The following is a 57,671-nucleotide window of genomic DNA, read 5'->3' as shown; positions in this document are numbered from 1 at the left end:
TCAACTCCGTGTCCGACCTGATGGGCTTCAGCTACGAAGATCTGCTGGAGATCAAGAACTTCGGCTCCAAGTCTGCCGATGAAGTGATCGAAGCCCTGGAGCGCATCGGCATCTCCCTGCCCCAGAGCCGCACCACCGCCTGAGCCGCGGCATCCCACCCTGTTCCGTCCCTGTCCGAGCTTTTCCGTCATGAGACACCAGTGCCGAGTGCCCATGCTGGGCCGTCCCGCAGACCAGCGCAAGGCGCTGCTCCGCGGCCTCACCACCCAACTGATCCGCGAAGGTCGCGTCACCACCACCAAGGCCCGTGCCAAGGCCCTGCGTGACGAAGCCGAGCGCATGATCACCCTGGCCAAGGACGGCACCCTGGCGGCCCGCCGTCGGGCGATCGGCTACATCTACGACAAGCAGCTGGTCCACGCCCTGTTCGACAAGGCCCAGGATCGCTACGGCGATCGCAACGGCGGCTACACCCGCATCATCCGGACGGTTCCCCGCCGCGGTGACAACGCCGAGATGGCGATCATCGAATTGGTCTGAGCCTGGCGGTGGTGCCGGCGCGACCCCATCCCAATGCTGCCTTCCCCCTTGGCCGCGGACGTCTGAAGGCCTCCGCGGCTTTTTGATGGCCTGATTCTGTCCAGCGGAGCCGCTGATGACCGGCTTGAAGTCGAGCGGACAACCCAGTGCTTCCGCCAGCACGGCGGATCAGACTGACACCGGATCCGCCAACCGCGAAGCCACCAACAGCGAAGCCACCAGCGGCGAACACCGCCGCCGGATCGCCCTCTGCCTGCAATACGACGGAGCGGCCTTCTGCGGCTGGCAACGCCAGCCGCGACACCCCAGCGTTCAGCAGACCCTGGAGGAGGCCATCGCCAGCCTGGATCCACCCAGCCTGGATTCACAGCGACCGGTGCGAACCATGGCGGCGGGCCGAACCGACAGTGGCGTCCATGCCGCCGGCCAGGTGGCGCACTTCGAAACCAGCGGCCCCATCCCGGCTCAGCGCTGGCCCAAGGCCCTGAATGGCCGCCTGCCGGCCTCCATTCGGGTGGTGGCCGCCGCCGAGGTGCCGCTGACCTGGCATGCCTGCTTCAGCGCCACCTACCGGCGCTACCGGTACACGATCCATAACGGGCGCACCCCCAACCTCTTCCTGGCCCCCTGGACCTGGCACCGCTACCAGCAGCGGCTCGACGAGCAGGCCATGGCCGACGCCCTGGCGGGCATGCTCGGCGACCACGACTTCTCCGCCTTCCAGCGGGCCGGCAGCAGCCGCCCCCATGCCCGCACAACCCTGCAGGAGGTGATGGTGGATCGGCAGGGAGACCTGGTGGTGGTGGAGATGCAGGCCACTGGCTTCCTCTACGGCATGGTGCGCCTGGTGATGGGGCAGCTGGTGGCCGTGGGCGAGGGTCAGCTGAGCGTGGATGGCTTCTCGCGGCGCTGGCGCCAGCAGGCGCGCGAACAGGTGAAGGAAGCAGCGCCGCCCCAGGGGCTCTGCCTGCTGCGGGTGGGCTATCCGGAGGAGGTGTTCGTCAAGAGTGCCTGGTACGATGGTCAACCGCGGTTTGCCTTGGCGATCCCCGATTCGCCCTGACCCCAGTCGATCAGCCTGATCGACCGGGATTGGGGGGATCAGCATGCGATCATCCAGCCCCGCCTTCTCTGCAGCCGCCACTGCGCGCAGCCGTGCCTGACCCCATCAGGGTCAATATCGGTGACGCGGTAGGTTGACTGTTGAACTGTCCTGCCCCATCCGCCGCGATGGGCCCAACCCATCCGGCCTGCCGGTGCGATGAACAAGACATCCCTTCCTTCCATCGATTCCCTGGATCGCCAGTGGTACGTCGTCGACGCTGAGAATCAGACTCTTGGCCGTCTCGCCAGCGAAGTGGCTCAGGTGCTGCGGGGCAAGAACAAGCCCTGCTACACCCCCCACCTCGATACCGGCGATTTCGTGATCGTCATCAATGCCGAGAAGGTGAAGGTGAGCGGCAACAAGCCCACCCAGAAGCTCTATCGCCGCCACTCCGGTCGCCCTGGTGGCATGAAGACCGAAACCTTCGCCCACCTGCAGGGCCGGATTCCCGAGCGGATCGTGGAGAAGGCGATCAAGGGCATGCTGCCCCACAACGCCCTGGGCCGCCAGCTGTTCCGCAAGCTGAAGGTCTACAAGGGCATCGATCATCCCCACGCCGCCCAGCAGCCCCAGGCTCTCGCCCTCGACCCCGCCACTTCCGCCCAATGAGCAGCAATTCCGTCGTCTACTGGGGCACTGGTCGCCGCAAGACCGCCGTTGCACGGGTGCGCATTGTTCCCGGCACCGGCAGCGTCACGATCAATGGCCGCCCCGGCGATAACTACCTCAACTACAACCCCGTCTACCTGGCGGCCGTCAAGGCTCCCCTGCAGACGCTGGGTCTTGAATCCGATTACGACGTCCTTGTGAACGTGCGCGGTGGTGGCCTCACCGGCCAGGCCGACGCCATCAAGCAGGGTGCCGCCCGTGCCCTCTGCGACCTGTCGCCGGACAACCGCAAGCCCCTCAAGACGGAAGGCCACCTCAGCCGCGACCCCCGCGCCAAGGAGCGCCGCAAGTACGGCCTCAAGAAAGCCCGCAAGGCTCCCCAGTTCTCCAAGCGCTGATCTTTTCTGTTCGCACTGCTCTGTTCGCAGCCATGCCCAAGGCCGACATCCACCCCACCTGGTATCCCGATGCCAAGGTGATCTGTAATGGAGAGGTGGTGATGACCACTGGCTCCACCCAGCCCGAACTGCACGTCGACGTGTGGAGTGGCAACCACCCCTTCTACACCGGTACCCAGAAGATCCTCGACACCGAGGGCCGCGTTGATCGCTTCATGCGCAAATACGGCATGGGCTCCACCGACACGGCTAAGGCCGATGTCTCCAAGAAGGATGCAGCCCAGGCCTGAGGCTTTCCTTCAATCTGCTCCACTCAGCCGGATGCCCCTGGGCATCCGGCTTTTTGATGGCTGCGCCCCATCCCGCGCCTCCCTCCCGTCCCCTCAGTTCCTGCATCGCTGTGATCGATCAAGCTCTGCTGCACGAACGCCTGGCCACCGCCTGCACCACCTTCGCGGCCCTGGAGCGTCAGCTGGCCGATCCGGCGGTCACGGCCGATCCGGCCCAGCTGCAGACGATCGCACGGGAACGCGCCCGGCTCGAGCCGCTTGTGCGCGACTATGCCGACCTGCAGAAATGCGAGCGCGAACGGCAGGAAGCGGTGCAACTGCTCAAGGAGCATCGCGGTGACCCGGCCATGGAGGAGCTGGCCGCTGAGGAGCTGGAGCGGCTGGGGGCCACGATCGATCAGCTGCAGCAACGGCTGACCCTGGCGCTGCTGCCCCACGACCCCCGCGACGAGCGCAGCGTCATGCTCGAGATCCGTGCCGGTGCTGGTGGCGACGAAGCCGGGCTCTGGGCGGGAGATCTGGCCCGCATGTACGACCGCTACGCCCAGGGCCAGGGCTGGCAGGTCCAGCCGGTGAGTGCCTCGGAAGCGGAACTGGGCGGCTACAAGGAACTCATCCTGGCGATCCGCGGCGACGGGGTCTACAGCCAGCTCAAGTTCGAGGCGGGGGTGCACCGCGTCCAGCGGGTGCCTGCCACCGAATCCCAGGGGCGGGTGCACACCTCCACGGCCACGGTGGCGGTGATGCCGGAAGCAGATCCGGTGGAGGTGCAGATCGATCCAGGCGAGCTGGAGATCAGCACAGCCCGCTCCGGCGGCGCCGGCGGCCAGAACGTGAACAAGGTGGAAACGGCAGTGGATCTGCTGCACAAGCCCACCGGTATCCGCGTGTTCTGCACCCAGGAACGCTCCCAGCTGCAGAACCGGGAACGGGCCATGGAGATCCTGCGGGCCAAGCTGTTGGAGCGGGAACTCGCCGCCGCCGCCGCCGCGGAGAGTTCAACCCGTCGGGCTCAGGTGGGCAGCGGCGATCGCAGCGAAAAGATCCGCACCTACAACTACAAAGACAACCGCACCACCGACCACCGCCTGGGACGCAATTTCGCGCTCGAACCCGTGCTGGCGGGCCAGCTGGGCGAGCTGATCGGGGCCTCGATCGCCGCCGAGCAGAGCCGGCAACTGGAAGAGCTGGCCCGCCAGGCGAGCGGGGTCTGAACCCAGGCTGGAGCTTCAGAACCAGCGGTTTTCAAGGCCGTGAGCATCAACCGGATCAGGCGGCACCGATCAGATATTTGGCCCACTCCGCGTGGCGACCGGCCCGGATCTGACGGCTGGCCTCGAAATTGAGCCCGCTGTGGGGACGATGGGGCTCCTGCAGCAGCGGCATGCCGGCTTCGCGAGGCGTGCGATTGCCCTTGCGCACATTGCAGCCCAGGCAGGCGGTGGTGACGTTCTCCCAGGCATCGGCGCCGCCACGGCTGCGGGGCACGATGTGATCGATCGAGAGCGGTTGGGTGGTGCTGGCGCAGTACTGGCAGCGGTGGTTGTCGCGCTGAAACAGATTGCGGCGGGTCAGGGGCAGGGGCTTGTAGGGCACCCGCACGAACTGACGCAGACGGATCACGGTGGGCAGCAGCAGATCCGGCCGGATGACGCGGCTGGAGTCGTGCTCCAGGCCTTCGGCCTTTCCCTTGAGCAGCATCACCATGGCGCGACGCCAGTGGGTGATATTGAGCGGCTCGTAGGACGCATTCAGAACGAGAACGTGGCCCATGCCAGCCCCTCTGATTGCAGGCCATGCTAGAGGCGTTCTCCGCGCGCGACTGTGTTCCACGCCTCCTTCGACGGCACCGGCAGCGACGCGCGGCGGCTCCTGGCTGCCGTGGAGAGGCGCTGATGTCCTCCTCGCCGCTCAGCACACCCCTGGCACCCCATGAGACCGGCCAGTCCAGGCAACGGGCCTGGGTGGAAGTGAATGCCGGCGCCATCCGCGCCAACGCCCGCGCCCTGCGCCGCTTCATCGGTCCGCTCACCGAGCTGATGGCCGTGGTCAAGGCGGATGGCTACGGCCACGGTGCGGTGCTGGTCGCCGAGGCCGCCCTCGCCGGCGGCGCCAGCTGCTTCGGGGTGGCCACCCTTGCCGAGGGAGTGGAACTGCGCACCGCCGGGATCCGGGCGCCGATTCTGGTGCTGGGCAACCTCACCCAGGTGGAGGAACTGCGCAGCTGTCTGCGCTGGCAGCTGATGCCAACGATCAGCAGCATGCGGGAAGCCCTGCTCTGCCAGAACCTGGCCAGCGGCAGCGGTCGTTCGATGCCGCTGCAGCTCAAGCTCGACACCGGCATGGCCCGGCTCGGCGCCGACTGGCAGGACGGCCCCCGCCTGGTGGCGGCCCTGCAGGACCTCGATGCTGTGGAGCTGGTGGGGCTCTATTCCCACCTCGCCCACGCCGATGCCTGCCCCGACGAGGACGACGGCCTGACGCGCGAGCAGCAACGCCGCTACGAGAGTGTGCTGGACAGCCTCCGCCAGCAGAGGCTGAGCTGCGGGCACCGCCACCTGGCCAACTCGGCCGGCACCCTGCGGGATCACGCCATCCACTACGACCTGGTGCGGGTCGGGCTGGCCCTCTATGGCCAGGAGCCAGCCCCGCATCTGGCCGGCCGGGTGCCGCTGCAACCAGCGATGCAGCTACACGCCCGCGTCTCCCTGATCCGGGAGGTGCCGGCGGGGGTGGGGGTGAGCTATGGCCATCGCTTCCGTACCAGCCGCCCCAGCCGATTGGCGGTGGTGGGCATCGGCTACGCCGATGGCGTCCCCCGCCAGCTCTCGAACCAGCTGGAGGTGCTGTTCCGAGGGCAGAGCCTGCCGCAGGTGGGCGCGATCACCATGGATCAGCTGGTGCTCGATGCCACCGACACCCCCGAGCTGGAGGTGGGATCGGTGGTGACCTTGCTCGGGCAGCAGGGCGACCGCAGCATCGGCCCGACCGACTGGAGTGAGCGCTGCCACACCATCCCCTGGGAGATCCTCTGCGGCTTCAAGCACCGGCTGCCGCGGCTGGCCGTGAGCGGCGGCGGCGAGGGCTGAGGCTGCCGGCCCACTGATAAGCTCACGGAGCCACTGGAGAGGTGGCTGAGTGGTTGAAAGCGGCTCCCTGCTAAGGAGTTACAGGAGGCAACTTCTGTCGAGGGTTCGAATCCCTCCCTCTCCGTTTCCAAAGCCCAGACTCCCCGACTTCCGCTCAGACGGAATGTCGGGGTTGTCGATCGGGCCTGCGGCACCCGGCCCGGAGTGGCTCAGACCGGGCCGCTGTAGCGCAGCAATTCGGTGGTGATCGCCGGTAACAGGGCCGGATCATCAGCACACGCCTGCCCTTCGCTGAAGATCACCAGCAGGAACGGCAGACCGTTCTCGGGTTCCGCATAGGCGGCGTCATGGCGCGCCTGGCTCATCCAGCCGGCCTTGCTCCAGAAGGGTGTCTGCAGCGGCAGGGCTTCGCCGATGAAGCCATCCACCTGATTCTCCGGATCGGCCTGCCGTTCCAGAGGATCGAGCGAGCGGGCCAGCAGGTCCTGCATGCGCCGGCACGCCGGCGGCGACACCATCGCGCCTGCCATCACTCCATGCAGAACCCGGGCCACGGCATCGGAGCTGAGGCGGTTGCGATTCTGCAGATCAGGCCCGTAGAACTGACGTTCACGGCCGTAGGGGCCATCGCCCCAGGTCTTCTGGCAGGCATTACAGCCCTCCAGCTCAGGCCAGGCGAGCTCGGTCAGCCAGCGGTTGACGATGCCGCGCTGGTGGCACCAGGAGCTGTAACGATGCGGCGGCAGCTCAGGGCCACTGGTGGTGCCGCTGAGCAGATCCATCACCAGTGCCGTGGCGTCATTGCTGGAGTCGCGGATCATGTCGGCCAGGGCCCGGCGCAGCTCCGGCCCATCGCCAATCAGCTGGCGCTGCAGCCAGGCCTCGGCGGCCACCAGATAGATCAACTTCACCACACTGGCGGGATAGCGGAGGCGATCACCGGCCCAGGCAGCACCGGTCAGCGGTCGCTGCCAGAAGCTGGTCGGATCCAGGTCATGGGCCTGATGTCGCAGGGACTCGGGGTAACGCAACCAGGTGATCGACAGCCGCTGACCCAGCCCTTCCCGCCCCTCCAGCTCCAGAGCCGCCACCAGATCGGCGAGGCGCTCGGCCATGCCCGGATCCGGGTTGTAGAACACCATCTCCGCCGAGCAGCGTGATGGCGACATTAAGCACTCTGCCGACCGGCAGCCCGGCGGCCCGCGAGCTGCTGGAAGCGGGCAGCCTCTGGCAGCTCACCGCGCCACTCAACCTCTACAGCCGGGCCCACGGAGCCGGCCTGGCCACCCAGGCGGCGGCGGGGCGGGTGCTGCAGTTGCGCGATGGCACCAGAGCGGGCGCACCAGGGGAAGCGGCGCGTCTGAGGGTCCGACTGCTGGAGGACGGCTACCCCGGCTGGATCGAGCCGAACCACCTGCTGGGCCACGCCGTGAGCGGCAGTCGACCCCGCAGCCAACGCCTGCAACGCCCCCAGATCGAAGCCCGCCTGCCGGCGGTGCTGGCGGCGGCAAAAGCCGCCATGCTCCAGCCCAACACCTACCTGTGGGGCGGATCGCTCGGGCCTGATTTCGACTGCTCCGGCCTGGTTCAGACCCTGTTTGCCAGCCAGGGCATCTGGCTGCCACGCGATGCCTACCTGCAGGAACGTTTCTGCCAGCCGGTGGCCGTCCGCCCGGGAGCGACGGCGCTGCTGCGACCAGGCGATCTGATCTTCTTCGGCACACCGCGGCGCTGCACCCATGTGGGCCTGCACCTCACAGGCGGCCGCTACCTGCACAGCTCGGGGGTCGCACACGGCCGCAATGGCATCGGCATCGACGACCTCTCGCCCCACAATCCGGATCCCGTGGCACGCCACTACCGGTTGGAACTGCGCGGCGCCGGCCGGGTGATGCATTGCCACGACGGCAGCGCCTGCGGAGACTGATGCCAGTCTCCGTTTAGGGTTCGGCTCGCCTCCGGATCCGCCGCCATGCCGGCCCCCACCCTGCCCACTCTTTCGGTGGTGGTGCCGCTCTACAACGAAGAGGACAGTCTCAGACCCTTGGTGGAGCAGCTGCTGGCTCAGCTGCGGCCCCTGGGGATCCCCTTCGAGCTGGTGCTGGTGGACGACGGCTCGCGCGATCGCACCCCGGTTTTGCTGCAGGAGCTGGCCAGCACGATCCCCGAACTGGTGGCGGTGCTGCTGCGTCGCAACTACGGCCAGACCCCCGCCATGGCGGCGGGCTTCGATGCCAGCCGCGGCCCCGTGATCGTGACCCTCGACGGCGATCTGCAGAACGATCCGGCCGACATCCCCCTGCTGCTGGACACCCTGGACCAGGGCTATGACCTGGTGAGCGGCTGGCGCTACCAGCGGCAGGATGCGGCCGTGAGCCGCCTGCTGCCCTCCCTGCTGGCGAACCGCCTGATCGCCCGGGTCACCGGCGTGAAGCTGCACGACTACGGCTGCTCACTCAAGGCCTACCGGCGCGAGGTGGTCGAGGACATGAACCTCTACGGAGAGCTGCACCGCTTCCTGCCGGCGCTGGCCTTCATCGAAGGGGCCAGGATCACCGAAGTGAAGGTGAGCCATCACCCTCGCCGGTTCGGCACCAGCAAATACGGGATCGACCGTACATTCCGGGTGCTGATGGATCTGCTCACGGTGTGGTTCATGAAGCGCTTCCTCACCAGGCCGATGCATGTTTTCGGCCTGGGAGGCCTGGTGGGGATGGGCCTGGGACTGCTGATCGGCGCCTGGCTGCTGGTGGAGAAGCTGCAGGGCGCCAACATCGGCGACCGCCCCCTGCTGCTGATGGCCCTGCTCTGCTTTCTCACCGGGGTTCAGCTGTTCTGCTTCGGCCTGCTGTCGGAACTGCAAATGCGGACGTATCACGAGAGCCAGGGACGACCGATCTACCGCGTGCGCGCCACCTTGCGCGGCAGTGCCAGCGGGTGATCCCGGATTTCAGCCTCGGCACCAAGCCTTCATGGGCGCCGCCAGCAGATGGCGGTGGGCAAGGCCACTGGGACGGCATCTTGCGAACGGCCACTGGAGGGAGGTCTCGAGGAGATGGCAACAGCGGCACTGGAAGGAGTGAGAGGCCGCAGGCGGGGATTGAACTTTTATGTCGCCCCTCAACACCGCCAGGGGTCCCTTTCAGACCTCTCCGTACAGTATCGACGATTCCTATTGGCCTATGCCATGACTGGAGAATTTGCAGCGGCCTGGTTGCCCTCGGTGTTCGTTCCCCTTGTGGGAATCCTGGGCCCAGCCGTGGCCATGGCCCTGTTGTTCAACGTGATCGAAGCGACCGACTGAGCCGTCGCGATCGCCTCCGGGTCTACCCGATCCCGTTCCCCTCATTCCGCCACCATGACCGTGACCCCCGTGGCCGACCCGACCGTCGGCAATCTGGCCACTCCCGTCAACAGCAGCTACTTCACCAAGGCCTTCCTGAACGCGCTGCCCGCCTATCGCCCTGCCCTGTCTCCCAACCGTCGCGGCCTGGAAGTGGGCATGGCCCATGGCTTCTTCCTCTACGGCCCCTTTGCGATCTGCGGACCGCTGCGCCTCACCGACTACGCCAGCACCGCCGGTCTTCTGGCCACCATTGGTCTGGTGTCGATTCTCACGGTGTGCCTGTCGATCTATGGCACTGCCGGCTCCGGCCCGAACGTCCAACCCCCTGACGCCACCATCGACAATCCGCCCGCCGACCTGTTCACCAAGGCAGGCTGGGCCGAATTCGCCAGCGGCTTCTGGCTGGGTGGCTGCGGCGGCGCCGCCTTCGCCTGGTTCCTCACAGGCACTGCCGTTGTGGCTCCGCTGGTGAACATCGCCGGTGGCGTCTGGAGTGTGAGCTGAGCCTCTGACTCGGCTTCAGCATCAACACAACCTGCCTGGACAGTCTTCGTACTTCTTTCCAAGCAATCCCCCGCCCAAGAGCAAACCAAAAAGCCCCGCCTTGGCGGGGCTTTTTCTGCGAAAGAATCTAGCTGGAAGCTACTGGGATTGAATCATTCATATTGAATCATTCTTTCAGCGCGATTGGCCGAAGGATTACACTCACTTCATGGACATCAGCGAGCCTGGAATCAGGCGACACTGCAGAGAGGGAGGCAGAGGCAGAGGCAGAGGCAGAGGCAGAGGCAGAGGCAGAGAAAGTTAGCAGACCGATGAAAGAAGACCATAGAAATCGGCCTAAAGAGACTAGGCCTTGAGACGACACTGCCACGCCGCAAGAGACAAGCCTGGAAACAGGTGGCGACAGATCCACCGACGATCTGCAGGCAATAAGATTAGCCAGCGGCCGCCAATGGGCTTGACGAAGCTCAGCAACATCTACTGCTACTGAAGACTTGCCTGATTCCTATTCCTGACCAGCAAACAGAAGCGTTACGGCCCAGACTCGATCGCCCTAAAGCTGAAGACGGGCAAGGGCGAGGATCACCACAACGCCAACCAAAGGCAGAGGCCGACAATCACGCCGCAACCAGACACAGAGAGTCCCTGCAATCGGAAGCAACCTACGCCATCGTCCTGAACTGCGTCGTCCCAGCTTGCAGCCCCTAGCCCTCTATCTTCCCCGAGCTCTCGGAGTCACCAAGAAAAAGGCCACAGGCGCTTGCAAATTGACAATTGGCGATTGGCGATTGATCGAGGCTCACACCATGCGCCTCAAGTAGCATGGCTCACATACCTGCTGCAGCGGGTTCAGAAGCTGTAAACGCGAGACCGGAATAGCAAAAGCAAAAGGGCAGAGATAAAGCAGAAACAATGCAGAACCGTTGCTTCATCATCAACGAGTCGCAACCGATCAGATGAGCAAGAACCCGTTGCTATAGACATCTTCACTGGCACCTAGCCTCCCTGAACCCGATGACCAAGGACCCAAGAACCCCACGGTATAGCCAATCGGCAAACGTCTTCTTGGTCGAAAAACATCAAACACTCTTCACCAGCACACCAACGAAAAACCCCCGGCACAAGGCCAGGGGTGTCATCGTCCCTCGAGTGAAGGCAGGTCGAGTGAAGGTTATCGAGCCGGGCCAACGCGTGGCCCCGCACAACCTCAGCCGAACTTGCCCGAGGTGGAAGCGATCAGGAAGGCAGCGTAGGTCAGGATGTAACCCACTGTGAAGTGAGCCAGACCAACCACACGGGCCTGAACGATCGAGAGAGCCACAGGCTTATCGCGCCAGCCCACCAGGTTGGCAAGCGGAGTGCGCTGATGCGCCCAGACAATCGTCTCGATCAGTTCCTGCCAGTAACCCCTCCAGGAGATCAGGAACATGAAGCCAGTGGCCCATACCAGGTGACCGAACAGGAACATCCAGGACCAGACGGCCAGGTTGTTCGAGCCAAACGGGTTGTAACCGTTGATCAGCTGGGAGCTGTTCAGCCAGAGGTAATCACGGAACCAGCCCATCAGATAGGTACTGGATTCGTTGAACTGAGCCACGTTGCCCTGCCAGATGGCGAGGTGCTTCCAATGCCAGTAGAAGGTGACCCAACCCACGGTGTTCAGAGCCCAGAAGACAGCCAGATAGAAGGCGTCCCAGGCAGAGATGTCGCATGTACCGCCACGGCCAGGGCCATCGCAGGGGAAAGAGTAGCCGAAGTCCTTTTTATCGGGCATCAGCTTGGAACCCCGGGCATCCAGGGCGCCCTTCACCAGGATCAAGGTCGTGGTGTGCAGACCCAGCGCAATGGCGTGGTGCACAAGGAAATCACCAGGCCCGATCGGCAGGAACAGATCGGTATTGCCATTGATGGCATCCAGCCAGTAGTGATCGCCAGGGATGTTGGCCGAAGCCAGGGAGGCGGCACTACCAGGATTGGAGAGCAGCACGTCCATGCCGTACATCGCCTTGCCGGAAGCGGCCTGGACGAACTGGGCGAAGACGGGCTCAACGAGGATCTGCTTCTCGGGAGTTCCGAAAGCCACGACCACGTCGTTGTGGACGTAGAGACCCAGAGTGTGGAAGCCGAGGAACAGGGAAACCCAGCTGAGGTGGCTGATGATGGCTTCCTTGTGGTCGAGCATCCGGGCAAGAACGTTGTTCTTGTTGGCTTCCGGGTCGTAGTCGCGGATGAAGAAGATCGCACCGTGGGCGAAAGCACCGCACATCAGGAAGATGGCGATGTACTGGTGGTGCGTGTACAGCGCAGCCTGCGTTGTGTAGTCCTTCGCGATGAACGCGTAAGACGGCATCGCATACATGTGCTGAGCCACCAGGCTCGTCACCACACCGAGGCTGGCCAGGGCCAGACCCAGTTGGAAGTGGAGCGAGTTGTTGATGGTGTCGTAGAGACCCTTGTGGCCAGCTCCGAGGTCACCAGGGGTGCCCTTGGGCGGGTTGTGGGCTTCGAGGATCTCGCGGATGGAGTGACCGATACCGAAGTTGGTGCGGTACATGTGACCCGCGATCACGAAGATCACACCAATCGCCAGATGGTGATGGGCGATATCCGTGAGCCAGAGGGCTTCGGTCTGGGGGTGGAAGCCGCCCAGGAAGGTCAGGATCGCGGTACCCGAGCCTTCGGCGGTGCCGAAGACCTGATTCAGACCATCGGGATTCTGGGCATAGACGCCCCAGTTACCGGTGAAGAACGGAGCCAGACCAGCGGGGTGGGGCAGCACCGAAAGGAAGTTGTCCCAACCGACGTGCTGACCGCGGGCCTCAGGGATGGCGACGTGAACGAGGTGACCGGTCCAGGCGATGGAGCTGAAGCCGAACAGAACAGCCAGGTGGTGGTTCAGACGGGACTCAGCATTCTTGAACCAGGCCAGGGAAGGCCGGAACTTGGGCTGAAGGTGGAGCCAGCCGGCGAACAGAGCCCAAGCCGACAGGATCATCATGAAGATGGAACCCTGATACAGCTCGGCGTTGGTGCGCATACCGATCGTGTACCACCAGTGGTACAGACCTGAATACGCGATGTTCACCGGAGAGGAAGCGCCCGCCTGGGTGAAGGCGGCAATCGCGCCTTGACCGAAGTGGGGATCCCAGATCGCATGCGCGATGGGACGGACGTGCAGAGGATCGGCGACCCACTGCTCAAAGTTGCCCTGCCAGGCGATATGGAACAGGTTGCCCGAAACCCAGAGGCCAATGATGGCCAGGTGACCGAAGTGGGTGGAGAACAGCTTTTGGTAAAGCCGCTCCTCGGTCATGCCGTCGTGACTCTCGAAGTCGTGAGCCGTGGCAATGCCGTACCAAATACGGCGGGTTGTCGGGTCCTGTGCCAGACCCTGGCTGAACGAAGGAAATTTCGTTGCCATTGGGAAAGGTCAGGAAAGGTCAGCCGACCGCAATGATGCGGGCCAGGAAGAAGGACCAGGTGGTCGCGATACCGCCCAGCAGGTAATGGGCGACACCAACGGCACGGCCCTGGGTGATCGAGAGCGCCCGCGGCTGAATGGCGGGGGCAACTTTCAGCTTGTTATGAGCCCAGACGATGGACTCAATCAGCTCTTGCCAGTAGCCGCGGCCACTGAACAGGAACATCAGGCTGAACGCCCAGATGAAGTGGGCACCCAGGAACATCAGACCGTATGCACTGGAGGACGAGCCGTAGCTGTTGATCACCTGTGCGGCCTGAGCCCAGAGGAAATCGCGGAGCCAGCCATTGATGGTGATGGCACTCTCAGCGAAGTTCCCGTTGGTGATATGCGAGACGCTGCCGTCTGCATTCACGGTTCCCCAGACATCGCTCTGCATTTTCCAACTGAAGTGGAAGATGACGATCGAGAGGGAGTTGTACATCCAGAACAGACCCAGGAACACATGGTCCCAAGCCGAAACCTGGCAGGTACCGCCACGGCCGGGGCCGTCGCAGGGGAAGCGGAAGCCGAGGTTGGCCTTGTCAGGGACAAGACGGGAACTGCGGCTGTACAGCACACCTTTCAGCAGGATCAACACCGTCACGTGGATGGTGAAGGCGTGAATGTGGTGCACCATGAAATCTGCCGTTCCCAGGGGAATCGGCGCGGCAGCAACCTTGCCACCCACGGCCACGACAGCGCCGTTGAACACCTCGCTCACACCCGCCAGGGCGTTGGGAGCGGTGGTGCCGGCTGCTGCGGCGTGAAGACCCTGAATCCACTGCGCGAAGATCGGCTTCAGCGCGATGGCGGAGTCACTGAACATGTCCTGGGGACGTCCCAGGGCACGCATGGTGTCGTTGTGGATATACAGACCGAAGCTGTGGAAGCCCAGCCAGATGCACACCCAATTGAGGTGACTGATCAGGGCGTCACGTGCCTTGAGCACCCGGTCGAGCACGTTGTCGATGTGCTTGGCGGGGTCATAGTCACGCACCATCGCGATGGCGGCGTGGGCACCGGCACCGACGATCAGGAAGCCACCGATCCACATGTGGTGGGTGAAGATCGAAAGCTGGGTGGGGTAGTCGATGCCGATATAGGGATAGGGAGGCATCGAGTACATGTGGTGCGCCACAATGATGCTCAGCGAACCCATCAATGCAAGGTTCACGCCAAGCTGGGCGTGCCACGAAGTGGTCATGAACTCGAAAAGTCCGTCATGACCTTTGGGAGCTGGGAAGAGCAGAGGATCGCCCTTCTGGCCCTCAAGGATTTCCTTGATGCTGTGGCCAATGCCCCAGTTGGTCCGGTACATGTGACCGGCAACAATGAACAGGACCGCAATCGCCAGGTGGTGATGGGCGATGTCTGTCATCCACAGACTGCCGGTGACAGGATTCAGACCACCCTTGAAGGTGAGGAAATCACTGTAGGCAGCCCAGTTCCCGCTGAAGAACGCCGAGATGCCGGCACCAAAACCGGGGAACAACTGAGTCAGCAGCTCCTGGTTAAGGAATTCATGGGGAAGGGGGATGTCCGCCACCGAAGCGATGGTCTTGCCGTTCAGCACCAGCGGTGAGCCGGCGTCGATGGCATCCATCAACTGGGTAGTGGGCAGGGACACATGCAGCAGGTGCCCCGTCCAGGACAGGGAACCCAGGCCGAGCAGGCCAGCCAGATGGTGGTTGAGCATGGACTCAACGTTCTGGAACCACTCGAGCTTGGGAGCCGCCTTGTGGTAATGGAAGACGCCGGCATTGAGCATCAGGCCGGCCATCACCAAGGCACCGATGGCGGTGGCCATCAGTTGGGTTTCAGAAGTGAAACCCCAGGCCCGCCAGACGTGGAACAGGCCTGAAGTGATCTGAATGCCGTGGAATCCGGCACCCACATCACCGTTGAGAATTTCCTGGCCAAAGATCGGCCAAACCACCTGAGCCGAAGGCTTGACGTGCAGGGGGTCGGCCAGCCAGCCGGTGTAGTTGGAGAAGCGGGCACCATGGAAGAAGGCACCGCTCAACCAGATGAAGATGACGGCCAGATGGCCGAAATGAGCCGAGAAGATCTTGCGAGAAACCTCTTCAAGATCACTCGTGTGGCTGTCGAAGTCGTGAGCGTTGGCGTGGAGGTTCCAAACCCAGGTGGTGGTTTTGGGACCCTTGGCGAGGGAGCGATCGAAATGCCCGGGTTTGCCGAACAGTTCGAAGGTCGCCGGAACCGGGTTCCGATCGACCTGGGCTTTCGCCGTTTTCCCACGCTCTGGTGGGCTGATGGTCATCGAGACGTTCCTCGAGGGACGGGGTCGAGGTGGAGGTCCACCCCTTACACCCGCTGTGGCGAATTCGGCGCGGAACGCCGGCGCCGCCACGGCGAGTGACGGGCCCTATGAACAGAAAGACGAGCGTCCTGCCCATGGGCGCCAGGCGAACAAGGCTCTGCCCAAAAGGGCGAAAACGCTTGCTACGACTGGTGCGAGGGGCCCCTGAAAGGGGACCGCTGGCGAAAGTATAGGGGTCAGTTTCAATCGGATCCCCCCGCCAGTTACAAAGGTTCAATCCCCGCGCTTTCCAGGCCTGGCAAGGGGTTTGACAGGGAGCGAGTCACATCGAGAGACCCCAAAATCCAGAGTCTGCACTAGCACCAGACGCGAAAGACTTGCTACCAGAGCTATAGACAGCTGCCTGCCTTGGCGATCGGTGAGCAGAATGCCTGCAGACGACGATGAATCGGACGTGCGATCAGACCTGCAGGGCACGAAAGGGTCGCAACGTCAGAGCCAGCGGGCATTCGGGCGAGTCTGGGAATCTGGATGGGGGCGCATGGGATGGAGGTGGATCCCCCGACCGGTTCTGAGCTGGATCAGCGGCACGGCCGGGGACCAGAGACCGGCCTTGGCGAGGCCCGCCGGACGGCTGATGACACGGCTGTTCAGCTGGATCGTGCTGGTGGGCCTGGTGGTTGGGGCCTCAGGTTGTAGCGCGGTGGCGGCCCGAGTGGGCTTCGGACCCAAGCAACGTCAGGAGGGCGGGGCCGGCATCCTGAGCCGGCCGACCCCTTCCGCCCTGCGGGAGGTGGCGCCACCCCCAGGAGTCCAGCAACTGATGGGCGCCCTGGGGGAGCATCAGCCCAGGGTGGAAATCCTCAGCCCCCGCAACGGATCCACCCAGGCTGAGGGTGACTGGATCCTGCAGCTGGCCGTGCGGGACTGGCCCCTGGTGGACGCCGGTCCCCTGGGACTGGGCCCCCATCTGGTGGTGCAAATCGATGGGGATCCCCCGATCCGCCTGCACGACGCCGATCAGCTGGCGCTGAACTTGCCGCCCCTGTCGCCCGGCAGCCACCGGATCACCGCCTATGCCGCCAGGCCCTGGGGTGAGGCCGTCAAGAGCCCTGGCGCCCAGGCCCAGATCGTGGTGCACCGTGTGGCCGCCAACCCCCTCGGAGTGCCGGCGGTCGGATCCCCCCAGCTGATCGTGGCCAGTCCAGCCCTCACCGTTTCCGCCCAACCGGTGCTGCTCGACTGGCTGCTTCTGGATGCGCCGCTGCAACATCTGCGGCCGAACGACGACAGCTGGCGCCTGCGCGTCACCCTGAACGGCGACAGCTTCCTGGTGGATCGCAACGACCCCCTCTGGCTGCAGGGCTGGCGCCCGGGCTCCAACGCCCTTGTGCTGGAGCTGGTCGATGGCCAGGGCGAACCCCTGAATGCGCCGTTCAACAGCCTGGTGCAGGAGGTGCGGCTTGAACCCGGGCCCAGCCCGATCTGGCAGGGAGGCCGCCTCGATGCCCTGACCGTGGCCCAGCTGCTGGGGGAAGCTCCGCCACCGCAACCCGAGGTCGCTGAGACCGTCGAGGCCGTCGAGGCAATCCTTCCGACGATCCCGCCGGCGCTGGAGCCATCACCTGAAGCCTCACCGGCCCTTGAAGAGGACTCCCCCCGGTCGCCCCAGGCAGACCTAGGCAACGATCAGGACCAGGCAAAACAGCTGGAGCAGAGTCCGGTCAGTCGCGAACCTGTGGAAACCGACCTTCCGGATGGCGCCGCTCAGGCGCCTGAGCCGCAGGAATCTGTGCAACAGGAGCTCAAGCCACAGGGCGCAGACACCAACGCTGGCAGCAGCAACGAGGACAAGGAATCAGGACCCGAGCCGATCGAGGCCGCACCGACTCTGAAGACCGACACGATGCCCTCCCCACCAGCCGATGTGACCACGCCGCTCGTCATCCAGGAGGAAGCATGAGCCTGGAACGCAAAGGGCCGGTGCTGGGCCTGGGCTTCAGCGAAGCCGCGCGGGCCCTGCTGGCCCAGCTGCAGCAGGCCGGCCTAGTGGATCGCGTGCGACTGCCTGGCACGGCGTCGAGGCCAGGGCTTGAGCCAGGCGCCGGGGTCAGCGCGGCGGATGACGCATCCGACCCGGCCAGCTGGCTGCGGCACCACTGGGACGGGGCCAGCGCCGTGGTGGCGGTGGGAGCCTGCGGTCTGGTGATCCGCCTGGTGGCGCCACTGCTGCAAGACAAGTCCAGCGACCCAGCCGTGGTGGTGCTCGACCCGCAGGGACGCTTCGCCATTCCACTGCTTGGCGGCCATGCTGGCGGCGGCGAAGCACTGAGCCATCGACTGGCGGCCCTGCTGGGCGGGCAGGCTGTCGTCACCGGCGCCAGCTCAGCCCAGGGCCGACTGGCGCTCGACAGCTTCGGCACAGCCTGGGGCTGGCGCCGGGGCAGCGGCGACTGGACCCGGCTGATGCAGCGAGCCTCCCCGACGGCCGGCAACCTCTTCCCTTCTCCAGGCTCTCCCCTGCTTGTGCAGCAGGACTGTGGCGAAACGGGGTGGACCGCCCTGGAAGCCAGCCAGGCTCTGGGGCTTCAGGTACAGGGAAGCCAGACTCCTCGCCAGCAGACCACGGCTGAACCATCGGGCGATCTCTGGATCACCGCTTACCAAGGCCGTGGCTGCCGCTGGCATCCCCCAACCCTCTGGCTCGGCATCGGCTGCGAGCGGAACACCAGTTCCAGCCTGCTGGAACGCCTGGTGGCACGCGGCCTCAGCAGCACCGGACTGGCCCGTGAAGCCGTCGCCGGCCTGGGCAGCATCGACCGCAAGGGCGACGAGCCGGCGCTGCTGGAGCTGGCGGAGCGCCATGGCTGGCCGCTGCGGCTCTTCGAGGCCAACGCTCTGGATGCCATGGCCGTGCCCAACCCGTCACAGGTGGTGGCCGGTGAGATGGGCACCGCCAGCGTGGCGGAAGCGTCGGCCTTGCTCGCCGCCGAGGCGATCACGCCCTGGGGCATCACCTCCTCTGCCCATGGGACCGTCCCCAGCCCCCGTCTGCTGCTGACCAAGACGATCGAGAAGGCCGGCCCCGGGGAATCCGGAGCCGCCACCCTGGCGATCGCCTTCAGTCCGCGGCAATCGGCGCCGGCCCGGGGCCGGCTGGATCTGGTCGGCAGCGGACCGGGCAGCCTCGATCTGCTCACCCCCGATGCCCGCCGTGCCCTGGCGGAGGCCACCATCTGGGTGGGCTATGGGCTCTATCTCGATCTGCTGGAACCCCTGCGCCGGCCAGATCAACAGCGCATTGACGGGAAACTCACCGAGGAGCGTCAGCGCTGCGCCACCGCCCTGGAGCTGGCCGGGGCCGGCCTGCCCGTCGCCCTGATCTCCTCCGGAGACAGCGGCATCTACGGCATGGCTGGCCTGGCCCTGGAGCTCTGGGGCCAACTGCCCAGCGATCAGCGACCGGCGTTCGCGGTGCATCCCGGCATCTCGGCGCTGCAACTGGCGGCGGCCCGCTGCGGCGCCCCCCTGATGCACGACTTCTGCACCATCAGCCTCAGCGATCGGCTCACCCCCTGGGCAGTGATCGAACGCCGGCTGGAAGCGGCCGCCGCCGGTGATTTCGTGGTGGCGCTCTACAACCCCCGCTCGCGGGGCCGGGACTGGCAGCTGGATCGGGCCCGGGAGCTGCTGCTGCAAGGGCGCCCCAAGACAACACCTGTGGCCCTGGCCCGTCAGCTGGGCCGGGCGGAAGAGGCCGTGACCCTGCACACCCTGGGGGATCTGCCGGTGGGGCAGGTCGACATGCTCACCCTGGTGCTGGTGGGTAACAGCAGCAGCTACGTCTGCGATGGGCGGATGGTGACTCCGCGGGGGTATCCAGGCGCTGAGCTCAGCTGACCCCACCAGAGCTTAAAAAGAAGAATCGGGATAACAGGATTGGGCCGCCTTGTGATCAGCGGGTTCCGCAGGTCATCGCCGCCTGCTCTGGATCCTGGGCCTGGTTCTGGCCTTGATCGTCTGGGCGAATCCGGTTCTCCCGCAAGGAAGGAACCCCACTGTTGAGCTTCGACCTGGTGGTGGTGCTCTCGGCCTGCGCCCTGGACCGCTTCAGGACGGGTCATGACACCTTCGGTCACCAGACCGGGGACGCTGTGCTCCGGGGCAGGGCGGATCTGGTGCGTCCTGCCTGCGGGCTTCGGATCTGGTGGCCCGAATCGGCGGCGATGCGCTTCTGGTGGCCCTCACTGGCGGCGAGTGGCGAGCGAACCCGTGTCCCTGGTGGAGCAAAGGGGCATAGATCGACGACCTGATGGCGCGGGCGGATGAAGCCATGGACGGGGACAGGCAGCACAGGGTCGTGACCTGGTCGTGACCATTCCCCCGACGGGTTGCGTGGATCCCTCCGCCAGGGTGACCAGGCCCAACCCTGTGTCATCGCATGTGTCCTTCATGCGGCAGGGATCGTGATCCCCGCAGATTGAATCCATTTAAAATAGACCGAGGCCCAATCAATCCATCATGAGTCATCACGGCTCTTTCCTGACACCCACAGGGCCTGCCGACATCCGCCGCCAGTTGTTAATTTTACATCTGGCGATGGTCGGGCTTTTCCTTCTCGATCTGGCCCTGCCGCGCAACGTCCCGCTGCTGCCCTATTACTTCCTGGTGGTGGCGCTCTCGGCGAGCGTCGTGACGCCACGCCGGATGATCCCCCTGATTGTGCAGGCCTATGCACTGGCGATCGCGTCGGGGCTCTACTGGGGCTTCTTTCCCTCGACCGACTACCTCACGCGCCTGCTGGCACTCTCCGGTGTGGTGGCTGTGGCCGTGCATCTCGCGGCCCAGCGTTCACGGGAGTCAGCACAGCGACGCCGCAGTGAGGAGCTCTTCAGGACCACGATCGACAATTCGGCCGCCGGCGTGGGCCTGACCGATGCCAGCGGTCGCTTTTTCCTGACGAACCCGGCCTTCTGCGAGATCCTTGGCTGCGACCCCCAATCCACCCACTCCCTGCACTGGCAAGACATCACCCATCCGGACGACGTCAAGCGCGAGCAGGTTCTCGTGGAGGAGATCCTGGCCAACCGGCGCTCCAGCTATCGAATCAAAGTGCGCACTGGTTCGGACAGGGAACGACCCGTCTGGATCGATCTCTGCGTGTCCTGCTCCCGGAACCCGAGCGGAGATGTGGAGTTTCTGATCGGCCAGTTCATCGACATCACGCTCCAGGTTGAGGCCGAGGGGGCCCTGAACAGGACCGAGCAGCTGCTGCACCGCACCCTGGAACAATGCAGTGTGGGCCTGGCGCTGTGCGCCCCGGATACGGGGACCATCCTGCAGGCCAATGGGCAGCTCAGCTCCCTGCTGGGGCTGGGCCCGGCCGTGCTGGCCCGGGGAAGCCTGAAGCAGGTGTTTGCCGCCCTGGAGCTTGTGTCCGTGGAGGATCCACAGGCCGCAACACCGATGGACCCTGCCGCGCTGGCGAGCGTGCTGCGCGGTGAAATCGACGGCTACGGCGTGCGAGTGAGGTTCCGGCGGGCGGACGGGCTGAGGGGCTGGGGGAATCTGCAGCTCAGCAACCTCCGCGATGCCCATGGTGCAGTGGTGCATGTGCTGCTGGAGCTCGACGAGATCACCGAGATCGTGGCCCAGGCGGAATACCTCCTGACAGCTGCCGCCGCCGGCGTGGTGGGGATCTGGGACTGGGATCCGGTGAACGACGTGCTCACCTGGGATTCGGTCATGTACCAGATCTACGGTGTGGATCCGGAGAAGTTCTCCGGTGCGGTGGAGGCGTGGTCGCAGACGGTCCATCCCGAGGACCGCCAGTTCGCTCTGAGCGAACTGGCGGCGGCCGTGCGCGGCGAGCGCGAGTACGCCCTCCGTTTTCGGGTGGTCTGGCCCGATGGAGGGGTGCGTTACATCCAGGCCGCGTCGCGCCGGTTCTTCGATGACGAGGGCAAGGTGGTGCGGATCATGGGCGTGAATTACGACGTCACGGAGCTGGTGCAGGCCCAGCAGCAGCTCAAGGCCGAGCAGCAGCGGCTGAGCATCACCCTCGATTCCCTGCTCGATCCCCATCTACTGCTCGGGCCGGTGCGGGACGAGGAGGGGCGGATCACGGATCTGCGCATCCTGCGGGCCAACCCCGCCGCCGCTGCTTACAACCACATGCCCCTCGACGAGTTCGTGGGGAGCACCCTGCGGCAGTTCTGGCCGGGTCATGTTGAGAACGGACTGTTCGATCGTTATCTGCAGGTGCTGGCCACCGGAGAACCGCTGGTGCTTGATGAGTTCGAGTACCACCAGCATGAGGTGCATGGCGGCGTACGGCAATTGGACATCCGGGTGGTGAAGGTGGGCGACGAACTCAGCGTCTTCTGGCGCGATGTGACGGAGCGGATCGCCATCAAGAAGGCGCTGGAACTGCGGGCCGCCACTGACAGCCTCACCACCTTGCTGAACCGGGAGGAGGTCTTCACGCAGATCGAGCGGCTCATGGGCCGCGACCAGCGCCGGGGAGGGGAGCTGGCGGTGCTCTTCTGCGACCTTGACCGCTTCAAGGAGGTGAACGACACCTACGGCCACCAAGCCGGCGATGCGGTGCTGCAGGCCATGGCCGAGCGGCTCCGCTCCTGCCTGCGCGCCTCGGACCTGGCCGCCCGGATCGGCGGTGATGAGCTGATGGTGGTGCTCCCCGGAGTGCAGGGCCTGGAGGATGCGATCGCCATCGGGGAGAAGCTGCGGCGCCTGGCGAGTGAACCGGTGCCGATCCCCGAGGGGGAGGCGCAGATCACGGTGAGTGTGGGGGTGGCTCTGGCGCGCCCCGGCGAATCGATGGATGGCCTGATCGCCCGGGCCGATGGCGCGATGTACGCCGCGAAGGAGCGAGGCCGTAACCAGGTGGTGGCGATCCCGGCCTGAACGCCACCGGTCATGCCCACCCGGTTGATCTGAATGGAGCAGAGGTCCGAGAGACCTGTCCTGACAGGGAGCTGCTCCTTCCAGCTAGCAAACTGCTGGGGGGGAAGCGAGGAGAAGAGTCGGGATGACAGGATTCGAACCTGCGGCCCCTTCGTCCCGAACGAAGTGCGCTACCAAGCTGCGCCACATCCCGATTTCCGGAGTGTAAGGGATCGCCCCAGCCGGCTGGCCGAGACCGGTTTCTAGAGTCGTGCATTGCGCCCGGCCATGGTGACCAGCCAGCCCACCCCCACCAAACCCGAGTGGCTCCGGGTGAAGGCGCCCCAGCGGGAGCGGATCGGAGCCGTGGCCGATCTGCTGGTAGACCTGAAGCTCAACACGGTCTGCCAGGAGGCCAGCTGCCCCAACATCGGCGAGTGTTTCGCCGGAGGCACGGCCACCTTTCTGATCATGGGGCCCGGCTGCACACGGGCCTGCCCCTACTGCGACATCGACTTCGACAAGAGCGTGCGCAGCCTCGATCCCAGCGAACCGGAGCGGCTGGGGGAAGCGGTGAGCCGGATGGGGCTCAGCCACGTGGTGATCACCTCTGTGAACCGCGACGACCTTTCCGACGGCGGTGCCAGCCAGTTCGTGGCCTGCATCGAAGCGGTGCGCCGCCGCTCGCCCCTCACCACGATCGAGTTGCTGATCCCCGACTTCTGCGGCAACTGGGAGGCCCTGGCTGCGGTGATGGCGGCCGCGCCCGAGGTGCTGAACCACAACATCGAGACCGTGCCGCGTCTCTATCGCCAGGTGCGGCCCCAGGGGATCTACAAACGCTCCCTGGAGCTGCTGCAGAGGGTGCACGAAAGCTGGCCCCGCACCTACACCAAATCAGGCCTGATGGTGGGACTGGGCGAACACGACGCCGAGGTGGACGGCGTGCTCCGCGATCTGCGCGCCCACGCGGTGGACATCGTGACCATCGGCCAGTACCTCTCCCCCGGCCCCAAGCATCTGCCTGTGCAGCGCTTCGTGACACCCGCTCAGTTCGAGGGCTTCCGCCTCCATGGTGAGGACCATCTGGGCTTCCTGCAGGTGGTGAGCTCCCCGCTGACCCGAAGTAGCTACCACGCCGGGGAGGTGCAGCGGTTGATGCGGGAATTCCCCCGCTGAGCACCAGGGAGCCCGCGCTGGTCCATCACCGGAGTGGCAGCAGGATGGTCAATGGACAGGAAGCAACTGTCCCTCCCGGGACAGTGAATCCATCCGGGGAGAGTGAATCCATGTCGTGACCGCAGTGGACACAGCCACTCAGGCGGCCACTGCCTCCCGTTCGGTCAGGCCAAGGTTGGCCTTCTCACTGGGGGGCACCAGCACCTTGAAGCGAGGCTTCCAGCTGGGCCAATCGGCCAGGATCTGGGCCGCCCGGCTGCTGCCGGTTGCCTCCAGATGGGCCTCCAGCAAGGGCCGCAGCAGGGCCTCCTGCTCAGGGGTGGTGAGGTCGCAGAGGGCGACGATCTCCGGATTGAGACGATCGCGCAAGGCGTCGTCTTCGTCCAGCAGGAACGCCACACCGCCGGTCATGCCGGCAGCCACGTTGCGGCCAGTGCTGCCCAGCACCACCACCACGCCACCGGTCATGTATTCGCAGCAGTGGTCACCGGCACCCTCCACCACGGTGGCGGCACCGCTGTTGCGCACGGCGAAGCGCTCACCGGCGCGGCCCAGGGCGAACAGCTCGCCACCGGTGGCCCCGTAGAGGCAGGTGTTGCCGAGGATCACCTGGCTGCCAGGGTCATGCACCCCAGCTGGGGGCACCACGGTGATGCGACCGCCGTTGATGCCCTTGCCGACGTAATCGTTGGCCTCGCCCACCAGCCGCAGTGTCATGCCCTTCAGCAGGAAAGCGCCGAAGCTCTGGCCGGCGGCACCGTCGAAACTGAGATCGACACGACCACCAAAGCCCGTGTTGCCGTAGCGGGCGGCAATCTCGCCGGAGAGGCGGGCACCCACACTGCGATCAGTGTTCACGATCGGCAGGGTGCGAACCACCGCACCATGGCCGTCGATGGCCGCCATCACGGCGGGGTCAGCCAGCAGCTGGTCTTCCAGCACCGGACCGTTGCCGTGGGCCTGGCCGTCATGGCGAAGCCAGATGCGGTCAGCAGCAGCCTCAATCGGAGCCAGCAGACAGGAGAGATCCAGCGATCCGGTCTTGGCCAGTGCCACGTCGCGCATCTCAAGCAGATCGGTCCGGCCGATCAGGTGCTCCAGGCGAGCCACTCCGAGCACGCTGAGCAACTGGCGCACTTCTTCAGCGATAAACAGGAAGAAGCTCACCACATGCTCGGGCAGACCGGTGAAGCGTTGACGCAGGGCCTCCTTCTGGGTTGCCACCCCCACCGGACAGTTGTTGGTGTGGCAGACGCGGGCCATGATGCAGCCCTCGGCGATCATCGCCACCGAGCCGAATCCGTATTCCTCGGCGCCGAGCAGGGCGGCGATCAGCACATCCCAGCCGGTCTTGAGGCCTCCATCGGCGCGCAGCAGAACCCGATCGCGCAGGCCGTTCTCCAGCAGGCTGCGGTGCACTTCAGTGAGCCCCAGCTCCCAGGGGCTGCCGGCATGTTTGATCGAGCTCAGCGGTGAGGCTCCGGTGCCGCCATCGTGGCCGGAGATCTGAATCACGTCGGCGTTGGCCTTGGCCACGCCGGCAGCAATGGTGCCGATTCCAATCTCAGACACCAGCTTGACGCTCACCTTGGCGGCGGGATGTACCTGGTGAAGGTCGTGAATCAGCTGGGCCAGATCCTCGATCGAATAGATGTCGTGGTGAGGCGGCGGCGAGATCAAGGCCACGCCGGGCTTGCTGTTGCGAAGCCAGGCGATGTAGGGGTCCACCTTGGGCCCCGGCAACTGACCACCCTCGCCGGGCTTCGCGCCCTGGGCCACCTTGATTTCCAGCTGGCTGCCGCTGCGGAGATACTCGGGAGTCACACCGAAGCGCCCCGAAGCGATCTGCTTGATCGCCGAATTGGCCGAGTCTCCGCGGCGAAGGCCGCGGATGGTGGAGAGAGTGGCCGAGTGGCCCTGATCGTCCACATCGGCGAGGGGCCGGAAGCGGGCAGGATCCTCACCGCCCTCGCCACTGTTGCTCTTGCCACCGATGCGGTTCATCGCGATCGCCAGCACCTCGTGGGCCTCCCGCGAGAGGGCCCCCAGGCTCATGCCACCGGTGCAGAAGCGGCTGCAGATGCTCTCGACGCTCTCCACCTGATCCAGGGGCAGGGGTTCAGGAGCCGGTCGCAACTGGAGCAGATCCCTCAGGGCCGTGACCGGACGATTCTCCAGCAGGGTCTTGTAGGTGGAGAAATGGTCGTACCCAGGACCTTGCTTCACAGCGGCGTGCAAGGCCTTGGCCATCTCCGGGCTGTTGAGATGGAACTCGCCGCCAGTGCGGTACTGCACAAAGCCCATGAACTCCAGCTTGGTGCGGTTGAGTTCGGGATAGGCCTTGGCGTGGAAGGCCAGGGTCTCGCAGGCCAGATCGGTGAGGCTCAGACCGGCGACGCGGCTGGTGGTGCCCTTGAAGGCCAGCTCGATCAGATCGGCGCCGATGCCGATCGCCTCGAAGATCTGGGCGCCGTGATAGCTGGCCAGCAGGGAGATGCCGATCTTGGAGAGGATCTTGCGCAGGCCATCTTCGAGAGCCTTGCGCACGTTCGCCTGGGCCTGGTCCACGCTGAGGGCGGGCAGCTTGCCGCGCTCGATCAGCGACTGGGTCTTGGGGTGGGCCAGCCAGTGGCGGGTGGTTTCAAACGCAAGCCAGGGGCAGACAGCACTGGCGCCATAGCCGATCAGGCAGGCGAGGTGGTGAGTCGTCCAGCACTGGGCCGTGTCGACCACCAGGGAACAGCGCAGCCGCAGCCCGAGGTTGAGCAAGTGATGGTGTACCGCGCCCACCGCCAGCAGAGGGGGGATGTAGGTGATCGTCGACCCAATCCCGGCGGATCCACCCTCAGGACCCTGCCGATCGGAGAGCACCAGGATCTGGCAGCCGTTCCGCACCGCTTCGGCAGCGGCATCCCTCAGGCGCCGCACAGCCACCTCAAGGCCAGCGGGGCCAGCGGTCACGGCATAGAGGGTGGAGAGGGTGCCCAGAGGGATGTGATGAGCACCCAGGTCAGCGAGTTCGGCCTCATTGAGGACGGGGGTCTCGAGATGGAGCCCGGAGGCCGCCTGCGGCTCGGGCTTCAGGGCGGACCCCCGCCGCCCCAGGAACATCTCGAGGCTCATCACCAGCTTTTCCCGCAGCGGGTCGATCGGCGGGTTGGTGACCTGGGCGAAACGTTGCTTGAAATAGTCGAACAACAGGTGGGGCTTACTGGAGAGCACGGCCAGCGGGATGTCGTCACCCATGCAGTAGGTGGGCTCCTTCGCCGCTCCGGCCATGTCCTCGATCACCAGGTCCAGGTCTTCGGCGCTGAAACCGAAGGCGGTCTGGTGCTGCAGCAGGTCCAGATCTCCGAGACGCTGCTCCTGCTCCCAGGGCTGCGGCAACAGGCTGCGACGGTGCTCAGCCAGCCAGGCGCCATAGGGGTGACGGGCCGCCGCTTCCTCCTTCACCTCCCAGTTGTGGAGGAGGCGGCCGTTCTCGAGATCCACCGCCAGCATCTGGCCGGGGCCGAGCCGCCCTTTCTCCAGGATGCGGCTCTCCTCCAGATCCACCACACCGGTCTCCGAGCCCATCACCACATAGCCATCGGTGGTGATGCAGTAGCGGGCCGGCCGCAGGCCGTTGCGGTCGAGAGTGGCGCCGACACTGCGACCATCGGTGAAGACAAGCAGGGCAGGACCGTCCCAGGGCTCCTGCAGACAGGAGTTGAATTCATACATCGCCTGGATGGCCGGGCGGCTCTCCAGCTCGGGCTGGTTGAGGAAGGCTTCCGGCACCAGGGTCAGCAGGCTGTCGGTGATCGGCCGACCGCTGCGCACCATCAGCTCAAGGGTGGCATCAAGGTTGGCCGAATCGCTGAAGGCGGCGTTCACCACCGGCCGGATGTCCGCGGCGCTGTCACCCCATGCGTCCTCGAGGTGGGCTTCAGCAGCCCGGGCCCAGTTGAGATTTCCCAGCAGAGTGTTGATCTCGCCGTTATGGCCCAGCAGCCGCATCGGCTGCGCCAGGGGCCAGCGGGGCAAGGTGTTGGTGCTGAAGCGGCGGTGATAGACCGCGAAGCTCACCGCGAAGCGCGGATCCCGCAGGTCGCCGTAGAAGGCGGCCAGCACGGCGGAACGCACCATGCCTTTGTAAACAACGGTGCGACCACTGAGGGAGGCGAAATAAAGGTCGTTCGGGCCGGGGCCCCAGGCTTCGCGAGCCCGGTCGCCGATGCGGCGGCGCAGGCGAAACAGCAGGGCCTCAAGGGCGTCACCATCCTGGTCGGACGCGAGCAGCCACTGCTCGATGGCCGGTGCAGTCTGGCGCGCCAGAACCCCCAGCACCTCAGGAGCAACAGGCACCTTCCGCCAGCCAAGCGAGCGCAGATCCAGCCGCTCAGCCTCCTGCTCGCAGAAGTGACGGGCCTGATCCCGCAGGCCTGCATCTGCCGGCATGAACACCATGCCCAGTCCGCGCACACTCCCCTCCGCCGCTGCCGCCTCGGGCCAGACGGCCTCGAGATAACCCCAGGGAATGCCACAGAGCAGCCCGGCGCCGTCGCCGGAATCACTGTCACCGCCACAGCCACCGCGGTGTTCCATGCATTCGAGCCCTCGCAGGGCCTGCTGCAGGACCCAGTGGCTCGGCTCACCATTGAGGTGCGCCAGAAAACCGACACCGCAGGCATCCTTCTCCCCGGCCACGGCCGCCGGCGCCGGGCTGTCGCAATGGGGCCAAACGGGCTGGGTGTAACGGGGCATAACGCTGGACGGGACCTGCGGACACGACGTGCGACTGCTAAGACCGATGGCGGTATGGCCCCGGCGATACGCAGAACGGTCCATCGTAGGGACTGACACTACCGAAGTTGCACCCCTGACGCCGTTCCAATCGCGACCCACCGGTTCCGCCGAGGCACCCGTTGTCGCGGCTGGTTCCACCAGGGGCGTCCTGCACGCTCACGGATCCTTGCAGTGCGGCACACCTCATCCATCAGGGTTAGGTTTCCGCCCTCTGCCGCAGCCCGCCATGGTCCTGGCCCCGTTGCTGCTCCTGCTCGCCGCCGATTCCGTGGCGGCCTTGCCCCAGGCGCTGGCCTCGCTACCGGCGCCACCGGTCCTGACTGCTGAATCCACGCGACTTCCGGACGCTCCGCCCACCCCCAGCCGCTCGGCTCAGCCGTGGTTGGGGCAGATCCGATCCGTAGCCCAGCGCGCCAGCACAGGTACGGCCGTGGTGATCAACGGCCAGCGTCAGCAGGCCCGCTGGGAATCGCGGCAATCGCCTGCCGGCAGCTCGGAACTGTGGCTGCCGCTGGAGGTTCTCCAGGGGCAACTCGGTGTGAGCAGCCGCACCATCGACGGCGGCACCCTCGATCTGGAGTGGTACGGCCGCCCCTTGGTGGTGCCGGCGGTGGACCAGCGCAGCCTCGACGACGAGGTCGCCGTGAACGTGCTGCCCCTGCTGAACGCGGTTGGGGTTCAGACGCGCGTCGTGGGAGACGCTCTCCACCTGGAATTACCGCCGGCGGCCCTCCTCGGTCTGCGCAGCTCCACCCCAGACGGCACACGCCGGGTCGTTCTCGATCTCAACGCGCCTGCCCTGGTCCGGCAGGAGGGAAGCCGGCTCTTTGTGGCGCTCGAAGGGTCCCCCGACCAGCTCCGCCAGCTCGCCGCCCTGGGCCTTCAACCCCGTGCTCGCAGAGGCGGCGTCGAGCTGGGCGTCAGCGCAGGCACCCGCCTGAGCAAACTCTTCACCCTCGGCACCCCACACCGCCTGGTGGTCGATCTGGCCGGCGATGGCGCCGCTGCCAGCTCCTCGGGCGCCCCTGCCGCCAAGCCTGCACCGATCGATCCACGGCTTCAGGCGCTGCTGGGCCGCGACCTCCGCTGGGACCGCCAGACCCGCACGGTGGCCGGCCGCAATCTGCGGATCAACAGTGTCGTGATGGATCCGGCGGCCAGCTCACTGCAGCTGCGGACCCTCACCCGCAGTGACGGCATGCAGGGACTCAGCTCCCTGTCGGATCTGGCACGCCAGCAGGACGCCCTGGTGGCGATCAACGGTGGCTACTTCAATCGGGTGCGCCGCCTGCCGCTCGGGGCCCTCAAGGAGGGTGGCCGCTGGCTGTCGGGGCCGATTCTCAACCGCGGTGTGATGGCCTGGAGCGGCCAGCAGCTGCCCCAGTTCGGCCGGCTGCAACTGCAGGAATGGGTGATCGACGCCAACGGCAGGCGCACACCCCTGACGGTGCTCAACAGCGGCTATGTGCAGCGCGGCCTGAGCCGCTACACCGCCGACTGGGGAGCCGCTTACCAGGCTCTGAGCGGCTCTGAGTCAGGGGCCCTGATTCAGAACGGTGTCGTGACCCAACTCTTCGACGGCACGGCTCTAGCACGCGGCATCCCCCTGCCCGAGGGCAGTTCCCTGCTGGTGGCCCGCGCCGGAGCGCCCCTTCCCTGGAGCCCGGGGGAGCGTCTGCAGATCGACAGCCGGCCCAGTTCCACCCTTGGGCAGGCCGGCTCTGTCATGGGAGGCGGGCCGTTGCTGCTGCAGAACGGCCGGGTGGTGCTGAACGGAACCGCCGAGGGCTTCGGCGATGCCTTCCTGCGCCAGGGAGCCCCCCGCACCGTGGTCGGCAGCGACGGTCGACGACTCTGGCTGGTCACCCTGGAGGGGGTGGATCAGGCCGGGCCCACCCTCAGCGAAACCGCCTGGGTGCTCCAGCAGATGGGCCTGCGCGATGCGCTCAATCTCGATGGAGGCAGCTCCACCGGGCTGGTCATGGGCGGGCAGCACACGGTCAAGGGCCGGGGCGTGGCGGGCTCGGTGCACAACGGCCTCGGCCTGGTGCCCGGAGGTCGCCCCATGGCCCGGATCGAGACCGCAGCACCCTGAACTCGGGCGTGGGCAACTGGCACACTGGATCCACGCTTAGCCTGTCGCATCTCCGCCCATGCCCAAGGGTCACAGCCTGCGCCTGACGGCGGCGGCGGCGGCAGAACTGGGACGCCAGGCCGCCGTCGCCGGCACCCCCGGGATGATGCATCTGGATCTGATCGACGGCAGCTGCGAGCGCTGGGCGATCCGCCTGCGCCCGGGCCATCTGGCGGGCACGCCGATCGCCCGGGCCGATGGCATCACCCTGTTCGCACCCGCCGACCAGCAAGGGCTGCTGACAGGCCTCAGCCTGGATTACCGCGGCGACCTCAGTGGCGGAGGCTTTCTGATCCGACCCGTTGGCAGCATCCGTGCCTGCGCCTGTGGGGCCGCCTTCAGCCGTTCGTCAGAGGAGCGTCCGACGACCCAGTAATGTGGCGGATTGTCGAAATCGGTCGGACGTCCGACCAGTCCTCCCCGAGAAGCACTAAGGCCCTCGATGCCCACCATTCAGCAGCTGATCCGCACCGAACGGCAGCGCTTGACCCGCAAGACCAAGTCTCCGGCCCTGCGCGCCTGCCCCGAGCGGCGTGGTGTGTGCACCCGCGTGTACACCTCCACCCCCAAGAAGCCCAACTCAGCTCTGCGCAAGGTGGCTCGCGTGCGGCTCACCTCGGGCTTTGAGGTGACCGCTTACATCCCCGGCATCGGCCACAACCTGCAGGAGCACTCCGTCGTGCTGATCCGCGGCGGCCGTGTCAAAGATCTGCCAGGCGTTCGTTACCACATCATCCGCGGCACCCTCGATACCGCAGGCGTGAAGGATCGTCGCCAGAGCCGTTCGAAATACGGCGCCAAGACCCCGAAGGGCTGATCGTTCTCAGACCCTCCTCATCTCCTGCCCCCCGCCCCTAACCCAGGTCCATGTCCCGCCGTAACGCCGCCGAGAAGCGCCCGGTTCTTCCCGATCCCCAGTTCAACAGCCGCCTCGCCTCGATGATCGTGGCGCGCCTGATGAAGCACGGCAAGAAGTCGACCGCTCAGCGGATTCTTTCCGACGCCTTCACGCTGATCAACGAGCGCACCGGCACTGATCCGCTGGAACTGTTCGAAACCGCCGTGCGCAATGCCACTCCCCTGGTGGAGGTGCGGGCCCGCCGGGTCGGTGGTGCCACCTATCAGGTCCCCATGGAAGTGCGTCAGGAGCGGGGCACCGCCATGGCCCTGCGCTGGCTGGTCAATTATTCCAGGGCCCGCAACGGCCGCAGCATGGCTCAGAAACTGGCCGGTGAACTGATGGATGCCGCCAATGAGGCCGGCAGCGCCGTACGCAAGCGCGAAGAAACCCACAAGATGGCCGAGGCCAACAAGGCTTTCGCCCACTACCGCTACTGAGGCGACCCCACGCAGAGATCCTGTTGCGGCCGGATCTCTGGGATGACACGTGTGCCCCATCGGATCGGCCTGCGCCTGACCGTTCGGCCGCTTTGTAAAGTAAGTCCCGCATTTTTCACGACCCCCTTCGGAGACAGTCCCCGTGGCCCGCGCCTACCCCCTGGAACGCGTCAGAAATATTGGTATCGCTGCCCATATCGACGCGGGCAAGACCACAACGACCGAACGGATCCTGTTTTATTCGGGCGTCGTCCACAAGATGGGCGAGGTGCACGACGGCGCTGCTGTCACCGACTGGATGGCCCAGGAGCGGGAGCGGGGCATCACGATCACCGCGGCGGCCATTTCCACCAGCTGGAAAGACCACCGCATCAACATCATTGACACCCCCGGTCACGTGGACTTCACCATTGAGGTGGAGCGCTCCATGCGAGTGCTGGATGGCGTGATTGCGGTCTTCTGCGCGGTCGGTGGCGTTCAGCCCCAGTCGGAAACAGTGTGGCGTCAGGCGGACCGCTACAAAGTTCCCCGCATGGTGTTCGTCAACAAGATGGACCGCACCGGCGCTGATTTCCTCAAGGTCTATGGCCAGATCAAGGATCGCCTCAAGGCCAATGCCGCCCCGATCCAGCTGCCGATCGGCGCTGAAGGCGAACTGAGCGGCATCGTCGACCTGGTGAAGAACAAGGCTTATATCTATAAAGATGACCTCGGCAAGGATATTGAGGAGGCTGATATCCCCGCCTCCATGGCCGATGAAGTCGCGACTTGGCGTGAAAAGCTGATGGAATCAGTCGCCGAAAACGATGAGGAGCTTCTTGAAGTCTTCCTCGAGACAGGCGAGCTGACTGAAGCCCAGCTGCACAAAGGGATTCGTGAAGGCGTTCTCAAGCACGGCCTCGTGCCGATGCTCTGTGGTTCAGCGTTCAAGAATAAAGGGGTTCAGCTGCTGCTCGACGCCGTGGTGGATTACCTGCCCGCGCCGATTGACGTTCCCCCCATTCAAGGCCTGCTGCCCGATGGCACCGAGGCCCTGCGGCCCTCGGACGACAGCGCTCCCTTCAGCGCCCTTGCCTTCAAGGTGATGGCCGATCCCTTCGGCAAACTGACGTTCATCCGCATGTATTCGGGTGTTCTACAGAAAGGCAGTTACGTACTCAATTCCACCAAGGACAAAAAAGAGCGCATCTCCCGCCTGATCATTCTCAAGGCCGATGATCGTGAGGAAGTTGATGAACTTCGTGCCGGCGATCTTGGCGCCGTTCTTGGCCTGAAGGACACCACCACCGGAGATACACTCTGTGTGGAAAACGATCCGATCATCCTGGAATCTCTCTACATTCCCGAGCCTGTGATCTCGGTGGCTGTGGAGCCCAAGACCAAGGGCGATATGGAGAAGCTCTCCAAAGCCTTGCAGTCGCTTTCAGAAGAAGATCCCACCTTCCGGGTCCGCACCGATCCGGAAACCAACCAGACCGTGATCGCCGGCATGGGCGAACTCCATCTGGAAATCCTTGTGGACCGGATGCTGCGCGAATTCAAGGTGGAGGCCAACATCGGCGCCCCTCAGGTCTCCTATCGGGAAACCATTCGCGCCAGCTCCAAAGGTGAGGGCAAATTTGCCCGCCAGACCGGAGGCAAGGGCCAGTATGGCCACGTGGTGATCGAAATGGAGCCTGGAGAGCCGGGTTCCGGCTTCGAGTTCGTCAACAAGATTGTTGGCGGCATCGTGCCGAAGGAGTACATCGGCCCTGCCGAACAGGGCATGAAGGAGACCTGCCAGTCAGGCGTGATCGCGGGCTTCCCGATGATCGATGTGCGGGTCACGATGGTCGACGGGTCCTACCATGATGTGGACTCGTCGGAAATGGCCTTCAAGATCGCCGGGTCGCTGGCCTTCAAAGACGGCGTCAAGAAGTGCAATCCCGTACTGCTTGAACCGATGATGAAGGTCGAGGTCGAAGTTCCCGAGGATTTCCTCGGCTCGATCATCGGTGACCTCTCCTCCCGCCGCGGCCAGGTGGAGGGGCAGTCCGTCGATGACGGACAGTCCAAGGTGCAGGCCAAGGTACCGTTGGCCGAGATGTTCGGCTACGCCACCCAGCTCCGATCCATGACCCAGGGTCGGGGTATCTTCTCGATGGAATTCAGCCATTACGAGGAAGTTCCTCGCAACGTGGCCGAGGCCATCATCTCCAAGAATCAGGGCAATTCCTGATCTTTTCTCTACTCACTAACCCCCCCGATTCTTCCCTTCCATGGCTCGCGAGAAGTTCGAAAGGAACAAGCCTCACGTCAACATCGGCACCATCGGCCATGTTGACCACGGCAAAACCACCCTGACGGCTGCCATCACCAACGTGCTGGCGTCCCAGGGCATGGCCAAGGCCCAGGCCTACGACGAAATCGACGGCGCTCCCGAAGAGAAAGAGCGGGGCATCACGATCAATACCGCCCACGTCGAGTACGAAACCGACAAGCGGCACTATGCCCACGTCGACTGCCCGGGCCACGCCGATTATGTGAAGAACATGATCACCGGTGCCGCCCAGATGGACGGCGCCATCCTGGTGGTGGCCGCCACCGACGGCCCGATGGCCCAGACCAAGGAGCACATCCTGCTGGCCAAGCAGGTGGGTGTGCCCGCCCTGGTGGTCTTCCTCAACAAGAAGGACATGGTCGACGACGAGGAAATCCTCGAACTCGTCGAACTGGAGATGCGTGAGCTGCTGAGCAGCTACGACTTCCCCGGCGATGACATCCCGATTGTTGCTGGCTCCGCCCTCAAAGCCCTGGAGTACATCCAGGGCGGCAAGAAGGCCGTGCGTGGTGAAGACGAGTGGGTCGACAAGATCCTCGACCTGATGGATGCCGTTGACGAGGCCATCCCCGAGCCCGAGCGCGAGATCGACAAGCCGTTCCTGATGGCGATCGAAGACGTGTTCTCGATCACCGGTCGCGGCACCGTCGCCACCGGCCGGATTGAGCGCGGCAAGGTCAAAGTGGGTGAGACAGTCCAGATCGTGGGCATCCGCGACACCCGCGAGACCACCGTGACCGGGGTCGAAATGTTCCGCAAGCTGCTCGACGAGGGCATGGCAGGCGACAACGTCGGCCTGTTGCTGCGTGGCATCCAGAAGGAAGACATCGAGCGCGGCATGGTGCTCGTCAAGCCCAACTCGATCAAGCCCCACACCAAGTTCGAGGGCGAGGTGTATGTGCTGAAGAAGGAAGAAGGCGGCCGTCACACCCCCTTCTTCGCCGGTTATCGCCCGCAGTTCTACATCCGCACCACGGATGTGACCGGTCAGATCACCGCCTTCACCTCCGATGAAGGTGAGAACGTGGAAATGGTCATGCCCGGCGACCGCATCAAGATGAGTGCCGAGCTGATCTGCCCGGTTGCCATTGAGCAGGGCATGCGCTTCGCCATCCGCGAAGGTGGTCGCACCATCGGTGCCGGCGTGGTCTCCAAGATCGTCGCCTGAACCGGCTTGCCGCCGCTTCTGATCTAGGTTGAAGGGGTCGGGGCCCAAAACCCCGCCCCTTTTTGTGCACCTCGACAACTCACCCCTCCCGCCGACCCTGTCAGGTCGGGTTTCCTGCGCGCCCCTCCATGTCCACTGCCATCGCCCAGCAGAAGATCCGCATCCGTCTGAAGGCCTTTGACCGCCGCATGCTGGATCTCTCCTGCGAAAAAATCATCGAAACAGCCGATCACACCGCTGCCACGGCCATCGGCCCGATTCCCCTGCCAACCAAGCGCAAGATCTACTGCGTGCTGCGCTCCCCCCACGTGGACAAGGATTCCCGCGAGCACTTCGAAACCCGCACCCACCGCCGCATCATCGATATCTACAGCCCCACCTCCAAAACCATCGACGCCTTGATGAAACTGGATCTCCCCAGTGGCGTCGACATTGAAGTCAAGCTCTGAATCTGTCGCGTTCTCAGCCGCTGGATGACCCACCCCCGTTGCCGGTCCGTCCGGTGGCGGGGGTGTTCTTTCTAGGATCAACCATTCTTGACCACCCCGTTGCACGCCTTTCCGCCTGTCCCGAGCCCCTGCTGCACCAGCGCATCCAGCAGCCGTCCAGCTGGAGCGGGGCGACCCTTCACCTGGGCAGGAATCACGGCATGACCAGCACCCCGACCATCCGGGAACTGCCCTTGTTCCCGCTGCCCGATGTGGTGCTGTTCCCGCAGGAAGTGCTGCCGCTGCACATCTTCGAGCCGCGTTACCGGATGCTGCTCAGCACGGTGATGGCTGAGGATCGACGCTTCGGGGTGGTGCGCTGGGATCCTCAGGAGCAGCGCATGGCGTCCGTGGGGTGCTGCGCCGAAATCCTGCACTGCCAGACCCAGCCGGACGATCGCAGCAACATCGTGACCATGGGCCAGCAACGCTTCCGGGTGCTGGAAATCGTGCGCGAAGCCCCGTTCCGGGTGGGCCTGGTCAGCTGGATCGAGGATGAAGTCTCAAGCAGCCACGACGACCTGCAGACGCTCACCGCCGCTGTGACCCAGGCCCTGCAGGATGTGGTCGAACTGACCGGCAAGCTGGTGGGCAAGCCCGCTCACCTGCCCAACGACCTGCCGGATCTGCCCCGGGAACTGTCGTTCTGGATCGGTTCCCATCTGGGTGGCCCCGTGGCCGATGAGCAGCAGGCCCTGCTGGAACTCACCGACACCGGCGACCGCCTGCGGCAGGAATACGAGCTTCTCGACCAGACACGCCGCCAGCTCGCCGCCCGCACCGTTCTGATGGACACCTTCCGCGATCTTGGGGACAGTGAGCCCGACGCGGACTCCGATGGTGATCCAGCAGGAGACTCCGAGCCTGGCGGCCAGGGCTGAACATGGCGAATCTGACCCTGCCCCTCGTGGGGACAGCCCTGCTGGCCGGGGGGCTGGTCGGAGCGTTCTGGCTCTGGCAGCGCCAACGGCGCAGCTTCTCCAGCACCGCCAGCGTGGCGGCGGCCTACGACCGCTGGACCGAAGACCAACTGCTGGAGCGGCTCTGGGGCGAGCACGTGCACCTGGGCCACTACGGCAATCCGCCGCGCCGGTGCGACTTCCGCGCCGCCAAGGCCAGCTTCGTAAATGAGCTGGTGCGCTGGAGCGGACTCGACCAGCTGCCGCCGGGCAGTCGGGTGCTCGACGTGGGCTGCGGCATCGGAGGCAGCGCCCGCATCCTGGCCCGCGACTATGGCTTCAACGTGCTGGGCATCAGCATCAGCCCCGCCCAGATCGCTCGTGCCCAGGCCCTCACGCCAGCTGAACTCACCTGCCGCTTTGCGGTGATGGACGCCCTGGCCCTCGATCTGGAGCCCGCCAGCTTCGATGCCGTGTGGAGCGTGGAGGCCGGTCCCCACATGCCGGACAAGCAGCGCTACGCCGATGAACTGTTGCGGGTGCTGAAACCGGCGGGCCTGCTGGCGGTGGCCGACTGGAACCGGCGCGACCCGACCGATGGACACCTGAACCGCGTGGAGCGGTGGGTGATGCGCCAGCTGCTCGAGCAATGGGCCCACCCGGAGTTCGCCAGCATCCGGTCCCTGCAGCACAACCTGGAAACCAGCCCCTGGGGCGGCGGCATCCAGATCACCACCGGCGACTGGAGCCGCCAGACGCAACCCTCCTGGATCGAGTCGATCCTCGAGGGTGTGCGCCGGCCGGGGGCAGTGCTGGGCCTTGGCCCAGGCGCCGCCCTGCAGGGCCTGAGGGAAACGCCGACCCTGCTGCTGATGGACTGGGCCTTCCGCACCGGAATGATGCAGTTCGGAGTGTTCCGCGGCCGGAAAGGCAGCTAGGCGGCCTCTGCGTTGGCGGGAGTCGCCGCTGCAGCAGTATCCGCTGAGTCCGCTTCGGCGAGGCTGGTGATCGGATAGGCCCCGAACAGCATGACGTGCTCACACAGGGGCCGCAGGCGGTCCAGAGCACGCTCCAGCCGGGCAGTGGCGTCGGTGGGATCCGACGCGATGAACTCCAGATCGACAAAGAAGATGTATTCCCCCATCTCCCGTTTGGATGGGCGCGATTCGATCCGGCTCATGTTGAGACCCTCGGCGGCGAAGCACTGCAGGGCCTCCAACAGCGCGCCGGGGCGATTGGCCTGCAACGAGAAGGCGAGGCTGGCCAGCGCACCAGTCCGGGCGCGGGGACCGCGGCGCAACAGCAGAAAGCGGGTGCAGTTGCCCGGCACATCGTTGATCGGATAGGCCAGCACCTCCAGACCGTGCTCGGCGGCGGCTTCGCGCGACGCAATGGCTCCGCGGAAGCGACTGCCGGCCACCAACCGGGCCGCCTCGGCGGTTGAGCTGGTCGGCAACTGCACAGCTGCCGGCAGCTGGGCCGCGAGCCACTGGCCGCACTGGGCCAGGGCCTGGGGGTGGGAGAGCACTTCGCTGATGTCGGCCAGGCTGCCGCTGCCCATCAGCGCGTGGCGGATGGGCAGCACCAGCGCCCGGGCAATGGTGAGATCGGGATGTTCCCACAGCGCATCCAGGCAGGTGGTGACACCACCTTCCACCGAGTTTTCCACCGGCACCACCGCCGCCTCACAGTCCCCATCGGCCAGGGCCCGGATCACAGCACGGATCTCCCGCTGCGGCACCAGCTCAGGATCGGCGATGCCCTCCAGGCGCGCCAGATGCCCGGCCGCCTGTTCGCCGTAGGTGCCCGTCGGACCAAGGAAGGCAAGGCGCATGGGCTCGGGACTGCTCACGGTGGACCGATAAGATCATGCCGCGTCGGCCTGCCGGCCATGTCCGTGGCCTTCAGCGCCAGCCAGTCGCTGAAACTGTCCCTGCCCGCCGAGGACTGCGATCGGGTCGGGCTGCTGCCCCCCTATCTCGACGATGAGGAGCGCGTCATCGGCGCCCTGCTCGATCCCAGTCAACTGGAACGATTGGAGGCGGGTCGCTACCGCTACGCCGTCACTCGGCTGCAGGTGTTCCAACTGCAGATTCAGCCGGTGGTGGTCCTGCAGGTGCGGCGCCAGCCTGGCAGGATCGAACTCAACGCCATCGACTGTGAGCTGGAGGGGCTGGGCCTGATCGACGACTTCCAGCTCACCCTGCAGTCGTGGCTGGAGGCTGCGGACACCGGTCTGGAGGGGGAGGCCACCCTGGCGGTGACCGTGAGCCAGCCGCCGCTGCTGAAGCTGATTCCCACCAAGGTGCTGGAAGCCACCGGTCACTCGGTGCTCAGCCGCATCCTGCTGGGCATCAGAACCCGGGTGGGGCAGCAGCTGCTGGGGGACTTCCGCGACTGGTGCACGCAGGCTTGAGAAAACTGCGGCGGTGCAGCGCGGTGGGGCCCAGCCGCTGCAGGGCCGCGCGATGCTGCGCAGTGCCATAGCCCCGGTGCCGTTCGAGGCCATAGCCGGGGAACTGCAGGGCCAGCCGTTCGAGCAGGGCATCGCGGCACTGCTTGGCGAGCACGCTCGCCGCCGAAATGGCCGGGCAGCTGGCATCGCCGCCCACCAAAGCGCGCTGCTCACCGGACCAGCCCCGCAGGGGCAGGTTGCCATCCACGAGCACGAGCTGGGGCCGCCTGGGCAGGCGTTGCAGAGCGCGGTGCATCGCCCGCTCCGTGGCCGGCCGGATGCCATACCGATCGATCTCGGCAGCACTGGCCTGACCGAGTGCCCAGGCGAACGCCTCGGCCTCGATCAGCGGCACCAAGGCAGCGCGGCGGCGGGCCGTGAGCTTCTTGCTGTCGGTGAGCCCCGCAGAGACCAGAGTCTGGAATGCCTGGGCCGGCAGGATCACCGCCGAGGCGAACACCGGGCCGAACAGGCAGCCGCGTCCCACCTCGTCCACGCCAGCACAGACGAGCGGATCGCGATCCTGCCAGGACTCCGGCCGCTGCGGCACCATGGCACCGAACTCAACCGCTGGCAGAGGAGCGGCGGCGGCGGCGGCGGGGCTCGCCATTGTCCTCGGGTTCCGCAGCGGCTTCGGCGGCAACCGCCACGGGAATCGCCACGGCCACGGGCTCAGCAACGGCCGCTGACGAACGGCTGCGACTGCGGCGAGGCGCTGGATGGCTGGAGACGGAATGGCTGGGCACGGTCACCGTGACCACGTCTTCGGGACCCTGATCAACGGGCAGGGGCGTAATCGCCACCGAGGCCGGTCCGATCGGGGAGGACTCGCTGACGATCGAACCGGCACCGACCTGGGTCGCCAGCGGAGCGGCATCCCCATGGCTGCGGCCGTTGCCGCTGGCGTCACCGCCTCGACCACGGCGGCGACGGCGCGGGCCGGAGGCCGCCATCTGCTGGCGGGCCTCCTCCAACACCAGTTCGGGATCAACACCTGGACGGGCGATCCGCACCACAACGTTGTCGGAAGCAGGGGGCGAATCCAGCAGCAGGGAGGGATTGAGGCCCATCCAGCCGTACACCAGCTCCTGATCCGGCTCCATCGGCACCACCACCACCTGGGGCTCCTGGCGCCGCGGGCCGGACTCTGTCGCCGAAGACGGGATGGCAGCCGGCACCTCGACCGGAACCGCGCCCTCGGAGCTGTCCTCGATGGCGCTGGGAAAGGTGGTCAACTCAGGCAGCTCACTGCCGGAAGCCGCACGACCGCCCCGGCCTCCACGCCGCCTCCGGCCACTGCCACCAGCCTCCGCGGCTCCGGGACTGGCCACCTCTGCCCGGGCCGATGCCGCCGAACGCACCAGACCGGTCATCGTGGCCAGGGGCTGGAGCGTGTCCTGGCCGGGCAGCACCGCCACGTGGCCAAGACCGCCACAGCTGGGGCAGGCGCGGCCGAACAGCTCGTAAAGATTCTGGCCCTGCCGTTTGCGGGTGAGCTCCACCAGGCCCAGCTCGGTGAGTTGGGCAATCTGGGGACGGGCCGCATCGTGGCGCACCGCATCGGTGAAGTACTCGAGCAACTGCAGTTGATCGCGGCGCGAGTCCATGTCGATGAAGTCGATGATCACGACCCCACCGATGTTGCGCAGCTTCAGCTGGCGGGCAATTTCAACCGCCGCCTCACAATTGGTCCACAGCACCGTTTCCCGGGCGTTGGCGGAACGGGTGAAGGAACCGGAGTTCACATCGATCACAGTGAGCGCCTCGGTGGGCTCGATGATCACGTAGCCGCCCGAGGGCAGATCGACCCGGGGCTTGAGCGCATCGCGGATCGCCGCATTGACGCGGAAGTGCTCCAGGATCTCGCCGGGCTCCTGGTGATATTCGACCAGGAGATTGGCCTGATCCGCGCCCAGGAAGGCATTGACCCGCTCCACCGCTTCGTGGGTGTCGACCACCACCCGCACCACCTCAGGCGTGTAGAGATCGCGCAGCACCCGATGGACGAAATCCTCATCCCGGTTGAGCAGGGTGGGCGGACTGGCGGTCTCGGCGGCCTGCTGGATGCCTTCCCACTGGCGCAGCAGGGATTCGAGGTCGTCGATCAGCAGATCTTCGCTGACGCCCTCGGCTTCGGTGCGGATCAGCAGGCCAGCGCCGGGGGGCTTGATCAGGACGCCGAGTGCCCGCAGGCGGTTGCGCTCGTTTTCGCCATTGATCCGGCGGGAGATGTTCACCCCCTGGCCGTGGGGCTGGAGCACCAGAAAACGCCCCGGCAGCGTGAGGTTGCCGGTCAGGCGTGGGCCCTTGGTGCCGGTGGGTTCCTTCATCACCTGCACCAGCACGGTCTGGCGCGGCGCCAGCAGCTCGGTGATGCCGGCAGCCCCCTTGCGGAGCCGGAGTGGACCGAGATCGGTGACGTGAATGAAACCGTTCTTTTCGCTCTCGCCGATGTTGACGAAAGCAGCGTCGATCCCGGGCAACACGTTTTCGACGGTGCCGAGATAGACGTCACCAATCTGGTAGCGGCCCTGGGCCACGACCAGTTCATCAACACGCTCGTCGTTGAGAACCGCGGCGATCCGCAGGTGCTCGGCAATGACGATCTGCTGGGGCATGGAAAAATTCTGGGCTCGAAAGAGCGCCGCCAAGGGTGAATCGACCCGCCCCTCAGAGGACCCTGCGAGGCGATGGCGCGTGCGTCAGCACGCCGGTGGGACTGTCAGCGGAACGGCAAGCCAGCGACAGCCCATCCGGAAGAAATTGAAGACGCAGACGCGCTGCGTCAGGCGAGCCGCGGAGGAACGTCCGGGGAAGTGGGTCGCAAGGGAGCGACTTGTTCGAAGAAACGTTCTGGCGGCGGAATGCTCGATCCGACCGTCGTTGGGGAGACCGGCGAACTTTTCTGCCGTCCTGCAGGCAAATTAGCACGCTCGCAAGATCAGCCCCTGCCGCTGGGTTCTGGAGGCCCGCAGTCGACAGCCCAAAGCCTCGCCAAGCCAGTGGATCACCTGCTCCGGCCGCAGACTGCGCCCCTGGGAATCCACCCAGGCCCGGACAGTCACGACCGCTTCAGCGGCATTCAGGCCGGCGTCAGCGCTGGTGTCCACGGCGAGGTCGAACAGATAGGGCCGGCAGTCCCGCTGCCGTGGTCGGCCTTTTTTATCGGTGTCCTCCCAGAGGAGCGCATCGGCCTCCAGCAGCGCCGCCACAGCCTCCTGCCAGCGCTGCCATGGCACCGGCTCCACGGGGCTGGCCGTGAACCGCCACAGGGCCGCTTCGACCTCCTGGGACAGGCTGGGGCCGAACACCGCCACCTCCCCGACCGAGAGCAGGCGGAACTCCGCGGGCAGCTCAACCTGCAGCGCCTGGCGCACCGCCGCCGGATCGCAGGCCTCGGTGAACTCCAGATCCATCCATTCACCGAGGCCCTCCACCCCCAGCGGCAACGAGAGCGCGAACTGCAGCCGGGGCAGGGGGTGAAACCCACCGGTGAAGCTCACCGGCAGACCGCTGCGCCGCAGGGCCCTCTCCAGCAGCCGCACCGTGTCGAGATGGCTGATCAGGGCCAGGGAGCCTGTCTTGGCGAACCCGAAGCGCAGCCGGAACACCCGCTCGCTGGCCGGGGCGCGCTGTGCCTCCAGGGAGGGAATCGGCGGCGGCGCGATCACCACGTTATGACCCAGTTCCGGCCCGCAGACACCGCAGCTGCTGCAACCGGCGAAGGAACAATCCGGCACCACCAGGGCCGCCAGGGCCCGTTGCAGATCCTCGGCCAGCCAGCGCTTCTCCAGCCCCGCATCGATGTGATCCCAGGGCAGGGGCTGGGCGCAGAACGCCTCCAGGTCCTCGACCGAGAGGGCCTCGGCGCTGCTCCAGGCCCCCATCTCCAGGGCCCTGTAGCGGCCCTCCAGGCCGGCCGCCTCGATGGCGGCGGTCCAGGCGGCATGGGTGCGATCGGCCGACTCGAACCAGGCATCGAGGCCGGCGCCGGCCCGCCAGGCCGCCTCGAGCACAGGCGCCAGGCGTCGATCGCCGCGGCCGACGAAATCCTCGATCGCCGAGAGGCGCACATCGGTGAAATTGGTCTTGATGCCGCGCAGCTGGCGCAGGGCAGAGCGCAACAGCTGCTGACGCCGCACGAACTCCGCGGTGGAGACGCTGTGCCACTGGAAGGGCGTGTGGGGCTTGGGCGTGAAGTTGCTGATCGTGAGGTTCAGCTCCAGCCGGCCCAGATCGGCGCAGTCGCGTTGCAGGGCCCGGCAGGTATCGGCGATGCCGAGCACATCGGCATCGGTTTCACCCGGCAGACCGATCATGAAATAGAGCTTCACCTTGCGGTAACCGCTCTGCATCGCCGTGCGAATGCCCCGCAGCAGCTCCGCGTCGGTGAGGCCCTTGTTGACGATGTCGCGCAGGCGCTGGGTACCGGCCTCCGGCGCAAAGGTGAGACCCCCCTTGCGGGTGCCGCCGAGGATATGGGCGATGTTCTCGTCAAAGCGATCCACCCGCTGGCTGGGCAGTGTGAGGCTCACATTGCGCTCGGCCAGCCGGTTGCGCAGTTCCACACCCACCGCAGGCAGGGCCAGGTAATCGCTGCAACTGAGCGAGAGCAACGAGAAATCGCTGTAGCCGGTGCGGCGCATCCCCTCCTCCACCGCCTCGATCACCGCCTCGGGTTCGACATCGCGGGCCGGTCGGGTGAGCATGCCCGGCTGGCAGAAGCGGCAACCACGGGTGCAGCCGCGCCGGATCTCCACCGTGAGGCGGTCGTGCACCGTTTCGATGTGGGGCACCAGCCCCATGGCGTAGTGGGGCATCGGCGTGGCGGTGCGGCGCTGGATGCGCGGCGGCAGCCCTGGCTCCAGGGGCTGCAGACTCACCCCATCGGCACCTGGGCCGTAGAGAGCCGGCACGTAAACACCCGGCACCTGGGCCAGATCGCGCAGCAGGGCGCGCCGGCTGCGGCCGGCGGCACGGCCCTCCGCCACCACCAGGCCGATCTCCGGCAGCAGCTCCTCGCCATCGCCGAGAGCGACGAAATCGAAGAAAGCGGCATAGGGCTCGGGGTTGCTGGTGGCCGTGGGACCACCGGCGAAGATCAGGGGCGGCGCGGCGGGATCATCCAGGGGCAGATCACCCCGATCGGCGGCGCGGATCGGGATGCCGGCCAGCTCCAGCATCGTGAGGATGTTGGTGCCACCCAGTTCGTAGCTGAGGCTGAAGCCAAGGATGTCAAAGGCCGCCAGGGGGCGGCGGCTCTCCACCGCGAACAGGGGCTGCCGCCGCTGCCGCAGCCGGTCGGCCAGATCGGGGGCAGGCAGGTAGGCCCGATCACAGAGCTGAGCAGGAACGGAATTGAGAATCGAATAGAGAATGATGTGCCCGGTGTTGCTCGCCCCCACCTCGTAGACCTCGGGATAGGTGAGGGCCCAGCGCACCCCAGCCCCTCGCCAGTCGCGCTCCCAGTCGCGCGGTATCACCCCCAGCTCGTTGCCCAGGTAACGGGCGGGCTTGCTGATGCCCAGATCGACCAGGGCATCGAAATCGATCGGGGCAGAGCCAGGGTCGGCAGAGACAGCTCCGGCAGGCACTGCGTCGTCAGCAACAGCCGTGGCGGAGGAAGCGGTGGAAGGCACGGCGGGCACGGCTTGGCAGAGCTTGATGCTATGCAGCGCCGCAGGCGGCATCAGGGCCGTTGCTCTGCCAACGCCCCCTGGCGCAAGCCTGAGGAGAGCTGCCCTGCTGCGATCGGCCACTGCCGTAGGACAATCCCGCCAGCGACTCCAGCTGCGGCGCAGCCCTCTTTTGCCATGGTTCAGGTCAACGGCAACTACCTCAAGCTCAAGGCGGGCTATCTGTTCCCCGAGATCGCCCGACGGGTCAAGGCCTTCAGCGAGGCCAACCCCGAAGCCGCCATCATCCGCCTGGGCATCGGCGATGTGACCGAACCGCTGCCCGAGGCCTGCCGCATTGCCATGAAGGCCGCGATCGACGCGATGGGCACCCGCGAGGGCTTCCACGGCTATGGCCCGGAGCAGGGCTACCTCTGGCTACGGGAGAAGATCGCCGCCACCGACTTCCAGGCCCGCGGCTGCGCGATCACGGCCGAGGAGATCTTCGTCTCCGACGGCTCCAAGTGCGACAGCAGCAACATCCTCGACATCCTCGGAGAGGGCAACCGCATCGCCGTGACCGATCCGGTGTATCCGGTGTACGTGGACAGCAACGTGATGGCCGGCCGCACCGGCGACGCCGATGCCGCGGGTCAGTACGGCGGGCTCACCTACCTGCCGATCAATGCCGAGAACGGCTTCACTGCTCAGATCCCCAGCGAAACGGTGGATCTGATCTACCTCTGCTTTCCCAACAACCCCACCGGCGCGGTGGCCACCAGGGAGCAGCTCAAGGACTGGGTCGACTACGCCCGCGCCAATGACGCCCTGATCCTGTTTGATGCCGCCTACGAGGCCTTCATCCAGGACCCCTCTCTGCCCCACTCGATCTACGAGATCGAGGGGGCACGGGAGTGTGCGATCGAGTTCCGCTCCTTCTCCAAGAACGCCGGCTTCACCGGCACCCGCTGCGCCCTCACCGTGGTGCCCCGCGGTCTGATGGGCACCGCCGCCAATGGTGAGAAGGTGGAGCTGTGGGGCCTGTGGAACCGGCGCCAGTGCACCAAGTTCAACGGGGTGAGCTACATCGTGCAACGGGGTGCCGAGGCCGTGTATTCACCCGAAGGGCAGACCCAGGTGAAGGCCCTGATCGACTTCTACATGGAGAACGCCGCGATCATCCGCCGCGAACTCAGCGCGGCGGGACTGCAGGTGTACGGCGGCGAGCAGGCCCCCTACGTCTGGCTGAAGACCCCCGAGGGCGTGGATTCCTGGGGCTTCTTCGATCGACTGTTGAGCCAGGCCCATGTGGTGGGCACCCCCGGCAGCGGCTTCGGTGCCGCCGGCGAGGGCTACTTCCGCCTCTCGGCCTTCAACAGCCGCGCCAACGTGGAGGAAGCGATGCGCCGGGTGCGGGCCCTGTGAGTCAGGTGATCTCCAATCCGGCCCTGCAACCGCAAGCCCAGGGCGAATCGATACAGTTGGCCCAGGTCATGCTGGAGTCCCTCATGACGCCTCCTTCCCTGGTGCTGCCTGTGGCTGATGCCTCCAGGATCCACGCGTTGGATGCTGCTGCCGGAGCCCACTGGCACGCCACCGCCACACCCAGCCGTTCCCCCGGCGGGGCGGCTGTGATCGAAAAGACGACGGAGCGAGTGCGCAAGCCCTCGCCCCGGTACAAGGTGCTGCTGCACAACGATCCGGTCAACTCCATGGAATACGTGGTGACGACCCTGCGCCAGGTGGTGCCCTCCCTCAGCGAGCAGGACGCGATTGCCGTGATGCTGGAGGCCCACAACACCGGCGTGGGTCTTGTGATCGTCTGCGATCTGGAGCCGGCGGAGTTCTACTGCGAAACCCTCAAGGGCAAGGGGCTCACCAGCACGATCGAACCGGAGACATGAGCCTGGCCGGTGCCGCCGGCCCCTGGCGCTGGCTGGCGGGGCTGCTGTACGTGCCCCTGCTCTATGGAGCGGGATGGCTCCTGGCTCTGCCCCTGCCCCTGGCGCCGGCTGATCGCCCCCTGATCGGCACCGCCTTCACCCTGACCCTGTTCCTGCTCAGCCTGCCCCTCTGGGTGGGTCGGATGTGGCGGCAGCCGGCCCCCTGGACGACGCTGGGGGTGCTCGGCCCCGCACCAGCTGTACTGCGGGCGTTGCTGCGTGGCCTGTTGAAGGCCCTGCTGCTGCTGCTGGTCCTCAGCCTGGCCCTGGTGCTGGGCGGCTGGGCCCACTGGGAGGGAGGCGTGGCACTGAGTGATTGGATCAACGCCCTGCTGCTGATGCTTGGGGTGGGCTTCGCCGAGGAACTGGTGTTCCGCGGCTGGCTCTGGGGGGAACTCACCCAGCTGCTGGGGGGCAGCCGCTTGGCAGGCCAGAGGGCCCTGCTGGCCCAGGCGGTTCTGTTCAGCCTGGTGCACACCCGTTTCAACCTGGGGCCGGCGGCGCTGCTGGCCCTGCTGGGGGGACTGGGGCTGCTGGGTCTGGTGCTGGGCCTGCAGCGCCGCGCCGATGGGGGCCTGCTCTGGGGCGCCATCGGGCTGCACGGCGGCCTGGTGGGGGGCTGGTTTCTGCTGCAGGGCAGCCTGCTGCAACTATCCAGCCAGGCCCCGGCCTGGCTGGTGGGTCCGGGGGAGGTGGCACCCAACCCGATCGGTGGGCTGGTGGGATGGCTCGGCCTGGGGGCACTGCTCTGGGTGCGGCGGCGCTGGTGGGCCCATCAGGCGCGCCCCTGACTGATGGACTTACCTGGGAAAGCTGACCCTCAAGGTTGTGCCCTCCCCGGGCTGGCTCTGGGCTGCAATGGTTCCATGATAACGATGGACGATTTCCTGGGCAATCGCCAAACCCAGACCTGTGCCTCCCATCGCGCGGGAACGCGACTTTTCAACGCGGTAAAAGCGTTGAAATAAATGGGGCAGATGCTCTGCAGAGATGCCAGGCCCGGTATCACTCACGCTGACCTGAACGGAGCCCCGCTGAGCAACAGCTGTCACGGTGACAGCTCCCGAAGCGGGGGTGTGTTTCACAGCATTATCCAGCAGATTCAAAAACAATCGAATCAGATGATCTGGACTTCCCTGAATCTGGAGATCAGGGGCCAGATCAGTGATCAATTGAATTCGACGAAGATCTGCCAACGGCTGAATCTGAGCAGCAGTCGCTGCCAACAGATCCTTCAGATCAATCAGTTCAAAACCACCTTTGTCGTGATTCTGATCGAGGCGTGAGAGGAGCAACAGGTCATTGCTGAGACGAATCAGGCGATCGACTTCCTGTTCAATCGCCTGGAGAGTTTCCACATACGTCTCTGCGACACGGGATTGACTCAACGTCACCTGCAAGCGCCCTTTCAAGGCCGTCAGGGGAGTTCTGAGTTCATGCGATGCATCGGCCGTAAACCGTCGTTCATGCTCAAACGTCGCTTCGAGAGAATCCAGCATCTCATCGAACAACGTGGCCAGCCGCGCCAGCTCATCGTCGGTAGTGCCATGATAGCGGATCCGCTGAGTGAGGTCACCACTGATCCTGACCTTTTCTGTCATTCGAGTGATTTCACCAACTGGCTTGAGTGCGCGGTTGGCCAAGAATAAGCCGCCCATTCCAACCATACCAAGGAGGACGGGAAGCTTTAGGAGATTTCGCTTAAACAGTGCGTGCAAGGTAGCATCAGCCGACTGGAGAGACTGAGCAACCATCAACCATCCAGATCTTTGGCCATCCGCTGCCACAACCTCCTTCGTATACGTTCGCCATCGCCCACCCTGAACGGCAAGCGTCTGGAAGCCAGGCGCCAATTCCGGTGGCACCGACAACAGGAGCGAGTCTCCGAAGTGCTGCTTTACAGAGCCATTCTTGGAGAACAAGTAGATTTCAACCCCTGCATCATTCAAGAGCGAGGCCAAAACCGGGGTGTCCTTTCGCGGGTCAAACTCTAAAGTATCAACCTCATCATCAAGATTCTTTCTCGCCTGAATAGCACTCACCTCCAACGAACGGTCAACTTGACCCAGAAGAGTCTGCCGGAACTCAAGATAGATATATCCATCCGACACAAGCATGGAGAGCCCTGCCAGCAGGCTATACCAGGCAACCAGACGAAACCGCAGATTCTGCCAGGGCTTGCGGTAGTTCATATCGATCAAGAGCTCAGCAAGAAAGTGATCAGACTGCTGGACAGTCCTGCCAAAAGCTCGACAGAGGCATAAGCGGCACAGCCACTTGCAACCGATTAGTCGAAGAGGTTATCAACACTGGCAAGCCAGAAGGCAAGAAACTAGCCCGAATAGACGCCTTCACCTTCGGCCCTGATTGAATAACCGACACCACGGATTGTCCTAATAAAAGAAGCAGCGTCGCCTCTGTCGATCTTTCGCCGAAGATAGCCAATGTACACATCAATAACCTTGTAGTCTCCATAGAAGTCAAAACTCCAAACATGCTGAGCGATTTGGGTTCGACTCAAGACATGATTTTCATGGCGCATTAAGTATTCCAAAAGTGAATACTCGCGAGGACTCAGGTCAATCAGTCGATCGCCAAGCCGGACGATTCGCTGCGCTGTATCCATCTTCAGATTCCCCACCTTGAGCAGAACGTCCGTATGGAGAGGAGGCCTTCTCAATAAGGCCCGCAAACGAGCGAGCAGTTCAGCGAAATCAAACGGCTTAATCAGATAATCATCGGCCCCTGCATCCAGCCCCAAGACCCGATCCTGCACTGTATCCAGCGCGGTCAAAAGCAGGACGGGTGTCTGGAAACCTTGCTTTCTTAACTCCTTCAATACGCTTAAGCCATCCAGACCAGGAAGCAAGACATCCAGCACAATCACATCATAATCTGCAGCCATTGCAAAATTGAGCCCTTCCCGGCCATTGACAGCAATGTCAATGGCGTACCCAGCTTCGCTAAGCCCTTGATGGATAAATCTGGAAATAGCAGAATCATCCTCAACCAATAGAATGCGCATACCAAGCCAACTCCCTCCAAGCAGATACGTGATCAGAGTCTGGCATATCTTGCTCTGATGACGGATTCATAAAGCCAAAAGGCAGAAACAAACTGACGTGACTAAGCGCTCTGGATGAGAGCGGCATCCAATGGTGGGTAGAAAGCAGACGACCCAGGGCTGAGGTGAGGGCGCTGCCAATCGAGGTTAAGCTGGGAAAACTGACGCTGCATTGCCCTCTGCCGCGATTGCGGAGTAGGTACGGATTCCATCAGTGACTGAGCAAGTATCTGGCATCGGGACAAGCCAAAGTCTTCTTTATCTTGCAGAGATTCAGCCAATCCAATCCCAGGGGCAATGGATTGGGTAAATAGCGGGATCGGATCTTTCAGATGGGATCGAAGCCCAGCATAGTTCTCCTGCAACGCAGAACGCAAATGGATATAATCATCAGCCTTCAGCGCCAAAACCGCAGCATTATATCTTCCATACAATGAAGGATCATTGAGAACGCTCAAGCTGTACGGGCATGCCATACGATTGAAAGCGGTGGTCAAGACATCCAGCAATACGATTGCACCATCCGAAGTGACATGAAAGTAGATATTGATGCGAGCCTGATCGACAGAAGGTTCTCCCTCGTTTCCAATTGCCACATAAAAGTCTCCATCAAGACAAGCATTGGGCAGGAGCAAGGACACGCCCATGCCGACAGACAGGAATGACAGCATCTCTGACTTGGAGAGCTGTGGCATGGAGACTCGATCAATCGCAAGATCAGAAGATGGATCAACCCAAAGACGTAGGCCATCCTTCTCAACCTGGATACGATCCGCTTCCAATCGGATCACGATCCAGCTCGGATCAGAGAATCCCCTGCCACGATTGGCTGACTGAATCTGCCTAAGAAAATCGATATCAAGACCGGCAGCTGTATTGTTTTGAAAAGATTTCTCGCGGGGGCGAGTCAGACTGCGACTCTCTTGCTCACCACTGAAATAAATGTCAAACAAATAATTCTTGACTTGACGCTGTTTATAAGCCTGCTTCAGCTGATCGGGTAGAGCACTATAGCGTTTGCGATTTTGATCAGAGGCCTTATCATCTCCGGGGTGTGTCAAGTCGAGGGGAGCATAGGCCGGGTGTTGAATCAGCGGGGGTTCAATGCGAATATTCGCGATCAAGTCGGCGAGCGCATCGTCGAGAGAGTAATGCTGAACCCAATAGGGTAGTGGCGCATCAGATAGAAAGTCATCCTTATCCTGAATGGATTGGATTAAAGCCGTCTCACCAGTATCCACAACAGTGTGGGAAGCAAAGTCAGATGGAGAAAACTCGGTACATCCAAAGATTGTCACCATCGCGGCTCTAGGCTGGCACAATAACGACTTGGCCACCTGCAGCATCGAGATTTCCAAATTACCAAAGGGTTCTCGATAATGCAGCCGATCCTGGATCGACCCAATCAAACCTAAGCCAGAAAACCGTAGGACCCGTTCTGGAAAGTCAGGAAAGACATCAAAGATCTTGGGAAACTGTGCCAGATAGGCCTGCAAGAAGGCGACCAATGATGGCTGCAGCCTCTCCAAGGGCACCGCAGCCAACCGCAGTGCCACCTCCAGATCAATATCTCGGCTGAGCATGAGACTCTTCAACCATACCCGTAGGTATTCAGCCACAATTGCTCCCACATCCAGGGCAGGATCACCCCATGCCCATTGCTCCCAATCAATCAGTCGGATGACTCCCTGAGCTTCATTCAGATTCAACGCAGCCGCAGACGTGGGCAAGCGTTGAGATTGCCAGAGGGGCCAATCATGGTGAAGCAAGACATTGTTAAACCTCAGATCGTTATGGATCAAGCAGCATGCCTGATAATCCTCTTCAAGCTGGGCAATGGCCTTGGACAGACCTTGCGACCGATTATAAAGTTTATAGAAATTCAAGCCATCCGCAGATACCCGTGTAAATATATCTGGTGACAGATCCTCGAGGTCACCAAGGAAGTCGGGCATATCGTCACCTCCTTCAGGAGGCCGCCAACTGCTTTCCGGATCTAATTCAAGACGGTAATCCTGCCGGCGAAAGGTTGCCTGATGAAGCGTCGCGAGGGAGGCTCCTAGAGCGGTTGCGATCGTGGCAGAAAACTGCTGTGTGTCTGCATAGAACTCGCCAAGATCACAATACGATTGCAAATACCGAAAAACCTGAATTGCGTTGACTGGATCATAATGGACGCCCTCAGGCATTAATGACTGCAAATCATGCAGATCCTCATGGGATGCCAGCAATTGGTAGATTCGCCATTCGTCTTCAAAGTCACCCTTCGGAACCTCTTGGCAATTTATTGGTCCTTGCTTGACCAACAGATGATTGATGGCTGCATTACGCCTCCCACTCTTCGACAGCTGAACATGCAAGTTTAGATTCTTTCCAGGCCGTTTTTCAACCCTAAGAAGGCGATCGGCTGAATGACACAGCTTATGACGAGCCAAATAATCAAGAATGCTTGCTGAATTTAATCGATAAACCATGGGTTGGTAGCCACCACTTGAAATTCCATCGGCGACGGGCCGGGATTAACTCATGCCGGCAAAGCATCAAGAATGCCCGGGCACATCCTTGATGCTTTGGGAAACTCATAGGCCTTCAATCATCACTTACAGGGTAACCGAGTTGACAGAGAAAAGATTTCTTTCTCCGTGTTGATCTGCCAAGTAGAGCATACCCTTAGCGGCGATTGCGACGACGACTACGACGACGACTACGAAGGCGACTACGACGACTGCGGAGACGGCTGCGGCGATTGTTGTTGCGGCTGATACGGCTGCGGCTGATACGGCTGCGGCTGCGGCCCCCTCTTCCTCCTGAGATAGAGGCCTCATCTTCGGGGTTGAGACTGTGAATGAGGCTATCGGCCCCAGAAAGCAGATCAAGCCCCAACAAGTCAACATGTTCTGTGGCTTTAATGTCCATGCGATGTTCCTCCTTCTGGCGTATCGCCAGATTCAGTGTGAGTGGTGGTTAAGATGCGTTGCTGCCAAATCGGCATTTGAAAGACGGCTACAATGACCATCTCATCCGACAGTCCAGCCGGTTTGACTGGACTGAAGCAAAAGTAGAATGCGAACGGCAAGAAAATGGCGGGAAACCGGCAAGAAAACTCTTACCATTCCAGTTGGCAGGCTGGGATGCACTGCTATGAGTGGTCGACGGGTGGCTGAGACCAATCGATGGGTGAGCACAAGATCTCTAGCCGGGCTCTGACAGGATCGTTTCCCTTGGTAGGGGACTCACGCTGACCGATTTGGACTGGTCGTCCGACCACGACCATGCCATCGACCTCAGCGGACTCAGCGGGAAGGAAACAACAACAGCGGCTGTCAATTCCTGAAGACCGACTCAGATTCACAGCCACATCAGCAACTCAGTCTTGCGCAACACGCAACAGGAACTTCAGCACGATCTCAACACCAGTAGTGATATCTGCCACGAGATCCAGGCCCAACCGTAGGTCGCAGTGACGTGATGACGAACACTGCGGACAAGACCACGACCTTGATCAGCAACTAAAACTAGCCACTCCGTACCGCGGAGGGCCATGCGCGCCAGTTCTCGGACGGTAGCCAGTTCATTGAAGAGATTGCGCAGGATGACCGGCAAGGAAGCCATCTACTCAACAGCAGTCGGTCAAGGAGCGGTCTCACAACCAGCGTTGCGATTTCGTGCAGGGGGGGATGAGGCCAAGCACCCCGTGGAACACTGGAAAGCCATGACGCGTGGTTCTGTCATCCCTTCAGCAGGTAGGGAGCCAGAGATTCACTGTTGCCCAGATCCTGCGGTCGTCCCTGGGATACAACCCTCCCCTGCTCTAGGTACACCAGCCAATCACAGCGATGAATGACACTGGGGCGGTGACTGATCATCACCGTGGTCACCCCCCGACGCTCCTGCAACAGATTCTCAATCAGCCGGCGCTCCAGCACCGGATCCAACGCCGCTGTGGACTCATCCAGAATCAGCACAGGCGGGGAGGTGACCAGTGCTCGGGCAATCGCCAGTCGCTGGCGTTGTCCACCAGAAAGATTGGCCCCGAATTCACCCAGGACTGTCTGATAGCCATCAGGCAGTTCGCGAATGAACTCGTCAGCAAGCGCTTGTTCACAGGCTGCCACCACCTGATCAAACGAGACATCTGGGTAGGCAAAACGAAAGTTTTCGAGAATCGTGCGATTGAAGAACTGGGCCTCCTGGGGAACCAGCACCACTTGCCGCCGCAGACATTCCAGGGAGATGTCATGAAGTCCATAGGGACCGTAGTGAATCGAGCCGCTCTGGGGTGGATAAAGACCGGCCAACAACTTGACCAGCGTGCTCTTGCCACAGCCGGATTCACCGATCAACGCGGTGCAGCACCCAGCCGGAAAGGTAACTGTGAACTGACTGAGCAGATCCAGCCTGCCAGCATGGTGAAACGCCAGATTCCGGCAGTTGATCTCGCACGACTGTGGCAGGGTCACCCATGGCTTTGCCATCGCCTGAGGATCCTCCAGGCTGCCCTCCAGCACCTCTGACAATCGCCTGATCACTACATTGGCTGTGAGGTAGTCGTCGGCGAAGTCGACCAAGGATTCCAGAAAGCCGAGCACATTGCCGCTCATGCCGCTGAAAGCAAGAAGTTGACCAATGGACAGTTGACCGGAAATGACAAAACCACTTCCATACCAGAGCAGAGCCAGGGTGGTCACCCGAGACAACAGCCCTGTTGTGGTGCCACTGAACAGACTCAGCTGCAGTGCATTCCAGCGGAGGTGGGCCACGCTGCCGAAGTTCCGCTGGTACTCATCCCAGGCCTGGGGTGAAGCCTCGGTGGTTTTCAGCACCTGGGCGCCACGAAAGATCTCTACCAGAAAACCCTGGTTCTCCGCGGATTCCACAATTAGCCGGCGGTTCTTCTCGTACTGTGCAGGTAAATACAGCAGGCCTGAACCAATCAGAATGCCAAAGGACAACAAGGAAACAGCAGTCAGAGCGGGGCTGTAAACCAGCATCACCACGAGAGAGATGGAGGCAATGAAGAGGTCGCTCGGCAGTCCAAGAACAAGATCGCTGATCAGTGCATTGATACGACTGATGTCTCCAATCCGGCTCACCACCTCACCACTTCGATGGCTGTCGAAGTAAGTCATCGGCAATTGCAGTAGCCGGTGGCCATACTCCAGCACCATCCCCAATTGAAGTCGCTGGGCAAAATGACCCACCATGTGGCCCTGGATCATGCTGATGACACTGCGAAAAACAAACAGAAACAGCATCGCCAGGCCAAGGCTGGTGAGCAGCTGACTATCACGACGGACCAAAACGTCATCTGTGAGCAACTGCATCAACAGCGGCATGGCCAGGGCCAGCAGGCCAATGACCACATTGATGCTCAGGGCCTGTAGTAGCAAAATCCGATAGGGCCAGGTCAAGCGCAGAAAGCGCAGGAACGGCACGCGCTTCTCCTCCGGCTGTTGCAGCAGCCTGTTGAGGTCTGGCTCCAGCAGCAGCAGTACTCCGTTCCCCCAACCCTCTCGAAACTCCTCTCGTGACAACTTGCGGATGCCGGCAGCCGGATCGGCGATGACCAGCTTTCTTCCCTGCTGCCCATAAAGAACTACCCAGTGGTCTCCATGCCAATGGCAGATCGCGGGCAGCGGAATGACATCGAGCTGCTCGAGAAGAGCAGCATCGGCCCGCACCGCACGGGCATGAAAACCGATGGCATCCGCCCCCCGTCGCAGGCCCAGCAGAGTGGTCCCCCGGGCACCCGTACCGACAAGTTCGCGGACCCGCGAAAGGGCCAGCCGCCGGCCATGATGGCGTGCTACTGCTACCAGGCAAGCAGCGCCGCAATCCTCCTCAGAATGCTGCTCAACCCAGTCGTAGCGCACGATGCAGGACATCTCTGCGCAACAAGCTAAAGACAGACGGTGTCAACCAGGCCCTGAGGCTGTGGCGACGGCAGCATCAATGAGTGGCGGTGGCCATGGCCCGACGCCCTTCCACCGGCGCATGCAGTGCCTCCTCCAGGGGAGCGGTGCCGTAGTCGCGCTCCAGCAGGGCCATCACGGTGCGACCGAAATCAGCGGGGTTGCGTTCAAAGGCCTCCAGACAGATCCGGCCGAACGTGCTGCCCATCGGCTCGGGGTTCCAGAGCAGCTTCCGGGCCGTCCAGGGGAGCATGCTCATCGGGTCGTAGCCCGGCTGAATCAGGCCCTGCTCGAAGCCATACTGCTCGAGATGGGTGTGGGGCTGCAGGCCGATGAAGAAGATGGCTGGCTCCACCTTGTCGGAGCCGAAGATTCGCTCCAGTTCGCGGTGGTAAGCCACGGTCTGGCGGATCGTCTCGGGCCGCTCATCGATCACGTTGAACGAATAATTCACCGATACATGCTCGCGGAAGCCGGCCCGGGCCAGCAGACGGCAGTTCTCTAAAACAGTGCGCAGGTTGTAGCCCATGCGCATCTTGCGCACCAACTCCTGGGATCCGGAGGTGATACCGATCTCGAAGTAGTCCATGCCGGTGGCCACCATCAGCTCCGCCAGCTCGGCATCGATGTTGTCGGCACGGATATAGGCGGCCCAGCGGATATCGGTCATGCCATTGGCCTGGATCGCCCGCAGCAGCTGCTTGGCGTCTTCGATGTAGCGGCGGGCGGGGATGAACTGGGCGTCGGTGAACCAGAAACCGCGCACGCCCCGGTCGTAGAGCTGCCGCATCTCCCGCACCACCTCCTCCACCGGGTTCACCCGCACCGCCTTGCCTTCCACCACGGTGTAAACGCAGTAGCAGCAGTTGTGGGGACAGCCGCGCTTGGTCTGCACCCCCACGTAGAAATCGCCCCCTTCCAGATACCAGTTCAGCTGGGGCCAGATCGTTTCGATGTAGGCGTAGTCGCAGGCGGTCTTGTTCAGGCTCAGCGGCTGCTCGTGAATCAGGCCAGGCCTTGGCGCCTCACCCACCACATAACAGCGCTCGCCGCTGAGGGAGTCCCCCCGCAGCAGCTTCTCCAGCAGGGGCTCGCCCTCCCCCACGGACACCACCGTGCCCCGGGGCAGGCTGCGGCCCAGCTGCTCGTAAAACACACTCACAGCGCCGCCACCGATCACGGCACGGGCCTCGGGCGCAAAGCGCCGCGCCCGCCGCAACCCGCGACGCACCAGCCGCAGGTTGCGCCACAGCTCGCCGTAGAAGGCCCCCATCAGCCGCAGGCCGCCCATGGCACCGCGCAGCCGCCGCATGGGATTGCGGGCGTAGAACACCTCAAACGAATTCTGCAGCGGATTGCCGCCACGGCCGTCCACCGGCGCATAGATCTGAATGTCTCGCCAGGAGAACACCAGCAGGGTGGGGCGGAAGGCCTCGATCGTGTGGAGCAGCACCCGCTCCACATCCAGCACCGGCAGGGCCGCCAGATCAAGAATGCGCTGCTTCAGCCCCGGGAAAACCTTGTGCAGATGATCGGCCAGGTAGATAGGCCCGATCGGAAAGATGGGGTTGCAGGGCAGTCGCACCAGCAACACCCGGTGCTGGCTCGGGGCGCTCCGATCAGGCAGGGTGCTCACTCCGATCCGGCTCCGGCGGGGTCAATGGTCGGCCGGGGTGGACGCTAACAAGCACGACCGGAGGGCGAGGGGGCCAGCCCAGGGGCAGAGGGAGGGGAAGCCGCCCATCCCAGAAACTTCATGAACCCCCTTTACAGAACCGCAACATTCCGTTACGGTCACTACAGGCGGAGCACCGCCGTGGAGGGGTTTCCCTCAGCG

At 64.1% G+C, this 57,671-nt stretch carries 43 protein-coding genes and 2 tRNA genes (1 of these 45 running past the window's edge); 30 read left to right on the top strand and 15 right to left on the bottom strand.

What is annotated here, in order from left to right:
• The 7 genes from VB716_RS09360 to prfA all read left to right on the top strand — a co-directional run.
• Nucleotides 1–143 carry the final stretch of a DNA-directed RNA polymerase subunit alpha gene (locus VB716_RS09360; protein ID WP_197157065.1) on the top strand. It extends 796 nt beyond the left edge of the window, so the window shows 143 of its 939 coding nt (coding positions 797–939); its start codon lies off the left edge, out of view; it ends in the stop codon at nt 141–143.
• A 46-nt stretch (nt 144–189) separates the two neighbouring features.
• On the top strand, nt 190–540 hold the full coding sequence (rplQ, locus tag VB716_RS09355) for a 50S ribosomal protein L17 (protein WP_197157067.1): 351 nt from the start codon (nt 190–192) through the stop codon (nt 538–540).
• A gap of 115 nt (nt 541–655) precedes the next feature.
• Nucleotides 656–1,603 carry a tRNA pseudouridine(38-40) synthase TruA gene (gene truA, locus VB716_RS09350; RefSeq protein ID WP_322757701.1) on the top strand — a complete coding sequence of 316 codons (948 nt, stop codon included), beginning with the start codon at nt 656–658 and terminating at the stop codon, nt 1,601–1,603.
• A 198-nt stretch (nt 1,604–1,801) separates the two neighbouring features.
• Nucleotides 1,802–2,254: a 50S ribosomal protein L13 gene (rplM, locus tag VB716_RS09345; protein WP_197157071.1), complete on the top strand. Its 453-nt coding sequence runs from the start codon at nt 1,802–1,804 to the stop codon at nt 2,252–2,254.
• Nucleotides 2,251–2,652 carry a 30S ribosomal protein S9 gene (gene rpsI / locus VB716_RS09340; protein WP_197157073.1) on the top strand — a complete coding sequence of 134 codons (402 nt, stop codon included), beginning with the start codon at nt 2,251–2,253 and terminating at the stop codon, nt 2,650–2,652. The genes rplM and rpsI overlap by 4 nt, the downstream gene beginning before the upstream one ends.
• A gap of 32 nt (nt 2,653–2,684) precedes the next feature.
• On the top strand, nt 2,685–2,942 hold the full coding sequence (gene rpmE / locus VB716_RS09335) for a 50S ribosomal protein L31 (protein ID WP_197157075.1): 258 nt from the start codon (nt 2,685–2,687) through the stop codon (nt 2,940–2,942).
• A gap of 113 nt (nt 2,943–3,055) precedes the next feature.
• Nucleotides 3,056–4,156 carry a peptide chain release factor 1 gene (gene prfA, locus VB716_RS09330; RefSeq protein WP_197158909.1) on the top strand — a complete coding sequence of 367 codons (1,101 nt, stop codon included), beginning with the start codon at nt 3,056–3,058 and terminating at the stop codon, nt 4,154–4,156.
• A 55-nt stretch (nt 4,157–4,211) separates the two neighbouring features.
• On the opposite strand, the gene VB716_RS09325 is transcribed toward prfA, so the two are convergent.
• The gene (locus VB716_RS09325; RefSeq protein WP_197157077.1) at nt 4,212–4,715 is read right to left on the bottom strand and encodes an HNH endonuclease; all 504 of its coding nucleotides are present in this window, start codon (nt 4,713–4,715) and stop codon (nt 4,212–4,214) included.
• Between the two features lie 122 nt (nt 4,716–4,837).
• Between VB716_RS09325 and alr the strand changes: the two genes are divergently transcribed.
• Nucleotides 4,838–6,031: an alanine racemase gene (gene alr, locus VB716_RS09320; protein WP_323270310.1), complete on the top strand. Its 1,194-nt coding sequence runs from the start codon at nt 4,838–4,840 to the stop codon at nt 6,029–6,031.
• Nucleotides 6,032–6,066: 35 nt separating this feature from the next.
• Nucleotides 6,067–6,155, top strand: a tRNA-Ser gene (locus tag VB716_RS09315).
• A gap of 85 nt (nt 6,156–6,240) precedes the next feature.
• On the opposite strand, the gene VB716_RS09310 is transcribed toward VB716_RS09315, so the two are convergent.
• A complete protein-coding gene (locus tag VB716_RS09310) occupies nt 6,241–7,173 on the bottom strand; it encodes a serine hydrolase (RefSeq protein WP_322757703.1) in 933 nt (310 codons plus the stop codon).
• A 17-nt stretch (nt 7,174–7,190) separates the two neighbouring features.
• On the opposite strand from VB716_RS09310, the gene VB716_RS09305 reads away from it, so the two are divergent.
• The 4 genes from VB716_RS09305 to VB716_RS09290 all read left to right on the top strand — a co-directional run bounded on the left by VB716_RS09305 (nt 7,191) and on the right by VB716_RS09290 (nt 9,881).
• Nucleotides 7,191–7,958 carry a C40 family peptidase gene (locus tag VB716_RS09305; protein ID WP_197157080.1) on the top strand — a complete coding sequence of 256 codons (768 nt, stop codon included), beginning with the start codon at nt 7,191–7,193 and terminating at the stop codon, nt 7,956–7,958.
• A gap of 45 nt (nt 7,959–8,003) precedes the next feature.
• The gene (locus VB716_RS09300) at nt 8,004–8,972 is read left to right on the top strand and encodes a glycosyltransferase family 2 protein (RefSeq protein WP_197171709.1); all 969 of its coding nucleotides are present in this window, start codon (nt 8,004–8,006) and stop codon (nt 8,970–8,972) included.
• 246 nt (nt 8,973–9,218) lie between these two features.
• Entirely contained in the window at nt 9,219–9,335 is a 117-nt protein-coding gene (locus VB716_RS09295; RefSeq protein WP_197157084.1) for a photosystem I reaction center subunit VIII, read from the top strand.
• A gap of 54 nt (nt 9,336–9,389) precedes the next feature.
• Nucleotides 9,390–9,881, top strand: coding sequence for a photosystem I reaction center subunit XI (locus VB716_RS09290; protein ID WP_197157086.1), 492 nt, complete (start codon nt 9,390–9,392; stop codon nt 9,879–9,881).
• Between the two features lie 1,207 nt (nt 9,882–11,088).
• Here VB716_RS09290 and psaB read toward each other — a convergent pair.
• Nucleotides 11,089–13,302 (bottom strand): photosystem I core protein PsaB, encoded by a 2,214-nt coding sequence (gene psaB / locus VB716_RS09285; RefSeq protein WP_197157088.1) that lies wholly within the window; start codon nt 13,300–13,302, stop codon nt 11,089–11,091.
• A 19-nt stretch (nt 13,303–13,321) separates the two neighbouring features.
• Entirely contained in the window at nt 13,322–15,625 is a 2,304-nt protein-coding gene (gene psaA, locus VB716_RS09280) for a photosystem I core protein PsaA (RefSeq protein WP_197157090.1), read from the bottom strand.
• 637 nt (nt 15,626–16,262) lie between these two features.
• On the opposite strand from psaA, the gene VB716_RS09275 reads away from it, so the two are divergent.
• The 3 genes from VB716_RS09275 (at nt 16,263) to VB716_RS09265 (ending at nt 22,552) form a co-directional block, all read left to right on the top strand.
• Nucleotides 16,263–17,588: a hypothetical protein gene (locus tag VB716_RS09275; RefSeq protein WP_323270309.1), complete on the top strand. Its 1,326-nt coding sequence runs from the start codon at nt 16,263–16,265 to the stop codon at nt 17,586–17,588.
• Nucleotides 17,585–19,525 carry a precorrin-3B C(17)-methyltransferase gene (cobJ, locus tag VB716_RS09270; RefSeq protein ID WP_323270308.1) on the top strand — a complete coding sequence of 647 codons (1,941 nt, stop codon included), beginning with the start codon at nt 17,585–17,587 and terminating at the stop codon, nt 19,523–19,525. The genes VB716_RS09275 and cobJ overlap by 4 nt, the downstream gene beginning before the upstream one ends.
• A gap of 699 nt (nt 19,526–20,224) precedes the next feature.
• Complete coding sequence (locus VB716_RS09265; RefSeq protein ID WP_323270307.1) at nt 20,225–22,552, top strand: diguanylate cyclase; 2,328 nt, start codon at nt 20,225–20,227, stop codon at nt 22,550–22,552.
• 119 nt (nt 22,553–22,671) lie between these two features.
• Here the strand turns inward: VB716_RS09265 and VB716_RS09260 are convergent.
• Nucleotides 22,672–22,745, bottom strand: a tRNA-Pro gene (locus VB716_RS09260).
• A 74-nt stretch (nt 22,746–22,819) separates the two neighbouring features.
• On the opposite strand from VB716_RS09260, the gene lipA reads away from it, so the two are divergent.
• On the top strand, nt 22,820–23,710 hold the full coding sequence (gene lipA, locus VB716_RS09255) for a lipoyl synthase (protein ID WP_322757709.1): 891 nt from the start codon (nt 22,820–22,822) through the stop codon (nt 23,708–23,710).
• 138 nt (nt 23,711–23,848) lie between these two features.
• On the opposite strand, the gene gltB is transcribed toward lipA, so the two are convergent.
• On the bottom strand, nt 23,849–28,456 hold the full coding sequence (gene gltB / locus VB716_RS09250) for a glutamate synthase large subunit (RefSeq protein WP_322757710.1): 4,608 nt from the start codon (nt 28,454–28,456) through the stop codon (nt 23,849–23,851).
• Nucleotides 28,457–28,724: 268 nt separating this feature from the next.
• On the opposite strand from gltB, the gene VB716_RS09245 reads away from it, so the two are divergent.
• The 9 genes from VB716_RS09245 (at nt 28,725) to VB716_RS09205 (ending at nt 37,783) form a co-directional block, all read left to right on the top strand.
• Nucleotides 28,725–30,593, top strand: a complete 1,869-nt coding sequence (locus tag VB716_RS09245; protein WP_197171696.1) for a phosphodiester glycosidase family protein — start codon at nt 28,725–28,727, stop codon at nt 30,591–30,593.
• Nucleotides 30,594–30,651: 58 nt separating this feature from the next.
• Nucleotides 30,652–31,008, top strand: a complete 357-nt coding sequence (locus tag VB716_RS09240) for an AIR synthase (RefSeq protein ID WP_197157114.1) — start codon at nt 30,652–30,654, stop codon at nt 31,006–31,008.
• Nucleotides 31,009–31,074: 66 nt separating this feature from the next.
• Complete coding sequence (gene rpsL / locus VB716_RS09235) at nt 31,075–31,449, top strand: 30S ribosomal protein S12 (RefSeq protein WP_197157116.1); 375 nt, start codon at nt 31,075–31,077, stop codon at nt 31,447–31,449.
• Between the two features lie 50 nt (nt 31,450–31,499).
• Nucleotides 31,500–31,970, top strand: a complete 471-nt coding sequence (gene rpsG, locus VB716_RS09230) for a 30S ribosomal protein S7 (RefSeq protein WP_197157118.1) — start codon at nt 31,500–31,502, stop codon at nt 31,968–31,970.
• 142 nt (nt 31,971–32,112) lie between these two features.
• Nucleotides 32,113–34,188 (top strand): elongation factor G, encoded by a 2,076-nt coding sequence (fusA, locus tag VB716_RS09225; protein WP_197157120.1) that lies wholly within the window; start codon nt 32,113–32,115, stop codon nt 34,186–34,188.
• 40 nt (nt 34,189–34,228) lie between these two features.
• Nucleotides 34,229–35,458: an elongation factor Tu gene (gene tuf / locus VB716_RS09220; RefSeq protein ID WP_197157122.1), complete on the top strand. Its 1,230-nt coding sequence runs from the start codon at nt 34,229–34,231 to the stop codon at nt 35,456–35,458.
• Nucleotides 35,459–35,586: 128 nt separating this feature from the next.
• Nucleotides 35,587–35,907, top strand: coding sequence for a 30S ribosomal protein S10 (rpsJ, locus tag VB716_RS09215; protein WP_197157124.1), 321 nt, complete (start codon nt 35,587–35,589; stop codon nt 35,905–35,907).
• 200 nt (nt 35,908–36,107) lie between these two features.
• Nucleotides 36,108–36,827, top strand: coding sequence for an LON peptidase substrate-binding domain-containing protein (locus tag VB716_RS09210; protein WP_197157126.1), 720 nt, complete (start codon nt 36,108–36,110; stop codon nt 36,825–36,827).
• A 2-nt stretch (nt 36,828–36,829) separates the two neighbouring features.
• On the top strand, nt 36,830–37,783 hold the full coding sequence (locus VB716_RS09205) for a methyltransferase domain-containing protein (RefSeq protein ID WP_197171694.1): 954 nt from the start codon (nt 36,830–36,832) through the stop codon (nt 37,781–37,783).
• Here the strand turns inward: VB716_RS09205 and pheA are convergent.
• Nucleotides 37,780–38,679, bottom strand: coding sequence for a prephenate dehydratase (gene pheA, locus VB716_RS09200; RefSeq protein ID WP_197158910.1), 900 nt, complete (start codon nt 38,677–38,679; stop codon nt 37,780–37,782). The genes VB716_RS09205 and pheA overlap by 4 nt on opposite strands.
• A 57-nt stretch (nt 38,680–38,736) precedes the next feature.
• Here pheA and VB716_RS09195 point away from each other — a divergent pair, with 57 nt between their 5' ends.
• Nucleotides 38,737–39,261 carry a DUF1997 domain-containing protein gene (locus VB716_RS09195; protein ID WP_197157130.1) on the top strand — a complete coding sequence of 175 codons (525 nt, stop codon included), beginning with the start codon at nt 38,737–38,739 and terminating at the stop codon, nt 39,259–39,261.
• Here the strand turns inward: VB716_RS09195 and VB716_RS09190 are convergent.
• The 3 genes from VB716_RS09190 to VB716_RS09180 all read right to left on the bottom strand — a co-directional run bounded on the left by VB716_RS09190 (nt 39,200) and on the right by VB716_RS09180 (nt 44,894).
• The gene (locus VB716_RS09190; RefSeq protein WP_197172153.1) at nt 39,200–39,853 is read right to left on the bottom strand and encodes a ribonuclease HII; all 654 of its coding nucleotides are present in this window, start codon (nt 39,851–39,853) and stop codon (nt 39,200–39,202) included. The genes VB716_RS09195 and VB716_RS09190 overlap by 62 nt on opposite strands.
• Nucleotides 39,854–39,863: 10 nt before the next feature.
• The gene (locus VB716_RS09185; protein ID WP_323270306.1) at nt 39,864–41,918 is read right to left on the bottom strand and encodes an Rne/Rng family ribonuclease; all 2,055 of its coding nucleotides are present in this window, start codon (nt 41,916–41,918) and stop codon (nt 39,864–39,866) included.
• Nucleotides 41,919–42,224: 306 nt separating this feature from the next.
• Nucleotides 42,225–44,894, bottom strand: a complete 2,670-nt coding sequence (locus VB716_RS09180) for a TIGR03960 family B12-binding radical SAM protein (protein WP_323270313.1) — start codon at nt 44,892–44,894, stop codon at nt 42,225–42,227.
• 219 nt (nt 44,895–45,113) lie between these two features.
• Here VB716_RS09180 and VB716_RS09175 point away from each other — a divergent pair, with 219 nt between their 5' ends.
• The 3 genes from VB716_RS09175 (at nt 45,114) to VB716_RS09165 (ending at nt 47,649) form a co-directional block, all read left to right on the top strand.
• Nucleotides 45,114–46,340 (top strand): LL-diaminopimelate aminotransferase, encoded by a 1,227-nt coding sequence (locus tag VB716_RS09175; RefSeq protein ID WP_323270305.1) that lies wholly within the window; start codon nt 45,114–45,116, stop codon nt 46,338–46,340.
• A gap of 137 nt (nt 46,341–46,477) precedes the next feature.
• On the top strand, nt 46,478–46,819 hold the full coding sequence (gene clpS, locus VB716_RS09170; protein WP_197172150.1) for an ATP-dependent Clp protease adapter ClpS: 342 nt from the start codon (nt 46,478–46,480) through the stop codon (nt 46,817–46,819).
• A complete protein-coding gene (locus VB716_RS09165) occupies nt 46,816–47,649 on the top strand; it encodes a CPBP family intramembrane glutamic endopeptidase (protein ID WP_323270304.1) in 834 nt (277 codons plus the stop codon). Before clpS ends, VB716_RS09165 begins: the two co-directional genes overlap by 4 nt.
• Before the next feature lie 9 nt (nt 47,650–47,658).
• Here VB716_RS09165 and VB716_RS09160 read toward each other — a convergent pair whose 3' ends face one another.
• From VB716_RS09160 to VB716_RS09140, 5 genes are all read right to left on the bottom strand, one after another.
• Nucleotides 47,659–49,050 (bottom strand): sensor histidine kinase, encoded by a 1,392-nt coding sequence (locus VB716_RS09160; RefSeq protein WP_323270312.1) that lies wholly within the window; start codon nt 49,048–49,050, stop codon nt 47,659–47,661.
• Between the two features lie 140 nt (nt 49,051–49,190).
• Entirely contained in the window at nt 49,191–49,883 is a 693-nt protein-coding gene (locus VB716_RS09155; RefSeq protein WP_323270303.1) for a response regulator transcription factor, read from the bottom strand.
• 101 nt (nt 49,884–49,984) lie between these two features.
• Nucleotides 49,985–52,396 carry a T3SS effector HopA1 family protein gene (locus VB716_RS09150; RefSeq protein WP_323270302.1) on the bottom strand — a complete coding sequence of 804 codons (2,412 nt, stop codon included), beginning with the start codon at nt 52,394–52,396 and terminating at the stop codon, nt 49,985–49,987.
• 1,254 nt (nt 52,397–53,650) lie between these two features.
• Nucleotides 53,651–55,807, bottom strand: a complete 2,157-nt coding sequence (locus VB716_RS09145; RefSeq protein WP_323270301.1) for a peptidase domain-containing ABC transporter — start codon at nt 55,805–55,807, stop codon at nt 53,651–53,653.
• A 64-nt stretch (nt 55,808–55,871) separates the two neighbouring features.
• Nucleotides 55,872–57,470: a photosystem II high light acclimation radical SAM protein gene (locus VB716_RS09140; RefSeq protein ID WP_323270300.1), complete on the bottom strand. Its 1,599-nt coding sequence runs from the start codon at nt 57,468–57,470 to the stop codon at nt 55,872–55,874.
• Between the last annotated feature and the right edge of the window lie 201 nt (nt 57,471–57,671).

Origin of the sequence: Synechococcus sp. CCY9201, from assembly GCF_034931105.1 — a bacterium.
In the GTDB taxonomy this organism is placed as follows: Bacteria; Cyanobacteriota; Cyanobacteriia; order PCC-6307; family Cyanobiaceae; genus CBW1002.
Note: the sequence above shows the minus strand (reverse complement) of the source record. Positions and strands in the feature narration are given on the sequence as shown.

Excerpts from the sequence above, each read along its gene's own strand:
- rplQ (WP_197157067.1), top strand. The coding sequence starts at position 190 with ATGAGACACCAGTGCCGAGTGCCCATGCTGGGCCGTCCCGCAGACCAG.
- truA (WP_322757701.1), top strand. The coding sequence starts at position 656 with ATGACCGGCTTGAAGTCGAGCGGACAACCCAGTGCTTCCGCCAGCACG.
- rplM (WP_197157071.1), top strand. The coding sequence starts at position 1,802 with ATGAACAAGACATCCCTTCCTTCCATCGATTCCCTGGATCGCCAGTGG.
- rpsI (WP_197157073.1), top strand. The coding sequence starts at position 2,251 with ATGAGCAGCAATTCCGTCGTCTACTGGGGCACTGGTCGCCGCAAGACC.
- rpmE (WP_197157075.1), top strand. The coding sequence starts at position 2,685 with ATGCCCAAGGCCGACATCCACCCCACCTGGTATCCCGATGCCAAGGTG.
- VB716_RS09325 (WP_197157077.1), bottom strand. The coding sequence starts at position 4,715 with ATGGGCCACGTTCTCGTTCTGAATGCGTCCTACGAGCCGCTCAATATC.
- alr (WP_323270310.1), top strand. The coding sequence starts at position 4,838 with ATGTCCTCCTCGCCGCTCAGCACACCCCTGGCACCCCATGAGACCGGC.
- VB716_RS09310 (WP_322757703.1), bottom strand. The coding sequence starts at position 7,173 with ATGGTGTTCTACAACCCGGATCCGGGCATGGCCGAGCGCCTCGCCGAT.
- VB716_RS09305 (WP_197157080.1), top strand. The coding sequence starts at position 7,191 with ATGGCGACATTAAGCACTCTGCCGACCGGCAGCCCGGCGGCCCGCGAG.
- VB716_RS09300 (WP_197171709.1), top strand. The coding sequence starts at position 8,004 with ATGCCGGCCCCCACCCTGCCCACTCTTTCGGTGGTGGTGCCGCTCTAC.
- VB716_RS09295 (WP_197157084.1), top strand. The coding sequence starts at position 9,219 with ATGACTGGAGAATTTGCAGCGGCCTGGTTGCCCTCGGTGTTCGTTCCC.
- VB716_RS09290 (WP_197157086.1), top strand. The coding sequence starts at position 9,390 with ATGACCGTGACCCCCGTGGCCGACCCGACCGTCGGCAATCTGGCCACT.
- psaB (WP_197157088.1), bottom strand. The coding sequence starts at position 13,302 with ATGGCAACGAAATTTCCTTCGTTCAGCCAGGGTCTGGCACAGGACCCG.
- psaA (WP_197157090.1), bottom strand. The coding sequence starts at position 15,625 with ATGACCATCAGCCCACCAGAGCGTGGGAAAACGGCGAAAGCCCAGGTC.
- VB716_RS09275 (WP_323270309.1), top strand. The coding sequence starts at position 16,263 with ATGACACGGCTGTTCAGCTGGATCGTGCTGGTGGGCCTGGTGGTTGGG.
- cobJ (WP_323270308.1), top strand. The coding sequence starts at position 17,585 with ATGAGCCTGGAACGCAAAGGGCCGGTGCTGGGCCTGGGCTTCAGCGAA.
- VB716_RS09265 (WP_323270307.1), top strand. The coding sequence starts at position 20,225 with ATGGTCGGGCTTTTCCTTCTCGATCTGGCCCTGCCGCGCAACGTCCCG.
- lipA (WP_322757709.1), top strand. The coding sequence starts at position 22,820 with ATGGTGACCAGCCAGCCCACCCCCACCAAACCCGAGTGGCTCCGGGTG.
- gltB (WP_322757710.1), bottom strand. The coding sequence starts at position 28,456 with ATGCCCCGTTACACCCAGCCCGTTTGGCCCCATTGCGACAGCCCGGCG.
- VB716_RS09245 (WP_197171696.1), top strand. The coding sequence starts at position 28,725 with ATGGTCCTGGCCCCGTTGCTGCTCCTGCTCGCCGCCGATTCCGTGGCG.
- VB716_RS09240 (WP_197157114.1), top strand. The coding sequence starts at position 30,652 with ATGCCCAAGGGTCACAGCCTGCGCCTGACGGCGGCGGCGGCGGCAGAA.
- rpsL (WP_197157116.1), top strand. The coding sequence starts at position 31,075 with ATGCCCACCATTCAGCAGCTGATCCGCACCGAACGGCAGCGCTTGACC.
- rpsG (WP_197157118.1), top strand. The coding sequence starts at position 31,500 with ATGTCCCGCCGTAACGCCGCCGAGAAGCGCCCGGTTCTTCCCGATCCC.
- tuf (WP_197157122.1), top strand. The coding sequence starts at position 34,229 with ATGGCTCGCGAGAAGTTCGAAAGGAACAAGCCTCACGTCAACATCGGC.
- rpsJ (WP_197157124.1), top strand. The coding sequence starts at position 35,587 with ATGTCCACTGCCATCGCCCAGCAGAAGATCCGCATCCGTCTGAAGGCC.
- VB716_RS09210 (WP_197157126.1), top strand. The coding sequence starts at position 36,108 with ATGACCAGCACCCCGACCATCCGGGAACTGCCCTTGTTCCCGCTGCCC.
- VB716_RS09205 (WP_197171694.1), top strand. The coding sequence starts at position 36,830 with ATGGCGAATCTGACCCTGCCCCTCGTGGGGACAGCCCTGCTGGCCGGG.
- pheA (WP_197158910.1), bottom strand. The coding sequence starts at position 38,679 with ATGCGCCTTGCCTTCCTTGGTCCGACGGGCACCTACGGCGAACAGGCG.
- VB716_RS09195 (WP_197157130.1), top strand. The coding sequence starts at position 38,737 with ATGTCCGTGGCCTTCAGCGCCAGCCAGTCGCTGAAACTGTCCCTGCCC.
- VB716_RS09190 (WP_197172153.1), bottom strand. The coding sequence starts at position 39,853 with ATGGTGCCGCAGCGGCCGGAGTCCTGGCAGGATCGCGATCCGCTCGTC.
- VB716_RS09185 (WP_323270306.1), bottom strand. The coding sequence starts at position 41,918 with ATGCCCCAGCAGATCGTCATTGCCGAGCACCTGCGGATCGCCGCGGTT.
- VB716_RS09175 (WP_323270305.1), top strand. The coding sequence starts at position 45,114 with ATGGTTCAGGTCAACGGCAACTACCTCAAGCTCAAGGCGGGCTATCTG.
- VB716_RS09165 (WP_323270304.1), top strand. The coding sequence starts at position 46,816 with ATGAGCCTGGCCGGTGCCGCCGGCCCCTGGCGCTGGCTGGCGGGGCTG.
- VB716_RS09160 (WP_323270312.1), bottom strand. The coding sequence starts at position 49,050 with ATGAACTACCGCAAGCCCTGGCAGAATCTGCGGTTTCGTCTGGTTGCC.
- VB716_RS09155 (WP_323270303.1), bottom strand. The coding sequence starts at position 49,883 with ATGCGCATTCTATTGGTTGAGGATGATTCTGCTATTTCCAGATTTATC.
- VB716_RS09150 (WP_323270302.1), bottom strand. The coding sequence starts at position 52,396 with ATGGTTTATCGATTAAATTCAGCAAGCATTCTTGATTATTTGGCTCGT.
- VB716_RS09145 (WP_323270301.1), bottom strand. The coding sequence starts at position 55,807 with ATGTCCTGCATCGTGCGCTACGACTGGGTTGAGCAGCATTCTGAGGAG.